Consider the following 57,671-nt stretch of genomic DNA (forward strand, 5'->3'; position numbering starts at 1 on the left):
GCTGTATCAAGTACGCCAGATTGACCGATAACACGATTTTTTGGGAAACCAGTTTCTTTGTAAACTGTATAAGTCATAGCATCTACTGGGTTTGTGAGCACGATAATCGTTGCATTTGGTGCATGAGCAGCAATTTCCTTAGAAACAGCCTTCATTACACCTTGATTAATTTGGACAAGATCGTCACGACTCATCCCTGGTTTACGAGCAACACCAGCAGTGATAAGGACTACATCAGAATCTGCTATATCTGCATAGTTAGAAGTACCCTTCACATACGAATCATAGCCTTGCACTGGTGCAGCTTCCCACATATCTAGAGCTTTTCCTTTTGTTGGGTTTTCTGCTTGTGGAATATCAACTAATACGACGTCGCCAAGTTCTTTCTGAGCTGCTAAAAATGCAGCTGTAGCACCTGTAAAACCACTACCGATTACTGAAATTTTTTTACGTTTCAGAGACATTTAAATACGCTCCTTTAAAATTAGGTTATATATTTTAAAAGAGGGAGGAGAATACCATCTCCTCCCTCGATTAAACAAGTTCATCGTAATACTTTATTAAACTAAATACATTTTACCCTAATTATATCGGCAGAATAAAGCATCTGCTTCCCTATTATTTCTATATTACAATAGAAAATTAAAGGTTTTTGATTAACTCAGTCGCGAATTCTGAACATTTCACTTCTGTAGCGCCGTCCATTAAACGTGCGAAGTCATAAGTTACAACTTTAGAAGAAATTGTTTTCTCAACAGATTTAGTAATCATGTCAGCAGCTTCTTGCCATCCTAAGTGTTCAAGCATTAATACACCTGAAAGTAATACTGAAGATGGGTTTACTTTATCTAAACCAGCATATTTTGGTGCTGTACCGTGAGTAGCTTCGAAAATCGCGTGTCCAGTTACATAGTTAATGTTTGCGCCTGGAGCGATACCGATACCACCAACTTGTGCAGCTAATGCGTCAGAGATATAGTCACCGTTTAAGTTCATTGTTGCAACTACATCGAACTCATTTGGACGAGTTAAGATTTGTTGTAAGAAGATATCAGCGATAGAATCTTTCACTAAGATTTTACCAGCTGCTAAAGCGTCAGCTTGTGCTTTGTTTGCTGCTTCTTCACCTTGTTCTGCTTTAATTGCATCATATTGGTTCCAAGTGAATGTTTGATCAGCAAATTCTTTTTCAGCTAATTCATAACCCCATTTTTTGAACCCACCTTCAGTGAATTTCATGATGTTACCTTTGTGTACTAAAGTAACAGATGGGCGTTTATGATTAATAGCATATTCGATAGCAGAACGTACTAAACGCTCAGTACCTTCTTTAGATACAGGTTTTACACCGATACCAGAAGTTTCTGGGAAGCGGATTTTGTTAACACCAAATTCAGTTTGTAGGAAGTTGATGATTTTTTGAGCTTGTTCAGAACCAGATTCGAATTCGATACCAGCGTAGATGTCTTCTGTGTTTTCGCGGAAGATAACCATATCAACGTCTTCTGGGCGTTTAACTGGAGAAGGTACTCCATCAAAGTGACGTACTGGACGTAAGCACACATATAGGTCAAGCTGTTGACGTAATGCTACGTTTAGAGAGCGGATACCACCACCGATTGGAGTAGTAAGAGGACCTTTAATTGCGATTAGGTATTCGTTAATTTTGTCTAAAGTTTCTTGTGGTAACCATTCACCAGTTTGGTTGAATGCTTTTTCACCAGCTAAAACTTCTAGCCATTCGATTTTCTTTTCACCGTTGTATGCTTTTTCAACTGCTGCGTCGATTACTCGTGATGCTGCAGCCCAAATATCTGGACCAATTCCATCACCTTCGATGAAAGGAATCACTGGATTGTTTGGTACATTAAGTACGCCATTTTCAACTACAATTTTGTTTGACATTGCTGTTGCCTCCTAAATTCATAATCATAGGACTGTGTTATCAGTAACACAGTCCCAAATATTCTAGCATATTTTCCAAATTAGCGCTCGCTGATTGGAACATATTTTTGCATGCCTGGTCCAACATACTCTGCACGTGGACGGATTAGGCGGTTGTTAGCATATTGCTCTAAAATATGAGCTACCCAACCAGAAGTACGTGATACTGCGAAAATTGGTGTGAATAGGTCATGATCAATACCTAAAGAATCATACACTGACGCAGAGAAGAAGTCTACGTTTGCAGGTAATTTCTTTTGTTCTACGATCATGTCATGGATTTTAACTGACATTTCATATAGCTCTGGTTTACCAGTTAGTTCAGTTAATTTTTGTGACATTACACGTAAATGTGGTGCACGTGGGTCGCCTTTGCGGTATACGCGGTGACCGAAGCCCATGATTTTTTCTTTGTTGTCTAGTTTATTTTGAATGTAAGATTCAACTTTATCAAGTGAGCCAATTTCAGTTAACATTTTCATAACTTGCTCATTTGCACCACCATGAAGTGGTCCTTTTAATGCACCAATAGCTGCTGTTACACCAGAATATACGTCTGATAATGTAGCTACACATACACGCGCTGTGAATGTAGATGCATTTAATTCATGGTCAGCATGTAATACTAATGCTTTGTCGAATGCTTCAACTTCGATTGCTGCTGGTTCTTCACCTTTAAGCATGTATAAGAAGTTTGCTGCATATCCTAATTCTGGTTTTGGCGCAACTGGCTCTAAACCTTTACGAACACGTGAAAATGCAGTAACTACTGTAGCAATTTTAGCTTGTAAACGGATAGCTTTACGGTAGTTAGCTTCTGGATCCATAACATCTGCCTCTTCATCGAATACACCAAGTAAAGATACTGCAGTACGTAGCGCAGCCATTGGATGTACAGTTGAAAGTGGGTATGTTTTGAATTGCTCTACAATTGCTTGCGGAATTGTCATGTTGTCTGCTAATTGTTGTTTTAATTCAGCTAGCTCGTCTTCTTTTGGTAAACGAGTGTGCCACAATAAATAAACTACTTCTTCAAATGACGCGTTCTCTGCTAAATCATCAATGTTGTAACCAACATATGTAAGTGTGTCATCGATAATTGAACTGATTTTAGATTCCGCTGCTACGATACCTTCTAATCCTTTAGTTGCTGACATAAATTATCGCTCCCTCATACTTATATTTTTTGGTTGTAAATGTATTTTGTTCGTCACATTTACGTACTTTGCTCATATGAACCATTAAGTAAATCGCTTACATTGCTATTATAATCATTTTTGACAGCTTTGTGAATGAAAATCATCTAATTAAAGAAAAAGGCGCCCGAGCGATTATATATATGCTCTAAAGAGGTTTTATTGTATATTTTGACATTAATTTAACTTTTGAAATGGGGTGAATTTGTAAAAATGAGGAATATTAAGCATTTTTCGTACGAAAGAACCACTAGTGTTTTATTTTTCATTTTCTATTTGGTAATACTCTGGTTCGTATTACCTGTTTCATTGGCAATTTTTTTATCTTTTTCGACGTATCCTATCATAAAATTTCTTCACACTTATTGTAGGGTCGCTTATTGGCTTGCAGCAATCATTGTGGAAATTTTAATACTTTCTTGTATCTTTTTTCTTGCTGTTATATCCATCAATAGTGTCATTCATATCTTTCCTGAAATCCGGGATACACTACAAAATTTCCCACTTTTCGATGAATATGAATCCATGTTTATCCAAGTTTTGAAGGAAAAATCGTTGTCTATTTTTGATTCGATTTTAATTTATATAGCGAATATTTTTCAATTAATTATGAAGCATGTCATTGAAGTATTTATATTCCTTGTTGCCTACTATTTCGCCCTATTAGAGACTCGGAAATCCCGTTATTGGTTTTTTCGATATGTGCCAAAAAAATATCGCAATGAATGGCAGTCACATTTTTCTAAAGTAATGCAGCTATTTCATTACTTTATATTCGTGGAATTTCAGCTTTTCACAATTACGTTGCTCATACTATGTGCAGGATTTATGCTGCTTCAATTTGAACAAGCTATCATTAAAGCTTTTATTGTAGCCTTTGCAGATGTTCTGCCGTTCTTTGGCATTGGTGTATTTCTTGTACCTATGAGCATTTATTTTTACTTCACGGGCAATACCTTTTTATGTGTTGCCATTTTGGTGTTATATTTATTCGTCCAATTAACAAGGCAGCTAGCTGAATCTATGCTTTGGTCAAATACGCTACAATTACGTACCTTCCACACCTTTTTCATCAGTGCTGCCTCCATTTTATTATTTGGTTTTTATGGTATTTTACTAAGCCCATTTTTTTTATTTTTAGCGGTTAAACTAAAGGAAAATGCTATTTTTGAACGATAATAAAATTCCCTTTTTTCATTTTTTTACGCATCCAATAATAAAAAATTGGTTGGAACATTTTACGAGAAAAAGGCATAAGTAGTAGCAAACCAATTAAATCCGTTAAAAATCCTGGCAAAGCTAGTAATACACCACCGCTAAAAGTTAACACGGTATTAATTAAGGCAGGGCCTGGTGCCTCTCCTCGTGCTATCGTATTTTTAACATTTTGCACAGAATTCATACCTTTATTTTTCACTACATAAATACCTATAATACTTGTTGCAACAATGAGCAATAATGTATTGAAAACACCAATATTTTGACCAATTACTATTAATAACGCCAGTTCGGCTAATGCATAGACAATGAAACCAAGAAAAACTTTTCTCATATTTTTCTCCCTTCTATCTAAAAAGCTATACCTCTTATACGTTATTATAGCCCATTTTGTTTCATTAAAAAAACAAATGAAACATCATGTAGAGAGATCAATCTATTTATATTCAAGCATGCTACGGATGAAGAAGGTTTATGTATGAAAAGTGTTTGTTATGTTTAGAAAAAAGCTCTAGTACAGTCGTTCGCACTAGAGCTTCTTTCTTAAAGAACGCTGGCATGTCCTTTATAAATAACGCCCGTTTCCGCGTCCATTGTGATTTCCTGACCATGACGTATCAATGTTGTAGCTTCTTTTACTCCAACGATAACAGGGATACCTAAGCTCAGACCTACTACTGCCGCATGGCTTGTAAGTCCACCTTCTTCTGTAATTAGACCAAGACAATTTTCAAGCGCTGGCATCATATCGCGATCAGATCCAACCGTTACTATAATACATCCGTCTGTATCATAGGCTAATGCCTCTGCTGCATTTTTTGCAACAACCGTTTTTCCTACTACAGAGGCTTTGCCAATTCCTTGACCACGAGCTAGTAAATCTCCAATAATGTGAACCTTCATTAAATTAGTTGTACCTGCTTCACCTACTGGAACACCAGCTGTAATAACAACTGCATCGCCATGCGTTACATAGCCATGTTTTAAGCTCTCATCAACTGCTAGCTCTAAAATTTCATCAGTAGTTGTCACACGCTGACAAACAACTGGATATACTCCCCAAACTAAAGTTAATGTATGAGCTGTATTTGAGGACCCCGTTACGGCAACAACTGGTACACCTGGGCGATATTTCGCAATCATTCTAGCTGTATTACCACTTTCAGTCGGCGCTAAAACTGCCTTTACCCCTAGGTTGATCGACGTATATGCTACAGCCTGAGATATAGCCTCCGTCATATTTGCCTCTTTTTCTCGACTACGTGCAGAAACAATTGCTTTATAGTCTAAAGAGTTTTCTGTACGCTGCGCAATTTTATTCATTGTTTGAACAGATTCCACTGGATATAGACCTGCTGCTGTTTCACCAGATAACATAATAGCATCTGTGCCATCAATAATCGCATTCGCTACATCACTTGCCTCCGCTCGTGTTGGACGTGGGTTTCGTTGCATTGAATCTAGCATTTGTGTAGCAGTAATTACTGGTTTCCCTACTTGATTACATTTTAAGATTAATTTCTTTTGTACTAACGGAACTTCCTCAGCTGGAATTTCTACCCCTAGATCACCACGAGCTACCATTAATCCATCTGACACTAAGATGATTTCATCGATATTGTCGACACCCTCTTGGTTCTCGATTTTTGGGATAATTTGAATATGACTGCCACCATTTTGTTCAAGTAGCTCCCGAATTTCTAGCACATCCTTCGCACGACGCACGAACGAAGCTGCGATAAAATCTACATCTTGCTTAATGCCAAATAAAATATCCTGTGCATCCTTCTCTGTGATTCCAGGAAGCTGGACAGAAACACCAGGTACATTCACACCTTTTTTATTTTTTAAAATACCCGCATTTTCAACAATTGTATGAATAAGACCTTTTTCCATGTCTGTCGCTAAGACACGTAGCTGAATAAGTCCATCATCTAACAAAATAATAGAGTTTTGTTCTACATCCTCAATCAAACGATCATATGTGACAGAGAAGCTAGTCTCTGTACCCTCAACCTCGGTCATTGAAATATCGATTACTTGACCTGCTGATAGATGTAGCTCCCCGTTTTTCATATTATGTGTACGAATTTCAGGACCTTTAGTGTCGAGTAATATCCCAACTGGCTTTCCTAATTTCTGTGCAACTTCACGAATTAAATTAATACGTACCTCATGCTCCTCATGCGAACCATGTGAAAAGTTTAAGCGGGCAACATTCATACCTGCCTCAATCAGTTTTTCTAAAGTTTCTGGCGACTCACTCGCCGGACCAATTGTACATACGATTTTAGTTTTTCTCATTTTCTGCCCACTCCGTTTTTATGCCAAATTATATTGATAGTTCTTTCATTAACGTATATAAACTTACATCTGCCTCATGATTTTTTTCGAAAGCTTCAGGCATATCATAGTCAATTACTTGATGATTGCGAATTCCTACCGCTCTGCCAGACTTTCCTTCCATTAGTAATTCAACTGCATGAGCACCGAATTGACTTGCCAAAACACGATCACGTGCAGTAGGAGAACCACCTCGCTGAATATGGCCCAAAACAGAAACACGTGTCTCTTTCCCCGTTTTTTCATTTAACAATTTTGCCAAATCACTGCCTGACATGACACCCTCAGCAACAATAATAATACTATGCTTTTTACCTCGAGCTGCTCCTCGATCTAAGCGTGCCACAATATCATCTAAATTATAATCTTCTTCTGGAATTAAAACTGTTTCAGCACCAGCTGCAAGACCTGCCCATAAAGCAATGTCACCTGCGTCTCTTCCCATTACCTCTACAATAAAGGAGTTTTCATGAGAGGTTGCTGTATCACGAATTTTATCAATGGACTCTACAACAGTATTTAGTGCCGTATCAAATCCTATTGTGTATTCTGTGCCCGGTACATCATTATCAATTGTTCCTGGCACACCAACAACAGGGAAGCCTTTCTTCACTAAATCCATAGCCCCTCTGTAGGAACCATCACCACCAATAACAACTAAACCTTCAATTCCAGCTGCACGCAGGTTGTCAATACCACGCTGTTGGACTGCTTCTTCTTTAAATTCAGGACATCTCGCTGAATTTAACTGTGTACCACCTCGTTGGATTATGCCACCTACTGAACCTAAATCAAGGGTCTCCATGTAACCTTTTACTAAGCCTTCATAGCCATGCTTAATTCCGACAACATCGATTCCATGAAATGCTGCCTTACGAACTACTGCACGAATAGCTGCGTTCATTCCTGGTGCGTCTCCACCACTTGTTAATACGGCAATTTTTTTCATTGTCGAACCTCCTGCAGTTACTATTATTATTCACATTAACATGAAAAAACAAACTATGTAAGGGTTCTAAGACTATAAAAACATAACTTTTACATAAAAAATAAAAAGAATGCGCTTTCACACACTCTTTCCATTCAAAAACATCCGAAATCTAACATTTTTTCAAGAAGTCTGGCGTTATTTTTGCGCTACTATCTTCTTATATCATAAAAGCTTTTTCATTATTTAAAGACAAAATTAATCTCTTTACGAGCAGATTTCAACTATCGAATCTGATTCTAAAATTTAATTCACAAAATATTTTTTATACTTCTGTTTCTGTATATTGACCTATTTTTTTAAATTTCTCGTAACGATCTTCAACTAATTGTTCACCATTTAAAGAATTTAATGCTTTCAGTGTGTCACTTATACATTCCTTTATATAAAGTGCCTGTTTTGCTACATTACGATGTGCACCACCTGTAATTTCTGGAATGATGCCATCAATGACACCTAGCTCCTTTAAATCAGGTGCTGTTATACGCATTGCCTCCGCAGCTTGTTTTGCAAGGCTTCCATCACGCCATAAGATGGATGCTGCTCCTTCAGGAGAGATAACAGAATATGTTGAGTTCTCTAACATAAAGACCCGATTAGCTACCCCTAAAGCAAGTGCACCACCGCTACCACCTTCACCAATAACAATGCTGATTACTGGTACTTTTAAGCCTGCCATCTCAATCAAATTTCTAGCAATTGCTTCGCTTTGACCTCGTTCCTCAGCTGCCTTACCTGGGTACGCGCCTTTCGTATCAATAAAGCATATAATCGGTCGTTTAAATTTCTCAGCCTGCTTCATTAATCGCAATGCTTTTCGATAACCTTCTGGATGTGGCATACCAAAATTACGACGGATATTTTCTTTTGTAGATTTTCCACGTTGATGTCCGATAATTGTTACTGGCTGTCCTTCAAAAAATGCAATACCTCCAAGAATGGCTGCATCATCACCAAACGTCCGATCCCCATGCAATTCTATAAAATTTTCGCACATCGCTTCTATATATTGTAATGTCGTTGGTCTTTCTGGATGTCTAGCAACCTGTACACGATCCCACGGCTTCATATTGGCGTATATGGATTGCTCTAGCTGAGTCAGACGAGTTTCAAGCTTTTCAATTTCTCCTGTCATATCTACATCTGCTTCAGCAGCTATTGATTTTAATTCATCTATTTTTTCACGTAATTGTATTACTGGTTCTTCAAAAGCTAAATTTTTAAGCATGTTGTACGCCGCCTTTCGTATGCATTTTTACAAGTACTGCTACTTGATCTCGCAAATCTTTACGAGGGAAGATGGCATCAAGTTGACCATGCTCTAGTAAAAATTCTGCTGTTTGGAAATCATTTGGTAATTTTTCTCTAACTGTTTCTTCAATAACACGACGTCCAGCAAAGCCAATTAATGCCTGTGGTTCCGCAATATTAATATCTCCAACAGATGCAAAGCTTGCCGAAACACCACCTGTTGTTGGGTGTGTCAATATGGAAATAAATAAAAGCCCTTGTTCACTATGACGTTTTAATGCCACGCTCGTTTTCGCCATTTGCATTAATGATAGAACGCCTTCCTGCATGCGCGCTCCTCCACTAGCAGTAAAAATAATAAACGGTACACGCAATTCAGTAGCCTTTTCAACAGCTCGTGTAATTTTTTCTCCAACAACTGAGCCCATGGAGCCCATACGGAAATGAGAATCCATAATTGCTACGACAATTTCTTCTCCGTCTAATGTTCCTACTCCTGTCAATACAGCCTCATTTAAGCCCGTTTTTTGTTGATCCACAGAAATTTTTTCTACGTACGCTGGGAAGTTAAGTGGATTACTTGTTTGTAAATGATCATCCATAGAAACAAATGAGCCTTCATCTAAGAAATAATCGACGCGCTCCTGTGCAGTCATTTTGAAGTGATGGCTACATTTTGTGCATACTTTATGATTTTTCTCTAATTCCTTCGTTAATTGAATATGGCGGCATTCAGGACATTTTGTCATCAGTCCTTCTGGAAATGCCTTTTCTTGTCCGCTCTCTTTCTTTTTCTTATTACCACTAAATAAGCTACGTATTGCCATGTTTGACTCCCCCTCTGTTGTCTAAATGCTTTGTTCAGTATTCATCCACTGTTCGTAAGCTTTTAATGCTTCTTTTTCATAGCCTAGCTGCATCGATTTCAACATTGTTTGAATAATTAACTTTTCCTCTTCTGTTGAGTTTCGATTTAAACGATCACCATCATAAGCTGTTAATTGAAACCAGATTTTTAAAGACAGTCGATTTCCTGCCGTTATTATTAGCTCTCGTAAAATATCCCGACAATTTACCGTACCTTCAATTTCTAGTTTCACAAAAAAACTGTCCCACACAGGTAGTATGCGAAGAATCTCTGTACAACTTATTACGCGGATAGCTTCCTTTTCATGAATTTGCCGCGTTAATTCGACATCCTTTTTTGATTTTTCATCTTCTAATATAAACATCGACAGTATTTCTACGAGCTGATGTTTATGTGTTGATGCTAGAAAAGTACCACCACCATGTCTTGTTTCAATCAGTCCGAGCAATTCTAAACTTCGCAATGCCTCTCTTACAGAGGAACGCCCGACACCTAGACGCTCTGACAGAACTCGTTCGGAAGGTAGCTTCTCCCCAGCTTGTATTTTTTCTATTTTTATGAGTTGACGTAATTGTTGGACGATTTCTAAAAACACTTTCTTTTGTTCGGTCTTTTTATCCATACGACTAACTCCCCTTATCAAAAAGTGGTCTGACCACTTTTAACGTTGTTTCTAGCTTACAAAATAACTGATGAAATGTAAAGAAAAAACTGCATAAAATTTATGCAGTTTCTAAATTCTTGTTTCATTTTATATTTTTTTCGTCGTTTGTGCGTGTTTTACTTTCACCTGTGGCTTTCCAAATCGTCTTTCCACTGTACCCTCAATATAAAGTATTTCATCCTCCTTTAAAAAGTCCTGCACAAGCTGAAATACTTGTGGAAATAGGGTGATGGACACTGCGCCATATTCGTCTTGAAGCTGAGCAAAAGCCATTTGCTCACCTCTTTTTGTACGAATTTTTTTTATCTCTTCAATCAAGCCAATCACTTTGACATAGGTTCCATCTCGTGTATGTTTTAACTCTCTGCATGTAACATTGGTATCCGGCCAGAAAGCTCGCTCTTCTGATACAGGATGTGCTGATATATAAAAACCTAAAACTTCCTTCTCGCGGATCAGTTTTTCTTTTTGCGTCATTTCTTGAGCTTGCATATATTTTGGTTTACCAAAGCTAAAAGCAGTAGCTGATGCCCAGTCAATATCCTCTGTAGGTCTTAATAGCTCTGCATGCTTCAAAGCTGCTTCTACAGTCTTAATAAGTACAGCACGATCTTTCTCCAAATAATCAAGGGCTCCAGCAAAAATTAAAGCTTCTATTACTTTCGGTTTAAAATGCTGAGCACTTAAAGCAACTGCTAGATCAAATAAATTATTCAATGCCTCTACATTCGATTGTCGTATGGCCTTAACCGTCTCAATAAAGGGATGAGGAACACCTTTAATTCCTGATAAGCTATATCGAATGCCATCATTTTCTACAGTGAAATATTTAGTACTATGTTTTAATGAGGGCGGGTAAAAAATTATCCCCTGCTCTTTGGCTTCATTCACAAGTTGCTGAATCTTTTCCGCATTTCCTGTTGCATTTGACAATAACGCTGCATAAAAGCTTTTTGGATAATGCGCCTTTAAATAGGCCATTTGATAGGAAATAACACTATATGCAACCGCATGGCTTTTAGGGAAGCCATAATCCGCAAAACGTACAATCAGTGCATATACTTCTTCTGCTATATGAATATCGTAACCTTGGTTCATCGCTCCATTGACAAATACAGCACGTTGCTCCTCTAAAACTTGGCGATTTTTCTTGCTGACCGCTCGACGCAGTAAATCTGCTTGTCCCATAGAAAAGCCTGCCATTATCGAGGCAATTTGCATGATCTGTTCCTGATAAACGATCACACCAAATGTCTCTTGTAAAATCGGCTCTAACACAGGATGTGGCATAACCACTAATTCTTGTCCTGATTTCCGTCTTGCATAAATTGGAATAAAATCCATTGGACCTGGCCGATATAAAGCATTGACTGCTACGATATCTAAAAAATGAGTTGGTTTAATGTCCCGTAAAGCTTGCTTCATGCCTTCAGATTCCAACTGAAAAATCCCTAATGTATCTCCCCTTTGAAGAAGTTGGAGTGTTTTTTCATCTTGCATCGGGATTCGTTCAAACTCTATCCATGGTCCCTTTGCTTTATAAATTGACCAGCGTATCTGCTCTAAAATTGTTAAATTACGCAAGCCTAAAAAGTCCATTTTCACAAGACCACATGCTTCTACATCACCCATTGGCCATTGCGTACAATAAATATCATCATGCCCCTTCTCAATAGGCATTGTATTGACCAAGGGAGATGGTGCTAATACAACCCCAGCAGCATGCGTAGAGGAATTTCTTGGCAAGCCCTCTAATTTCAAAGCTACTTCTAACCAACGACGATGCTTTTCATTCTCTGCTATCCAGCCTTGTAAGCCCTGTGACTCTGCCACCGCTTTTTGTAGCGTCATTCCAGGTTTATTAGGAATCAATTTCGAAATCTTTTCTAATGTTTCAGCTTCGAAGCCTAAAGCTCGAGCTACATCCCGAGCCACAGCTTTTGCAGATAATGTACCAAATGTAATAATCTGCGCGACATTTGCCTTACCATATTTATGTGCAACATATTGTATAACCTTTTGTCTTTTATTATCTACAAAATCTATATCAATATCTGGCAAAGAGATACGTTCTGGATTTAAAAAACGCTCGAATATTAATCCATATGCTAGAGGATCTACTTGTGTTATAGAAAGACTATAGGCTACAAGTGATCCCGCTGATGAACCCCGGCCTGGTCCCGTTAAAATTTGATTTTCTTTGGCAAATCGCATAAAATCTGCAACAATTAAAAAATAATCCGCAAAGCCCATTGAACAAATAATTTCAAGCTCATATTGTAGTCGCTCTCGATAAGCAGGTGGTATTTCATGCTCATTGAAGCGCATTGTTAATCCAGTATACGCCTCCTTGACAAGTAAGTTCTCAGCTGTTTCTCCTATTGGAACTGGAAATTTTGGCATTTGCACAGGCATATGTGGAATTTTGGCCGTACAGCTAGCTAACATTGCTGCGCTCGCTTCAAGCCATTCAGGATGATCAGCAAACCAGCTGCTCCATTCACTCTGCGTTGGCACAAAATAACCTTGCAAAGCAGGTACCTTTGTATCTGTGCATTTTTCACCTGTATCAATAGCTCTTACTACCTCGTAAGCAAAGTGGTCTTCAGGTCGTAGAAAATAACAACTTTGTGAAGCGACTAAAGGAACGCTTTCGTTTTTACACCATGTAACACAATCCTGTTCTTTTTCTGCAATCATCCCTGCTGGTCTAGCAACACCCATAAATAAATGCTGACCAAATAATGATTTTAGTGCATTTGCTGCCTCTGTCCAATGCTCAATTTCTGGTATGTCATTAGAGGAAAGCAATGCTATACAGCCTGCTGCATACCCTTCTAGCCATTTCCAAGGTAAAACTTCATCCTCTCTTATCGAAACAGCACTACTAATCTTTAATAAATGCTGATAACCTTCTTGTGTCTTTGCATATAAAACTAAAGGAATTTGTAGCTCCTGCCATTGTATGTTTACAGAAAGACCAATTACAGCATGAATATTTGCTTGCTGTAATGCCCTACAAAAAGGCAAAAGCCCATACAATTTCGAATTGACGATTGCACAGGCCTGCGTTTTTTGCTCTTGTAAAAAAGGGATCAATTGTTCAAGCCGAATCGTGCTTTTCAATAAATCCGCGCTCGTATGCATTTTCGTATATACATGTGTCAAATGAATCCCTTCCTTTCCTGATCTTGTTAGTTATTTGAGCGGTACGTTTGACAAATTGCCTGTAAACGATTTATCACACGATCTGCTTCCTCCCATGAATAAGCAGTTGCACCTGAAGCTAATGGGTGTCCCCCACCATTGAATTCCTTCGCTAGCGTATTAATAACAGGACCTTTCGAGCGTAAACGTACTCGAATTTGTTCCCCCTCCTCAATAAACACAACCCATGCACAAATGCCTTTCACACTACCAAGGCTGCCGACTAAAAGAGAAGCCTCAGATGGTACAGCATTAAAATCTGTTAGCAATTCCTTCGTCAGCTTTATATATGCTGCGCCATGCTCATCCATTTCAAAATTTTGATAGATATAGCCCTGTAAATTTAGTAATTTTTGTTCCATTTCATACATGCCATTAAAAATCTGATTTCTATCAAAATCATATGTAATGAGTTCTGCAGCAATTTTAAACGTTTTCGCTGTTGTACTTGGAAATTGAAATCTTCCTGTATCACCCACAATACCAGCAAATAGCAATCTTGCAGCTGCACTAGATAGCGACCAGTTGGCTGCATTGCGCCCTTCCTCAAAAAGCTCATAGATCATTTCACTACAAGAGCTAGCTGTCGTGTCCACCCACAATAAATCGCCATATGCATCATCATTTGGATGATGATCGATTTTAATAACCATTTTACCCTTTGTATAGCGTTGGTCGTCAACACGTTCAGTATTTGCAGTATCCGTAACAATTACTAAAGCATTATCATAAACATCATCAGTAATCTGATCAGGCTGTGCCATAAATGTTAAAGAATCATCATGCTCACCTACAGCAAAAACCCTTTTTTCTGGATAGTTGGCTAAGATTAATTCTTTTAAACCTTGTTGAGATCCATAAGCATCTGGATCTGGACGTACATGACGATGAATAATAATTGTCTCATATAAAGCAATTGTGTCGATGATTTGTCGTTTCAATATAATTTCCTCCAAAATGATAGTAATAACCGTTAGCATTTTTCATCAATAATCGTTACAATAATGTCTAGTTATGCTAGGAGGTTTACTATGCTCAATTTAATTTTTGTGTTTGCCATAATCATATCATTTGTTTTTTATTTTTACTTTAAAACAAAACAATTCCGTTCTCCATTACCGATTGCAAAAAAATGGTACAAAAGCAGAGCGAATGTAAGTTTCGGTGCTTTTATACTTTTTTTTGGTTGTAATCAAGCTTATTTATTCCCTGGATTATACACATTTATTATTGTAGCAATTCTTGTCGTTTTAGGCATCTTTGTTATTATTGAAAATATTAAAAAAGCTCGACACTACGGTCAATTTGTTGAAGAGGAGTACCGTATTAATCAATAAGCAAAAAAATAAGGGATGGCCTAATATTTCCACTAGGCCATCCCTTTTCCAGCTTAGCGCTCCAAGAGTTGGAACATCATCATTGCCTTCCCGACTAACATTTGCTGATTAAACACTTCGAAGTCCATTTTCACAAATTTACGACTCATGTCTAAAATTCGAGGTTTTACAGTAAGTGTACTTTCCATTTGTACAGGCTTGATGAAATAAATCGTCATGTTTTCGGCGACGGCATCGCCTCGCTTACGGCGCTTTAATGCAAATGAACCAACTTCTGCTAATAAAGTTGTAAATGCTCCGTAAGAAATCGCCCCATATTGGTTTGTCATTTGAGGTGTTACTTTAAACTCAACGATTAGTTCTTCATCACCAAGAACCTTCATTTCATTTTTTACTAAATCATCAATTGTTTCTCCATGCTGAGGCTGTCTTTGTGCAAGCTGAAGTGCCTTAAGCACATCTTGACGGCTAATCACGCCTTGTAAAATCGTATCATCATCAACGATCGGTAACAAATCAATGCCTTCCCAAATCATACGGTGACCCGCAGAAGCAACACTCATTTTCATGGATCCAGCAATTGGGTTTTTAGTCATTACCTTTTCAATAAGTTCAGTTTCTTCTCGACCGATTACGTCTTTTACAGTAATCATCCCGACAAGCTTATTATTGGCTGTCACTACTGGAAAGGCACCATGAGTAGTTCGCTCATTTAGCTTTTGGAAATGATGAATTGTTTCATCATTTTTTAGGACAGCTGTATCTGTCATTGGGACATAGATATCCTCAATAAATAAAATATCCTTTTTGATTAATTGATCATAAATTGCTCGATTAATCATCGTCGCTACTGTAAACGTATCATAGCTCGTTGAAATGATTGGTAAATCTAATGAATCTGCAAGCTGCTTATTATCCTCCGTTGTGTCAAAACCACCAGTAATTAAAACAGCTGCACCAGCTCGTAGCGCATTCTCATGGGCTTTAATACGGTTTCCGACGATAAGCAAGCTTCCTGCATCTGTATAGCGCATCATATCCTCTAATTGCATCGCACCAATCACAAATTTTGTCAGCGTTTTATGTAGTCCTGATTTCCCACCTAAAACCTGTCCATCGATTATATTGACAATTTCAGCAAACGTTAAGCGTTCAATATTCTCTTTCTTTTTCTTTTCAATACGAATTGTTCCAACCCGTTCAATGGAGCTAACTAAACGGCGATTCTCCGCTTCCTTAATAGCACGGTATGCAGTTCCTTCACTAACTTGCATTTCTTTTGCAATTTGACGTACTGAAATTTTATCGCCCACGGGTAGTGATTCGATGTATTGTAAAATTTTCTCATGTTTTGTAGACAAAATATCACCTATTCCTCAAGCATCATTTCTGCTCTTAGTGTACCATATATTTTATAAAAATATTTAATATAAAGTGATGAATTTGTTTAACTTTCCCCATCGTTTCAACTATGCACGTGGTGTCAATTTATATAGTACAGCAGTGTCAATGTTTAGGAACAGTTTACTTTTTCACCGGCTTTTAAAATTTGTACCTCTGAATTTTGCACTAGCTCCGCAAAAATTTGTGGATCCTGCTCGATTGGAGGAAATGTATTGTAATGAATTGGTACGACAATTTTCGGCTTTAAAAATGCAACTGCACATGCAGCATCCTCTGGCCCCATTGTGAAATTATCACCAATTGGTATAAAGGCAATATCAATCGGATGGCGCTCACCAATTAATTTCATATCACTAAATAGCGCTGTATCTCCTGCGTGATAGATTGTCAATCCCTCAATAAATAATAAAACTCCTGCTGGCATTCCCATATAAATTATTTCATTATTTTCAGTTACATAGGAAGAACCATGGAATGCTTGCGTAAATTTCACTTTACCAAAATCAAATTCTCTTGCCCCTCCTATGTGCATTGGATGCGCTTTCACGCCTTGCCAAGAGATCCAATTGGCCAGCTCATTTGGTGCAATAACAAGTGCGTCTTTCTTCTTTGCAAGCTCTACCGTATCACCAACATGATCATTATGTCCATGCGTCAATATAATAATATCTGGTGCTTCTTCCGCAACCTTTAAATCTGTTTGCCCATTCCCATTAATGAATGGATCAATCAATATTGTTTTCCCATGAGTTTGAATTTTAACAACGGAATGTCCATGATAGCTTATCTCCATTTTATAATTCCTCCTTGCACTATTGTTACGAATCCATGTGTCGAAAAGGCCAATTGGTAACTGGTAATTAGTAAGCTACTGATTACTATTACACAATATGCCCCCTTTAATTTTTATTCGCTATTCATGCGCGTTTTCCCTTTTTTTGATATGCTTATAGGGAGAATTGTTGTCTTATCTTAACAGACTTTACCCGATTAAGAGACAATTATTCATTAGCAAAGGAGATGACCCGCTCAAAAGTAGAAGCCTCACCAAGCTTCAGCAGTAAAAAAATCTTTTAAGCAACAAGAGGAGGAAATGTCTATGTCAAAGGTAGAAGAAATTCAAAACTATTTACAACAAAACCAAATTGATGCTGCTTTCGTAACAACACCTGATAATGTTTTTTACGTTTCTGGCTTTAAAAGTAATCCACATGAGCGATTACTGGGCGTGATGATTTTCAAAAACGCAGAGCCTTTTTTAATTTGTCCAAAAATGGAGATTCCAGATGCGAAGGCTGCTGGCTGGTCATACGAGGTGGTTGGTCATCAAGATACGGAAAACGCCATGGAAGTTCTTGCCCAAACTATAAAAGATCGAAATGTGAATCCATCAGCTTTTGCCATTGAAAAGACTCACCTTATTGTAGAGCGTTTAGAGGCACTACAGCAATCATTCCCGGAAGCAAATTTTGTCCGTCTGGATGAAAAAATCAATGCTATGCGTGTTATTAAGGATGAACATGAATTAGAAAAATTACGTAAAGCTGCTGAACTTGCTGACTACGCAATTGAGGTCGGTTGTAAGGAAATCGCTGAAGGAAAAACAGAAATGGAAATTGTAACAGCTATTGAAAGTGCTATTCAAGAAAAAGGCTGTAAAATGTCCTTCGAAACAACAGTATTGAGTGGACCGAAAACAGCCTCTCCACACGGTATACCAGGTTCCCGTAAAATTGAAAAAGGCGATATGGTGTTATTTGATCTAGGCGTAAATTACGATGGTTACTGCTCTGATATTACACGTACAGTTGCTTTTGGTGAACCGAGCGAAGCACAGAAGGAAATTTATCATACGGTGCTTGCTGCCAATACAAATGCCATTGCTGCTGTAAAGCCAGGTGTCCGTGCAATGGAGTTAGATATAATTGCCCGTGACACGATTGCTGATGCTGGTTTCGGGGAGTATTTTACACATCGTCTAGGTCATGGCCTTGGCATTTCTGTCCATGAATTCCCTTCAGTGACAGGTACTAATGAACTGATTATGGAAGAAGGAATGGTCTTTACAATTGAACCAGGTATCTACAAATCTGATGTAACAGGTGTCCGCATTGAAGATGACGTGGTTGTTACAAAAGATGGAGTCGAGGTGCTGACGAAGTTCCAAAAGGAATTAATTGTGCTTTAATATTCCTAATTACATTTAATCCAATCAAAAAAGGAAGCACCATGAGTTTTCTCATAGTTGCTTCCTTTTGCTTTTTCAATTAATTAATGAAGTAATTCATCTACATCAACAAATGGCAGACCTTGAGAATCAGCTACCGCCTTATAAACAAGTTGTCCATCTAACGTATTTACACCTTTTTTCAATGCAGGATTATCAAGACATGCTTGTTTATATCCCTTATTGGCGATTTGCAGTGCATAAGGAATTGTATTATTTGTTAAAGCAATAGTTGAAGTACGAGGAACAGCTCCTGGCATGTTTGCTACTGCATAGTGTACGACACCATGTTTAACATAGGTTGGATCATCATGTGTCGTCACACGATCAGATGTTGCAAAAATTCCACCTTGATCAATTGCAATATCAACAACTACTGAGCCTGGTTGCATAGACTTAATCATTTCCTCAGAAACAAGCTTAGGTGCCTTAGCCCCAGGAATTAACACTGCTCCAATTACTAAATCTGAGTTTTTCACAGATTCCGCAATATTATAAGGATTAGACATTAATGTTTGAACATCACGACCAAATAAATCCTCTAATTGACGTAAACGCTCTGGGCTCAAATCAATTACTGTTACATCTGCGCCCATACCAACAGCTATTTTTGCCGCATTTGTTCCAGCAATACCACCACCAATAACAGTGACTTTACCGCGTGGTACACCAGATACACCGCCAAGTAGAATTCCTTTTCCTGCATGGTTTTTCTCTAGGAACTGTGCCCCAATTTGCGTTGCCATTTTACCTGCAACTTCACTCATTGGTGTTAATAGTGGTAAGGAACCATTTGCTAATTGAACTGTTTCATAAGCAATACCAACAACTTTTTTATTTAAAAGAGCTTGCGTTAGTTCGATTTCTGGTGCTAAATGCAAATAAGTGAATAGGATTTGCCCCTCTTTGAAGTAGTCATATTCTGATGCAATAGGTTCTTTTACCTTCATAATCATTTCTTGTGACCATGCCTCTTTTGCTGTTTCAACAATGTGAGCACCTGCTGCCTGGTAGTCTGCATCTGTAAAGCTTGATCCTAAGCCTGCACCTGTTTCAATGAACACTTCATGACCAGCATGTGTTAATGTAACAACTCCAGCGGGTGTCATTGCTACACGATTTTCATTGTTTTTAATCTCTTTTGGAATACCAATTTTCATCTTTCCTATCCCCTTCCATTGCCTAAGAAATTAGCATCATTTTTGTAAATACGATTTTTTCCGTATTGATGCACCCCTTGCCCTTCCATATTACCAAAAATAATCAAATAATGCTTTAAATAAAGCGATTACAGCTAAAATTAATAACATTTCCAAAATACAAAATTTTCAAATTACTAATACTACATTTTAAGTTGGTATTCAAAAAATGGACACTCACCGTTTCTATTAACGAAATGTAATCTTCGTTTTTATAATGGATTTCAAGTTGGAAGTACAGTTCTTTGGACAAAACTATATGAGGGAAATTGATATTTTAGCAGTTTCACAATAAAAGCCTTCACTTTTTCACATTTTTTCTTTCGGAAAGTATTTCCTTTAGAAAATCATTTGGTATAATCAGAATATATAAATCAGGGAGGTAATTCAAATGGCTAATCATTATAAAAGCATTGTAGTTGCAGTAGACGGTTCTAAGGAAGCAGAATACGCATTCCGTAAATCAATTGACGTGGCAAAACGTAACGAAGGTGCTGTGTTAAACTTAGTAAATGTTATTGATACACGTTCTTTTGCTGCAATCGAAGCTTATGATCGTTCAATTGCCGAGCGTGCTCAAGCATTCTCTGAAGAATTATTAAATGGTTACAAAAAACAAGCTGAAGATGAAGGCTTAACGAACATTAACCTTGTAATTGAATATGGCTCACCAAAAAATATCATTACGAAAGAGCTTTCTAGCATCGTAGACGCAGACTTAATCATCTGTGGTGCAACTGGTCTAAACGCAGTAGAACGCTTCCTAATCGGTTCGGTATCTGAAGCAATTGTACGTTCAGCAAAATGTGACGTACTTGTTATCCGTACGCCAGAAAAATAATTAGTACATAAAAAGGTATCCAATTTTGGATACCTTTTTAATTATTTATCTTCGCGCCACATTTTCACTTTTTCAAAGAACATCGCTAGCGCTTGTTTATTTTGCATATTTGGTACCTTTGCCAGCAATACCTCTTTCGGTGCCCTAAACTCCTGCCCCTGCTTTTGCAAAATAACAATGCTTTTCTCAAGGGCTTTGTTAGCAAACATTGTATCGGGCAGCTGAATAATTGCTTGAATCCAAGCATGCTTCTGGATATATTTATGCAATTGCTTAGATTGCTCTGAGTCAAAAAGATGGGATGGTGCAAGGAAGAATAAATAGCCCCCATCCTTCGTGTAGTTAATGGACTGCTCAATAAACAAGTGATGTGCAAAACTCATTCCTTCTGAAGGACACAATTCATAATTCAATGCCACTTCCTCGTTCGGATAATAACCAACTGGTAGATCACAAACAATTGCATCCACTGGATTTACTAATAAATCCTCTAAAGCATCTTGTCGGTATAATGACACAGGCTGCTCTGTCAAATCAGCTGTTGCTGCGGCTAAACGAATAAGCAGCTCATCAATCTCGACACCAGTAGCTTCTATCTTTCCATCTAATAAATTCATAACTGTTAGTAGTAAATTCCCTGTACCAACCGCAGGATCCAACATCGCGATTTTTTCTGTTGCTAGACGATCTGCAAAAATCTGCTCCACAAAATAGCCAACTAATAGACCAAGTGTATCCGGTGTCATTTGATGATTAGGCTGAGAACCTTTTCTCATACCCTTTAAGATAGCAATTTGAACTGCTTTTCGTACATCTTCCTTAGTTGCACCTTCTTGAGAAAAATCAACTACTCCATCTAGCCACGCCTCTAAACCATCCAAAACTCCTTCAAGCAAAGTAATATCTTGTTCTTTTTCTATTTTCTCAGCATGTTCATTAAGCATACCAAATAATTTCTCAATATTTTCCATAGATAACTTCCTTTCACGCAGAAAAGAGCCGTGACAAAACCTTGTCACAGCCCCTTTGTCTAGTAATATCTTAGCCTAAAAGCAGTATTTTATGCTAGTGCTTTGACAGCTTCAATCGCCGCTTCATAATTTGGATGGTCTGTTGCCTCTGGTACATATTCCACATATGTCACTTTGTCATTAGCATCCACCACGAAAACTGCACGCGTTAGAAGACGTAATTCTTGGATGTATACCCCGTAGGCTTCCCCAAATGAAAGGTCACGGTGATCTGAAACTGTTTGAACAGCATCAATCCCTGCAGCACCACACCAACGTTTTTGAGCAAACGGAAGATCAACAGATACTGTATAAATTACAACATTGTCTCCTAAGTTTGCTGCTTCCTCGTTAAAACGACGTGTTTGGGCATCGCACACACCAGTATCTAATGATGGTACAACACTAAATAAACGAATTTTCCCCTCAGAATCTTTCAATGTAACAGGTGAAAGGTCGTTCGCTAATACTGTGAAATTTGGTGCTTGATCTCCAACCTTTACTTCGTTACCAATAAGTGTTACTGGACCATTTTTAAATGTTACTTGTGCCATATAAACGCCTCCTAATCATCATATGTACATAATATTACTAAATGAAGGGAATTGTTTGCAACTAAGACAACTCCGTAATTCAATTTCAGGCACCTAAAAAAGAGCTGCCCCATTTACTTGAGACAGCTCCAATTGCTATTCCTCTTTTTTTTCTTCAAGAATGTCTATGTCTTTTTCTATGAGAGGTTCAGTTGTAAGACTATCCTCTTTGATTGGGGGTGGAGGTTGTGTTAATTCCTTTTCAATAAACGTATTTTCATGCACAACAGTTGTATCCGCAAAGAAATCATGTAAACCTTTATTGTCAGGTAAAATAACGACAAGAATATAAAGTGGCATAAAAATATTACAAATTATTCGCCCAATCCAATCACGAAATATCACATCAGACCAGGTAAGTTTATCATGCTTTAGTGAAACCACACGTAATCCAAATACCATTTTCCCTAATGTTTGCCCAAAAAACTTTGTCATCAGAACGAAATAACTATAATAGAGGATAGCAGTGATTATTGAAATGGGTGCATACCATACTGTTTCAGATAATGACCAATCCATTACATAAAAAATTGGGTTAATGAAAATGCCACCAACTGCTGTAATGATAAATCCGTCTAATAAAAATGCCCAAAAACGGATCCAAAATCCTGCTGTTTTTTTAGCATAGTTTTTATTCATGATTGTTTTTTCGGATTGATCAATTAGTAACGTATTACTGAGAGAGGATGAACCTTGCATAACAATTTCATGGTTTGTCATTGTGCTCCCCCCTTAGTATTCGCCGTATAAGTACATCATTTTCGGTGCTTTATAATCTGTCATGATTTTCATCAGCATTTTTTCCTCAGTAGATGGACCAAAGACAGATCCAATCTTCATGCCAACATATGACTGCCAGCCACCCATTTCATATGAATACTCAAATAATTCAGCATCTTGTAAACCAAAATCTTCGCGTAATGCAGTAATCGTAGCTTCCTGATCCCCAATTTCATCAATTAAGCCAGATTCAAGTGCCTTTGTACCACTAAGTATTCGACCATCAGCAACTTTTTTAACTTCTGCTTCAGACATGTTACGTCCTTTTTCAACAATATCAACGAATTCCTCATATGATTCATTAATCATATCCTGCATCATGGCACGCTCTTCTGCTGTTACTTCCCGCATAGGACTTAGCATGTCCTTATGCTCACCAGATTTAAACGTCTCATACTTAATACCAACTTTTTCTGCCAAAGCCTGATAATTAATTGATTGCATAATGACACCTATTGAACCTGTTATTGTATCACGTTGTGCAAATATTTTATCGGCTGGTGCTGAAATATAGTAACCTCCTGATGCAGCCATTGAATCCATAGAAACATAAATTGGTATTTGTCGCTCTTCTTTAATTTTTAATAGTCTTTTATAAATTTCTGCAGATTCTTTAACACCACCACCTGGTGAATTGACACTTAAAACAATACCTTGTATCGAATCATCATTTAAAATATTATCTAATTGCTCTAAAAAGAATTGATGGTCATATGCTACTGGTTGCCATAACGAACTTGAGCCAATATCTTGTATTGCTCCATCAATCTTTAAATAGGCTATCCGCTTATCCATATTACCATTTTCGATAACTGTCTCCATAACTGACAAATCATTTCCAGCCATTATGCTGTCAAAATTACCAAATAAATCTGATTTAAAAATTGCAAATACAGTGTTGATACCTAAAGAAAATACAAGTAATACACCTGCAATAATTAAAGCAGTCCACCTTTTTACATTCATGTCTTTCCGCCTCCTCTACACGTTATACGAATAACTTTCTAATATGTTTCATTTTTTTGCAATACTATTTAAAAGTTTGCTAATTAATATTACCGAATATCATAAAAAAATCAAAGCTCAATAAAAATTCATGAACTTTGATTTTCGACATTATTTCCTAGGAAATTATTTTTCGACAAAAAGTAAATCTATAACTATTTAATATTACATTTATTTTTTTCTTGTTGACGCAATTCAATACGACGGATTTTGCCTGAAGAAGTCTTTGGCAATTCTGTTACAAATTCAATGGCCCGAGGATATTTATATGGTGCTGTTAAAGCTTTTACATGATTTTGAAGTTGTTTAATAAGATTATCATTTCCTAACTCTCCATCATTAAGTACCACAAATGCCTTTACAATATTTCCTCGAACTTCATCTGGACTTGCTACAACTGCCGCTTCTTTTACTGTAGCATGTTTGATGAGAGCGTCTTCTACTTCAAAGGGTCCTATTGTATAGCCAGATGAAATAATAACATCATCTCCTCGCCCCTCAAACCAAAAATAACCATCTACATCTTTATATGCTCGATCACCAGTGATATACCAATCTCCTCTAAATTGTAAACTGGTACGCTCAGGGTCATGTAAATATTTTTTAAATAACGCAGGCGTTTCACGATGAACGGCAATATCACCTACTTCTCCAACTGCAACAGGATTTCCAAAATCATCTATAATTTCTACTTTATTTCCTGAAGTTGGTTTTCCCATTGAGCCAATTCTAGCCTCCATACCTACCATTGTTCCAACCAGTAATGTATTTTCAGTTTGCCCATAGCCATCTCTTACCTGTAAACCGAAAGTATCCACAAACACTTTTATTACATCGCTATTTAGAGGTTCTCCTGCTGAGACGGCTTCACGAACACTTTCTAAATTAAAATCTTGTAAATTTTCTAGTGCAGCCATAAATCGATATTCAGTTGGTGTACAGCACAGAATATTAATATTGAATTTCTCAAGAAGTGTAAGATATGTTGCTGCATTAAATTTGCCTTTGTACACAAATGCGGTTGCACCACTTCCTAATGTAGCGAGGAATGGACTCCAAATCCATTTTTGCCAACCTGGAGCTGCCGTAGCCCAAACAATGTCATCTTCCTGTACGCCTAACCAATTTGGAGCTGTTGTTCGTAAATGTGCAAATCCCCAGCTATGTGTATGTACTGCTGCCTTAGGATTGCCTGTTGTACCACTTGTATAAGCTAAAAATGCCTTGTCTGAACTTTTCGTTGGCGTTGAACTTATGTAGTCTGTTGGTTGTTCTTGCATTTTTTGAAGTAATGACTGCCAAGGTTCGTGAGCAGTGCCTATTACGAATTGCTGCAAGCCCTGTAAGTTTTTCACGTTATCAAATTGCTCAATATATGGCTCATATGCAACAATGCCTTTTGCATGAGCGTGGTTTATACGATATTCTATATCCTTCGCTCTTAGCATTTCTGAACTAGGAATAATTGTTATACCAGCTTTTAGAGCAGCAATATAGACAATATAGGCTTCTACTGATCTAGGCACCATCACGATAAGTACATCACCTTTTGTTAAACCTTGTTTTGTAAAAACATGTGCTGCCTGATTTGCCTTTGCCAGTAAATGTGCGTATGTAATAAACTGAACATCATCATTTTCATCATAAATAATGAGCGCATTCTTGTTTGCATCCTTTGCATATTTTTCAATTTCCTCTGTAATATTGTACCATTCAGGTGCAATTAAATCCTGTCTTTTCATGGCAAATGCCTCCCTTATGCTATGACTCATTATAAAACTCCATTTTTATCATTTTCAATGGTTCGCACTCTATTTTAGAAAAGTCATGACAACTATCATACTTTGCTATATGGCATCAGTCACGTTCATCAATCAATTTCGCCTAGGTGTAATTGTAGCTGTCGCTACAGAACTACATTTGCTAATGAAGATAAAAACTATCTATTGAACAGGAAAGAAAAGTATGGTACATTTTGGTCAACTAAAAGCAAGATTGCAGGGGGACTCATTAGGAGTTGAGAAGGTAAAACCTGACCCTTTGAACCTGTTAGTTAATACTGACGTAGGGAGCAATTCACATCTAATTCATTGATGAAAGGCTCTTTGCGTGTATTTTTTGCACAAAAAAGAGCCTTTTTTGCACGCTTACGTCCATCCAACAAAGGAGGACTTAAAATGGTTTTTCAAACTATCCGTAAAAAAAGCCCACTAATTCATTGCATTACAAATTATGTAGTGGCAAATTTTCAAGCAAACGGGCTTTTAGCAATCGGTGCCTCACCAGTTATGGCTGATGGCAATGATGAGGTCGAGGAAATGGTTGCAATTGCCTCAAGCTTATTGATAAATATTGGTACCCTTAATGACAAAACGAAAGAATCCATGATACTTGCAGGAAAAAAAGCCAATGCACTTGGCATACCTGTAGTGTTAGATCCAGTTGGCGCTGGAGCCACGACCTACCGAAAACAAACCGTAAAGCAACTGTTAGAAGAGATTGAATTTGCAGTAATTCGCTGCAATATTGGAGAGCTTGCCGCAATTGCCAACGTAAAATGGCAGCAAAAAGGTGTAGATAGTGGAACAGGTTCAATTTCTTTAGAGAATGAAGCAAAAAGAATTGCTCAGTTGTATCATTGTATAGTGATTGTCACAGGTGAAAAAGATTTCATAACTGATGGAAATCACCAACAATGGATTACAGGCGGAAATCCTCATATGACAGAGGTCACCGGTACTGGCTGCTTATTAAGTGCCATTTGTTGCGCTGCTTTTGTATCCGACAATCAGCCCTATAACCAATTAGTAGATGTACTAAGATGTTATAAAAAAATTGCTGAACAAGCTGGTTCTACTACACAATACATCGGTGATTTTCAAATTGCTGTATTGAATGAACTATATCGTCTTTCAAAGGACGGTGAACGATAATGCAGGTTGTTACGACAATTGCTGGATCTGATAGTGGCGGCGGTGCTGGTATACAGGCTGATTTAAAAACCTTTCAGGAATTAAAGGTGTTTGGAACTTCTGTCATTACAGCTTTGACCGCACAAAATACACTTGGTGTATCAGGGGTAATGCCCATTGAGGCAAGCTTTGTTGAGCAACAACTACAGTCACTATTGGAGGATTTCCCAATTAGTGCTATGAAAACAGGCATGCTATTTTCATCAGCCATTATACAAACTATTGCACAGATAATGGCTAATACCAAAGTTCCACTTATTGTAGATCCTGTGATGATTGCAAAGGGCGGAGAAAGCTTATTACAACAAGATGCCATTGATGCTATCATTAATCTTCTACTGCCAGTGGCAACCATTGTGACTCCGAATATTCCAGAGGCCGAAACGCTTACTGGCAAAGAAATTAACACTTTAGCTGATATAAAAGAAGTAGCCAAGCTCTTGCTACAAACTGGAGTACAATGTGTCATTATAAAAGGAGGTCATTTAGCAGATAAGAATTTTGCCATTGATTATATATTTTTTAAAGATGGACATTCTTTTTCTATGCAAACTCCTCGTATTGCATCAAAAAATACACATGGTACTGGCTGTACGTTTTCAGCAGCCATAACTGCTTTTTTGGGCAGTGGTCTTCCTATAAAAGAAGCAATTATCGAAGCAAAAAAATTTATTCAATTAGCAATAACGTATGATTTAGCTCTAGGTAATGGGCATGGGCCGACAAATCATTTTGCCTATCAAAACTATAAGGAGACTTGTGAGGTGATTATTCATGAATCGTAATGATTTACAGCTATATTTTATAATGGGCACAGGTAATGTTGTCCATCAGAAGCCAATACAAGTTCTTGAAAAAGCTTTACAGCATGAGATCACCATGTTTCAGCTTCGAGAAAAGGGACCTCGTGCATTAACAGGACAAGAATATGAAAATTTTGCTCGTCATTGTCAAAAGCTTTGTCAGCAGTATAATGTGCCGTTTATTATCAATGATGATGTAGAGCTTGCAGTAAAACTTAAGGCAGATGGAATTCATATTGGTCAGGAGGATTTCCCTGTATCTAAAATTCGTAAAAAAATTGGAAAGATGATATTAGGTGTTTCAGTTCATTCTCATGCTGAATTGGAAACTGCTTTACAATATGGAGCAGATTATGTAGGAATTGGTCCCATTTTTGCAACTACTTCTAAAAGCGATGCGAAAACGCCAAGTGGAACAAAATTTTTGCAGGGCATACGCATTGAAAACCCTGAGCTTCCCATTGTTGCAATTGGAGGCATAAATTGTTCAAATGGACAATCAGTTATTGATGCTGGTGCGGATGGTATCGCTGTTATTTCTGCTATTTGTGATAGTGAGGATATTTCCCAGACAATAGCAACGTTTAAATCATTTTTTATTTAGGATAATTAAACTAAATGTAAGCAAACTAAAACCAGTGCCTTTTACGGTCACTGGTTTTAAGCTTAATAATTACTTATTCAGCAATTATTGATTGTTGTTTGGCATACCTTTTAATTGAGATTCTGCCATTTGTACAAGACGTTTAGTGATTTCACCACCAACGGAACCGTTAGCACGAGCTGAAGCGTCAGCTCCTAATTGAACACCAAATTCTTGTGCAATTTCGTATTTCATTTGATCAAGTGCTTGTTGTACACCAGGTACTGCAAGCTGGTTTGAACTGCGGTTGTTGTTTGAAGCCATGTCTCTCACCTCCTTGTGAATATAGAATGTGCGATATTAGATTTTTAATACAAAATTTTTAGAGGTAAATTGTACCTCCATAGGAAAAAGGGGAAATTAAAAAAAGCCGCCTCAAAATTTGCTTTTGAGACGACTTTATATCTAGTGTAATTACGACCAGATTTTTTTCTTTACAAGCACTCCGCTATTTATAGAGATAGAAGTTTTTTGCTGAATCAATATAAATTCATTCTCGTTATAAAAGATCTGCAAATTTATCGGTTTCTTGTTCTTTTTTCGGGAAAATATAGACCTCTCTATTTTTCACAGCTCGTTCAATTAATTCATCAAAATCCGAGAAGCTTTCGTAATGTTCAACCTTCTCAAGCTTTGGCTTTGTTTTTGGACTTGCAGGTGTAAAAATGGTGCAGCAATCTTCAAATGGCTGGATAGATGTTTCGTATGTGCCAATTTTCTCAGCAATATCGATAATTTCTAATTTATCAGTTGAGATCAAGGGACGTAAAATCGGTGTATTGGTTACAGCATTTATTGCAGTAAGACTTTCAAGTGTTTGACTTGCCACTTGTCCAAGGCTTTCACCTGTTACGATTGCGAGTGCATCTATTTCCTCCCGTACCTTATCAGCAACTTTTAACATCATACGGCGAGTTGTTGTCATGGATACATTTGAAGGTACTTTTTCTTTAATCAGTACCTGTATTTCAGTAAAAGGAATGACATGTAAACGAATGCTTGCACCAAACTTCGTTAATTCATTTGCTAGTACCTTTACCTTTTCCAATGAATTTTGGCTTGTATATGGTGGACTAAAGAAATGAATCGCCTCTAAGCGCACACCACGCTTCATCATTAAATAGCCAGCGACTGGACTGTCTATTCCACCAGAAAGCATTAACAGCGATTTCCCATTAGAACCTACTGGCATTCCTCCTGCACCAGGAATCACTTGTGCCATCATATAAGTTGCATCATGACGTACTTCTACACGAAGCTCAATATCAGGATTCTTTACCTTTACTGATAGATTTTTGTAATTTGGTAAAACATAGCCGCCAATTTCACGTTGAATAGCATGAGATTCTAATGGAAATGTTTTATCTGTGCGCTTCACCTCTACTTTAAAGGTAAGCTGCTCATTTTTAAATGTATCCATAATTGTAATGGCGAGCTTTTTCATAGCTTCAATATCTTTTTCACACGCTGCCACTGGGCTGAAAGATTGTATGCCAAAAATTTTAGGTAGTCCTTCTAATAAAGCATTCATTTGAATTTCATTTTGTATAGCGATAAACATCCGATCACGCTCTGTACGAATGTGTAAATGTCCTAAATCTGCAAACGCATGACGAATATTTTCACGCAATCGGCGGATAAAATCCATCTTATTGCGCCCTTTTGTTGAAAGCTCGCCATAGCGAATTAAAATTTCTTTCCAAATCATTGTATTATTCTCCTTTAAGTTCCATCAATACTTCATTTAACACATCTTTAAATTTTGCAATATCCTCATCCGATAAATAGGCACCAAAGCTTAAACGGATAACACCCTTTTTAAAATGCTCATCAAGTTTTAGGGCCTCTACCACATGGCTAGTTTTTGTTTGCTTTGACGAACAAGCGCTTGATGTAGAAACGATTACCTGACGTTTTTGCATTGCATTAATAATAACCTCACCTTTTAAATCCCGAATGCTAAAGGATAAAATATGTGCTGCTCCCTGAGGCGTCGATAAAATATGCACTGCCTCTCCATATTCACGTAACTGTAGACATATTTCATCATGCCACTTACGATACTTTTTTTCCTGATCCAGCCTTGATTCCACCGCAATACGAGCAGCTTTGGATAAAGCGACAGCCTGCGGAACAGCCACTGTCCCACTACGTAATCCATATTCCTGACCACCGCCAAGTGCATACGGTTGCCACTTCATATGTGTCCGAAACGCTAACACACCTGAGCCCTTAAACCCATGAATTTTATGCCCTGAAATGGAAATGCAGTCAGGTCCATCCTCATGGTTAAATGCTAAAGGTAATTTTCCGAAACTTTGAACGGCATCCACATGAAAAGCAGCCCTGCTCATATTATGAATAATTTTAGCTGCTTCAAATATGGGCTGAATGGCGCCCATTTCATTATTAACGTGCATTATGCTTACTAAAATGGTATCCTTACGTACTTTTGCACGAAGATCATCTAATGAAATCACTCCATTTTGATCCACTGGCAGATATTCTACCTCAAAGCCCTCTTTTTCAAGTTGCTTAACGGACTCTAGAACAGAGGGATGTTCAATTTCAGTCGTTATAATATGCTTGCCTTTATGTGTATTGCTGCGAGCCAGACCCAAAATTGCTGTATTATTGGATTCAGTACCACCTGATGTAAATAGCACATTTTTTGCTTCTGTCTGCAAAATATCTGCTACTTGCTCACGTGCACGCATTAATAAGTTGTTTGCTTCAACACCCATTGCATGTATGGAAGCGGGATTGGCATAATACTGCTCATTCACTACCATAAATGCTTGCATGACCTCTTTTAAAGGCTTTGTGGTTGCACTATTATCTAAATAAATTGTTTTTACTTCCATTAAAATTCACACACTTTCAAAACGTTGATTTAACGGTATTTATCATAACGCAATCTTGGGCAATTGACCACTAACTTTAACAATTATTCTAATTAAGTCACTCTTTTATTTACTTTTACTATTTTAGCTTGAAAAATTAATTCATCACTTATGCCTTTGCGTAAGCGTCCAGATTATTTTCAAGCTTGCTTGTAAAATCCATCTTCAAAACCTGTGATATCCGCCGGGACTTTGACTTCATGGAAACGCCCAAAAGTAAACGTTACATTCATTTTTTCAACATTGTTATAAATGCGCTTGTTGCTGTGAATTCCATGCTTTTTTTAAAGCCTAATTTTTCGTAAAGATGAATAGCTCTCGTATTAAATTTTGCAACTGTTAAGCGGAGAGGATACTGATTATTTTGTTGTATTTGATGTAGGATAAATGTAAAAAATTCCATACCAAAACCTTTCCCTGTTAATTCAGGCTTCATCCCGATACCTACATCAATACATTCGTTCAGATATGCCCCATAGTCATGCCCTTTAGGAACTTGTGCAGATGCTCCTGTGCAAAAAAAACCGACAAGTTCATCTTTGTCGTTAACAATTGATTTATATGGATTATCAAGTATTTCTTTTATTGATTCCTCAGAATGTTCGTTGTTATAAAAATCATATGGTGGTTCATATTTCCAACTTACAATATCAGTCGCATAGCTTACAGTCATTTCCCTAATAAAAAATTGCAATTTCCCCACTCCTTTTCATCCGTTTATTTATCTGTCATTTCGATGTTCTAACCAGCGTATCCATCTGATTTCAAAAACAAAGCTGTCTAAAAAGTATTCGTATACTTTTTAGACAGCAGATGAAATTTCTTATATGGCTGTGTCTTAACTATCTTGACATGAATTCCTCTGCAACGAGCTCTTGAATTCGTTTTAAAGCGCCTGGCTCCATTTCTTCAACTGCCGTTCCAGCCTCTTCTAGTGCTTTGGAATAACGGAATTGATGAAAGGCGACTTCAGCTTCTTTTAAACGAGCATTCAATTTTGGATTTGTTACACGATGACGATTTCCATACTGAATAATTCGTTCAATTAGCATTACATTCTCTATCAATTCATTCGCCTTTTCTTTTACATCCTCCACACAAAGGGTTGCAGCCGTTAAATTATTATGTACTGTTCCCATATTAAGAGGTACTTCTTGCAAACTTTGCATCACTACATAGATATGCTCTGCTGCCTCATCTAAACGCGCATCCATTTCATCTGGTATACCAGGAATATTGGCTTTATTTAAAAGTCGATCTGTCTCTTGCAATGCTTTCTTTAGGCTTTCTACTTGTGTACGTGCCTTATTCTCATCTATACGAAGTTTTTTCATCGTATTTGATAAATGCCCTTGTTCCTCATGAATTCGTTCAAGCTCATCACTAATTTCAATTAATTCCTCCTGCAAGCTTGAGTAAGCAGACTTTTCCTCTTTCACGCGTATTGCTAGTAACTCATAACGTCGCTGTAATGCCTCTAATTGCTTTAAAGCCACTTTTGGAATCTCTGCATCCTTTTCATTTAAATGATAGCTTTGTTGCACATAAGTCGCTTCATCACTAACCAATCTTGTTGAAGTAATAACATTGGTAATTGAACTTAGTAAGCGATCACAATTTTGGTCAACATAGTTTTTAGCTATAACCTCTTTTTCCAGTAAATCGTAGAATCGATCAATTTCTTCATTTATTTCAGCAACACGCGGCTTAACATCTGTCAAATTAAGCTCTGCTAACTCGTTTTTTAATGTTTTAAATTCTTCTTCAAACTTATTTAGTGCCTCTGCTAGCTCCAAATGCTGTAAATAATAGGATTGATCCTCCATTTCACGCTGACCACTACGCAATTCCTGTACAGCTCCAGGTAGCTTTACTTGCAGCTCTGTTAAAATCGTTGGTACATCATTGATATAGTCAAATGTTTGTTGAGATTCATGGTTTAGGCTGATTACAATCTCCCTTGCCTGCAAATAATTCCCTTCGCTTGTCAGTACATCAAATTCCTCAAACTTTTGAACGAATGTCTCCAGTCTATTTTCCAATGCTGGTAAAGCTACCCCAAATGAATGTTGATGGGCTAACAAGGTTTTACGTGCAGAGCGATAATATTCTTTTAATTGTTCAATTTCTATACGGTTTTTTTCTTCGCTGCCAATTAATTCATTTAATTCTTCTAAAATTTTATCTTTATCCTGTTCACACTTTTGAATATAATCCTCTATCTCACGTTCAATGAGTGTTGCTTTTTTAAAACGCAGTCTATTTATTTGGTCCTCTGCATCAAATAACAGCGAATCAATTTTTGTCATATGTACATCGATGACCTCGTCCCAGCTATTACGCCATCGTTCAAACATCTCTTCTGTTTCACCGTTCATATTCAAAGATTTAACTTTGGAAATTTCCTCATTTATGGGATTGTTTTGTATTTGTAATTTTTCATTTTCAAGCTTTGCAATGATTGTTGTATGTTTTCGTCGCATCATAAATCCCACTATAGCTAAAATTAATAGTAGGACAACCGGAATGATGATATACTCCATCGTAAGCCTCCTATTCTACAATAAACGAATTGGCTAGTTGTATTTATTATATACTATGTTTTCGCCTTTTGTACTAAAATTTAAGCGTTTTTCGGAAAAGTGTATGACAACGCTCAGGTATAATCAATTACGCCATAGTATTAATTACGTCCGGATTTTTTCGAGCTCGCTTGAAAAGCTTCTCTTCAAAATCTGCTGGGGGCTTTAATCTTGATTGATTAAAAAACATAGGGAGTGGTAATTTAATGAAACGTGACGGACACATTCATAGTCCTTATTGTCCACATGGTACTACTGATACATTTAAGCAATATATTGAGAAAGCAATTGCTAATTGCTTCACTGATATTACGTTTACAGAGCATGCGCCTTTACCATCAGGTTTTATTGACCCTACACCAGAAAAAGATAGTGGTATGAATCCAGAATTTCTAATGTCTTATCTCAATGATTTGCAGAGCCTGCAAAAGCAATATGCACGAGACATTCGTATTCATATTGGATTAGAGGTTGACTACATTCAAGGCTTTGAACAAGAAACACGTGAATTTTTGGATACATATGGACATTATTTAAATGACTCTATTTTATCAGTCCACTTTTTATCGTGGCAAAATACATTTGAATGTATCGATTATTCTCCAGAAAGCTTTATTGATTTTGCTAAAAAGGTAGGCTCTGTTGAACAGGTTTATCATTTATATTATGATACGGTTCTACAATCCATTAAAGCAGATTTAGGAAAATATAAGCCTAAACGTATCGGACACCCCTCACTTGTTCACAAGTTCCAACTAGCACATAAAGTGAAAGTTGATGACACTGAGAGGATTCGAGAAGTTTTAGATTGTATGAAGCTAGATGGCTATGAGCTAGATGTAAATAGTGCTGGTTTAAGTAAAACACATTGTCAGGAACCTTATCCACCATTTGCCTTTATCGATTATAGTAAATCTATAGGATTGCCTGCTGTTTTTGGTTCAGATGCGCACAGTGCCACTGATTTACATCAACACTACCATGTTATATTTCCAAAATAAATAACTTTGAAACGAGGTGCTAGTATGTTTACGAAAATTCATTATGATGGACCCATCGCTGAACAATATCATTCATTGACTAAACAATTGGATGCCCTACTTACAGGAGAAACAGATCGTATTGCCAATTTAAGCAATGCCTCTGCATTATTGAATCAATTTTTAACAAACATTAACTGGGTTGGTTTTTATATCTTACACGGAGACGAGTTAGTGTTAGGTCCATTCCAAGGCTTACCTGCCTGCGTTAGAATTCCCACTGGGCGCGGTGTTTGCGGAACAACTGTAGCTCGAAAGGAAACAATCGTTGTTAAAGATGTACATGAATTTCCAGGACATATTGCCTGTGATGCGGCATCACAATCAGAAATCGTTATCCCTTTGATAAAAAACGGAGAAGTGATAGGTGTTCTTGACATCGACAGTCCAATTGTTAATCGATTTTCAAAAGATGATCAAGAAGGATTAGAGCTATTCGTTAATACGCTACTTCTACATTTATAAAAAGCATCAATTACCCCCAGCGTAAGTATGGCCAGATTTTTTTGAAAAAGCGCCTATTCAAAATCTGTGACATCCATCGAGGGCTTTAGGCCAACACGATGGATGTTACTCAGGTGAAGTTCTTAGTTAAGTTCCTCTATTTCAACGAATTTACTGAACCTGACGCTTCGCTCTCAGTACAAAAATATTTGTGGCTTTCACACAGGAAAGATTTACTGAAATCAAAATAAAAATTGCCCTGAAATGGTTTAACAATTGTCATTTCAGGGCAATTCAATTATATAGAAAGGATGCTGTGTGTTAGTCCATTAAACATTGGTTTTTACGGATTCGCGGTCATGAATACAGAAACGATTTTTACCATTATTTTTCGCTTGATATAATGCAGTATCAGCATGTAAAAATACAGATTGAAACGCAGGGCGATATTGTTCATCCCAAGTAATAAGACCTGCCGAAATAGTCACTTTCGGATCTGTAGCTTTGGGAATGACTGCAACAATTGTTGCTGCCAATTCTATGGCGTCTTTTTCATTAATATTTGGCACATAAATGGACATTTCTTCCCCACCCCAGCGCGCACAAATACCTCGCGTGCCAATTGTTTCTTTTAATTGTACGGCAATTTGTATAAGAATTTTATCACCAATTTGATGACCGTACGTATCATTAACACGTTTGAAGTTATCAATATCAATCAGTAAGAACATTCCCGATTTATCGTTCTTAAGCGATTTTTCAACATACTGATCTAAATAACTTCTTGCATATAATTTTGTTAGATGATCCAAATCTACCATTTCTTGAAGTTGATTTCGTAAAATTGAGTTTGCAATTGCTAGAGACGAGTGATGAATTAAAGATTGCATTAATTTAAAGCTATCAAATGAAAAGAAATAAGGCTCTTTATGTAATACAATACTAAAGCCATTTATTTTTTCCTCCATTAAAATTGGGATTGCCATAATTGATCGATATTCAGTTTGACTAGGGGTTAATCTGCTAAAATCAGCAATAAATAGTGGATCATTGGTATGCTCAAAATGTTGCTCAACATGTTTGATATATGTTATACCCTCTTGTGAGTTAAATAATGCTGTACTAGCGCCAGTCACTTCAAAGGTTTCATTATTTTTAAAAGCAAAACAGACTTCCATTGGCTGAAAAGATTTCATTAACTGTTTTTGTAGGAAAAGTAACATTTCATGAATGTCAATCCTCATGTTTAATCGATGTGATGTTTCATTGATGAGTTGTAAGTCACTTACGAGGCGGTGCGATTGATGATATAATTTTGCATTTTCGAGTGCATTTCCTGATGCTTGTGCTAGCATACGCACGAAATCCTTTTCGGTCGTTGAAAAAAGATATGTTGTAGGTGCACTTACTTGTAATATGCCATAAATTGCTTGTCTCCCTTTTATAGGAGCATTCAATAATCGACAATTCAAATCGCCTGCAAGTTCTGTTGTCAATTCTCCTGATACAAAAGCCTCAATCGTTGCTGGCCTTTCAGATAAATAATCAAAAAGCTTAATCTCGATAGTCGTATGGCGGTCCTGATCATTCGATAAAATAAGCTCTACATTAAATTCCGGGAAATTATCCTTAATATTCTTCAAGACATTTTCCAAAATTAAATCAATATCCATCGTGGAATGAAACAAATCGGTCATATTATATAATTTTCTATACTGATCCTCATTCACTTTTACTTCTAGATTTTCTCTAATCATCTGTAAAACCTTCGTAAGCGTTTCCACACATTCATCCCCGTAATCCGAGGACATAAAGTCTGTCCAAGCATCTGATGCCTCCACGAGTAACACTCCAATTGGATTTTTGCCATCTGCTTGAAAAAGCACCATATCTGTCATCATCGTATAGGCTTCTTTTTCTTTTAATATATAAGGAATTTTCACCACTTTTTGTTGATAAAAGCTAGCTTCAATCATTAACCATGACACAGCATTTAGTTTTGTTTCAATCGTCAAGGCAGCCATTTCTTCGACTGGTATTAAGGAATTACCCTCGAAACTGAGAAAAGCTGCATTAGCAATTTGCAAGTGCTTCTTTAGACACTGTTTTAATGGATAAAAGTACTCATTAAAACCGGCTTGTTCTTCCTTCGAACTCACCCAAAAGCTCAAAACATCTGATTTTATATATTTTAGCGTTTGTAAATGGTCTGTCATGAAATCACCTTTTCTATATAACGTCCAAATCAATTACTATTAACTTATAATATATTATACATAATTTGTGTCATTTTGACTATGTAATTCTGTTTTACTTTTACATTTTACATTTCTCACCGTATCTTTAACTATTTCGGGATAGTGTAAAATGTATAGAGAGGAATTTTCTACTATATGACCACTTTAAAAATAGTTTGTCTAATAATTGACGCCAATGCCAATAGCAGTTACAATGTAGGTTGTGTAAAATAAACGCAGCAGTGGTATAAGCTTATACCTGTATTTTATTCCTCTATTAAGTGGTGTATAACTTCTTAGTTCACATAACCACAAAATAGATGGTGTATTGTGTAACCTAACGGCTGCATAGGCGAAAGTACATGAAAATAAAATGCATATAAGAATGGGTACTACTGGTTTTTGTTTTACAACAAAAAAACCAAATTTAAAGGAGGAGACAACATTATGTCTCGTTATACAGGTCCATCTTGGAAATTATCACGTCGTCTTGGTATCTCACTAAGCGGTACAGGTAAAGAAATCGAAAAACGCCCTTACGCACCAGGTCAACACGGTCCTAACCAACGTAAAAAATTATCTGAATACGGTTTACAACTTCAAGAGAAGCAAAAACTTCGTCACATGTATGGCATGAACGAACGTCAATTCCGTACTCTATTTAACCGCGCTGGTAAAATGAAAGGTGTACACGGTGAAAACTTCATGATCCTTCTTGAAACTCGCCTTGATAACCTTGTTTACCGTTTAGGTTTATCTCGCACTCGTCGTGGTGCACGTCAATTAGTAAACCACGGTCACATCTTAGTAGATGGCAAACGCGTTGATATCCCATCATACAGCGTAAAACCAGGTCAATCGATTTCTCTTCGTGAAAAATCTCAAAACCTTGCTGTAGTAACAGAAGCAATCGAAGTAAACAACTTCGTACCTGATTACTTAACTTTTGATGCTGACAAAAAAGAAGGTACATTCACTCGCCTTCCAGAACGTTCTGAATTATCAGCTGAAATCAACGAAGCATTCATCGTAGAGTTCTACTCTCGTTAATTAAATTGCTCTGCAAAGAGTAGTTTAGAAAACCCTAGAAAACCTTTTATATCAAGGTTCTCTAGGGTTTTTGCTTTTTATCGATAATGTACAATCATGTATTAATTATTATTAATTTGGGGCTAATATTGGGTCTGAATTGGGGCTAATTATTAATGTTTTTGGTGGGCATGTTTGTAAAGATGTTCAAGTAGGATTGGGAATAATATCCCAGTCCTTTTTATTTTGCCTACAAAAAAACACCTGCCGTAGCAAGTGTTTATTTTTATTACTTTTCTTTATTCGTATCTTGTTGAGATTCCATTTCTTTACGTTTTTGCTCTTCTTCTAGTTGTTTTTTATAGATACGTGGAGCTGACGTTTTCATAAAGAAAGCATGCATACGTTGTTGAGTTTCAATAGATGGTATGGTTTTCAATTCATCCCCTCTTTTCCCATCCATCAGGAGTGGTCCTTTTATTCAAAGAGCAACACTATATACAACTACTATTTTAGAAATTACTCAACTAATTCTATAGTAAGTGTAGTAATTGTAAGTGGTACTGTACCTTGAACTTTACCATTATAACCAACTTTTACCTTATCACCAACCTGAAATGTTTCGTCTGGATTCTTTGCAAGATTCACATAAATTATTCCATAAACTGGATTACCTTCAGTTTTAGTTACATAAACAAAAGCTTCCCGATTATTTATCATCTCTTCAATCTCCCCTATAAAAGTTGCTTTAACTTTCCTATTCGAGGTACATGTAATTAATAAACCACAACATATTAGAAATGTAATTATCAAACTAATTTTCTTTTTCAAAATATAGTCCCCCTTTAATGCTCTTCAAACACTATAACCTCCTTCTTTAGATTAACATTATCTTAAATTAACATTTATTGGTACATCGATTTCATTTACCATTCCAGCCAATTATCTAACGATGGTTCACTATGCACTATGGATTGCGGAACCTCTAACCAGTTATAGAAAGGTACTAAACGTTCCCTGTGCGCTTTATCCTCCACAGGGGATGGATTTACTAGGCTTCACACTAGCACGCTCTACAACCTTGTTATACGCCCATACAAGTACAGCTTAGTATTCTTCATAGTTTAATGGCATAATAAAAAGCCACAACTCATTTGGAGTGTGACCTTCTTCATAACCTTCTAATATTCACTTTTCAAAATTGATAATATGGCAAGATCAATATACTTCCCGTTTTCATATTCATGTTGTCTCAAAATACCTTCTTGACAAAAATTTAATTTCTCCAACAATCTTATAGATGATGTATTTTCTGGCTCTACTTTTGCCTCGATCTTATTAATTCCCATTGACGTAAAGGCAAAATGGATTATGCTACTTAAAGCCTCTTGCATAATACCCTTTCCCCAATATTCAGGTTTTAAATCATATCCAATTTCTATTCGGTTATGTTCATTTTCATAATTCAAATAACCACATGTTCCAATCACTTTTTGGGTTTTAGTTTCTTCGATTACCCATCTTAAACCTGTCTGTTCTTTGAAAATTTTATCATACCAATTTATTTCATATATTGCATCTTCTACTGAAGTAAATAATGTTAATGGAATATACTTAACTACATTTTCATCAGAATAAAGCATAAAAATATCTTGGGCATCATCAACTATTCCTTTTCGTAGGATAAAGCGTTCTGTTTCCAATTTAGGGAAATCTTCAAAATTGAACTCCATATTCATAATAACTCTCCTTTTATTTCAAATTGATACGCATATTATGAACCTTAACATTGTGTGAAGGTCAAATTAATTTAAATAGGAACAAAAGTAAGACTAAAATGAAGTTTATACAATTAATAAAGTTGCAAAGCCACACCTGGTTAGATGTGACCTTAATTAGTTTTATAAACAATAAGTGCTGTGTATGTTTTAATGTTGTTATGATGCAAAACAGTAGAAAACTTTATATCGATGTATGTTCCTTCTTGTAAATAATCCAAGTATGTATTTACTTTGTCTTCTACATCATATAAATCTTGGGCTTCAAGAATTTTGGTTCTTACTTTTGCCACTTTAATCATCCCAATCTACCTATAACAATAGATAAGATGGAATGTATTGTCAATATAAAAAGGGACTTTCTGGACAGCCCCTTTTTGTTTAGATTTTGATAGATGATACTTCATTTTTTTGCGAAATAGAAGGTGATGACATGGGCTTTAACAACTACAATTTGTATACAGTAAATACAGAAAATATTATTTCTTTGAAAAATACGTTGGATCAATTTGATTAATAATTGAAACAGTTTCATAAAAATAGCCCATTTTATGATTTAAACACACACTACCTCCTAAAAATTTATTATTTTCCCAATTAATACAAAGTTCAAATCCGAAAGTTTCGTTTTTTGAGTATAAAAAGGGATATAGTAAATATATACAAGCAAAAGCAATTAAATATTTAAAAGAGGTAACTACATAAATCAAAAAACCCAAGCAAACACATTGAACTGCATCTTAGATGTAAAACTTTCGAGATGCAGTTCAAAAATTTATCTTGGGCTTTTGATGTTTATTTAGTTTTATGCTCATAGGTTATTAAATTCGACAATTAAAAAATCGCAACACTCAAATATAAAGTTTACCTCAACTTATGACTCGTCTAATCTATTTTATTATGTGATATATAAGATAATTACCGTTTTGAAAATTGATCATTACCTATTTCTGTAGATTTTACTCTATACCCGCTCCTCAGTTTTTTTCGTTTCCCCCGCAATAACCATCCAACTATGAGATATAGACAAGTAGTTAAAATCCCTGCAGATGGGGAAACGAGAAATTCTTTTCCCTGAGCAAGTTTGATATAGCCATCGAGAATAAGTGGATTAACAAGTGCATCCTCAGTCATATGCATAAGGACAAGCGGCCATATACTCCTTGTCATTAAGTAAATTTCTGTGTACATCACTGTCCAGCAAATCATCGTGACGATACCTATTATTGTAAATAGCCATCTATTGACAGGAAGTACACTGATGATATCACTCTCTGATAAAAACACAAGAAAGTATGGGATATGCCATGCACCCCAAACACCACCAACAATTAGATAGAGCCAAAAATCATTCACCTTTAAATTTGAAAGCTTACTTGTTAGATAACCTCTCCATACTGATTCCTCGAAAAAGTTTTTAACGAATTGAATAAGTAATCCACTAAGAAACACTGATAGTACAGTGCTTAGATTAAAGGCTGAAAAGTCCATCCAGTCGAATACATAGCTAATTAACAGTACTAAAGTTGTGACCGCTGGATAAATGAAAAGTGCAATGACATACCATTTTAAATTACCCTTAAAATTAGGCAATAAACCTATATCCCGCCAGCCATCTCCTGCAAAGGAACGTAACAGGATGGTTGCAAGCAGCGGAGATATGAGCCAAATTCCCATACCAAGAGTATCTCCCTGAGGCTGCTCTGGAATCAATTTATCTACTAACACACCAAACCAACCACATAGTAACACAACAACAATAAAGATCATTATGTTTCTAAGGGATGTTTTCATCTTCAATTAGCCTCCTTGTTTTCAAGTATCGAAATAATCCACATAGTATTAGGACAAGGCGTTTCTGGATGTAGCGCAATATATTGAGCAATTCCTTGTATAGAACACCAAAATGATACAGCAAGGGCTTCTGGATTCCCTTGCCTGATTTCACCTAACAATTGTCCCTTTTCAATTAAAGGGATACTCCTTTTTATCAATTTGTCTGCTTCAGAAAGCATTTCCTTTAAATCCTCTGACAAGTGTTCTAGATGCTGGGCATTTTCCATCAATACAAACATTTTTGCAGCAGATGGATTTGTACAAATCATTTTAAATAACTCCTCAACAACTACCTTAAACGTGTCCAAGGGCGATTCATCAGTAAAGTGAAAATCCATTTTAAGTCGTTCACAGCCTATCCGAATAAGCTCTTCATAAAGTTTTTCCTTAGAGTCGAAATAATGAAAAAGCAATCCCATACTCATATCAGCAGCTTTGGCAATATCTGCAACCTTTGTTTCCCCATATCCCTTCCGTATAAATAAATCTAGTGCAGATGTTAAAATAACGGCCTTTCGTTGCTCCTTCTGTTCATGTCGCAATGACATTGTCAACACTCCTTCATTAAAAATATATTCATTGAAATAATATTCAATAAAAATTTAAAAATCCCTGCAAAAATATCTATAAACGGAACTTTTTTAAGAAGGTAATGGAACTTTTTTGTTTGAAAGAAGTCAAATGTAGGAAATATCCGAAGTAAAAGGAGGATAATATGAAGCTTGATGAATTAGTTATACTGATCTTAATTTATAGTGGGCTAATGATTTTTTTCATTGTGCCATTTGATAGGAATAAACCTTTTGAACACCCCTGCACTTTTTCAACTCTTTTCAGAGAAAATTTAATGCGGCTCATTTTCCATAAAAAGACGCTATTTGCGGTTATATTATTGATTCTACTATTAACAGGTATTTGGTTTGGCTTTAAACAACAGGAATACCATATCAACGCTCATAGTGGAAATCCCCCTATTCATACAAATACAACAGCAATTTTCTATATGTGTGGATTATTCCTCTATACAATTGTTCTATATTTACTACTTGCATTGACTACAACTTTCAAAGCTCAAAAAAATAACCATTAATTCATCTAAATAATGACAATTTTATGTACTTTAAAATAGTAATTGGATAAGGAAAAACAACTTAAACACTATCATTATAATCAATATAAAATATCAGTTATTTACTATGCATTTGGGCTTGATTTTAGAACCAATTCCTCAAAAATATATTTTACTTTTATAAAAAAACATTTAAAAAGCGTATTAAAATCAATATTCCTAGGCAACCCAATTGTTCAGCCATAATTAAAAAGGTTCATCTTTTTTGTAAAATAACAACTTGGTAAAACAGGGATATTTTAATAAAAATATGAGTTGAACTTTCATAAAAAATAGAATACGATGAATTTCGAAAGATGGTTCACCATCATTCAAGCAATAACAATTTTTTTAAAGGGGTTGGAAATATGTCAGACGTTCTAAAGCAATTTGTAATGCCGAAAACAAACTTATTTGGACCTGGAGCAATTCAAGAAGTTGGTAAACGCTTAAATGATTTAGAAGTGAAAAAGACATTAATCGTAACAGATGAGGGCTTACACAAATTAGGTCTCTCTGAACAAATTGCTAGCATCATTACAGCTGCTGGAATTGATGTAGCAATTTTCCCGAAGGCAGAACCAAATCCAACAGATCAGAACATTGAAGATGGTATTGCAGTGTATCATGCAGAAAACTGTGATTCTATCGTTTCTCTTGGAGGAGGTAGTGCCCACGATGCAGCGAAAGGTATCGGACTTATTGCTTCGAATGGTGGACGTATTCATGATTATGAAGGCGTTGACAAATCACAAAACCCACTAGTACCATTAATCGCAATTAATACGACTGCTGGTACAGCTAGTGAGATGACTCGTTTCACGATTATCACGGATACTGCTCGTAAGGTGAAGATGGCGATTGTGGACAAACATGTTACACCGCTTTTGTCTATTAATGATCCAGAGTTAATGATTGGCTTACCTCCTGCTCTAACTGCGGCAACTGGTGTAGATGCCTTAACACACGCAATCGAATCATTTGTGTCGACAAATGCAACACCAATTACGGATGCATGTGCTGAAAAGGTACTTCAGTTAGTTCCAGAATATTTGCCGCGTGCCTATGCAAATGGTGCGGATTTAGAAGCACGTGAACAGATGGTGTATGCTCAATTTTTAGCGGGTATGGCATTTAACAATGCTTCACTTGGTTACGTACATGCCATTGCACATCAACTAGGCGGCTTCTATAACCTTCCACATGGTGTATGTAATGCCATTTTATTGCCACATGTTTGCCGCTTCAATTTAACAGCTCGTACTGAACGTTTTGCAACGATTGCTGAGTTATTAGGTGAAAATGTTGAGGGCCTAAGTAAACGTGATGCTGCTGAAAAGGCGATTGAAGCTATAGAAAAATTATCAAATGATTTAAATATCCCTAGTGGCTTCCGTGAGTTAGGTGCGAAGGACGAAGATATTGAAATTTTAGCGAAAAACGCAATGTTAGATGTTTGTGCTGCAACAAACCCACGTAAAGCAACGTTAGAAGATATTAAACAAATTATTACAAATGCAATGGGTCCAGTAACGAAAAAAGAAGAATCACTGGAAGCTGTTGCACTTTCATAAAACAATTACTTGGTATGTCTCTTGCAGGCATACCTTTTTTATCTCGATTCAGCATCTACTGTGTGAAAGCGCAGCGACAGCAAAAAATGTTTCTATACTGAAAGCGAAGCATTAGGTACATAATACCTCCACCTCTATAGACAACGAGATGAATACAATTTCCCCCTATTCAGCAAGATACAAACGTCCGTTGAAATAGAGAAACTCAGGCAAAGATCATTACATTCTGGAGGGATCAACATCGTGTTGACCTAAAGCCACAGCGGATGTTGAAGGGGAGCTTTTCAAGGGAGCTCGAAAAAACCCTGAAGCATTTGCTCATTGTGCGTATCGCCTATACTCGCTATACTTTTCTTAAAAACAATGGGGGTAAAGGAATATGCGTTTAATTTCAATTTGTCCTAGTAATACTGAGCTTGTAGCGTATTTAGGTTTGCTGGATCAGCTTGTTGGTGTTGATGATTTTTCTGATTGGCCATTAGCAGTGAAAGACTTGCCCCAGCTCGGACCAGATTTATCGATTAATATGGATGCATTAGAGGCATTACAACCAGATCTTGTACTGGCATCCTTAAGTGTCCCTGGCATGGAAAAGAATATTGAAGCATTACAAGCTAGAAATATACCACATATTGTGTTTAATGCTAATTCCTTAGAGGAAATTGCACAGGATCTTCATACTTTAGGCAAAGCATGTGGTGTTGAGGACCGCGCTAAAAACATAGCTGAGAGTTATTTACAATGTATTGAACACTTACGTTCCATTGCTCAAACAGTTGCTAAAAGACCTACACTCTATTGGGAATGGTGGCCAAATCCTATTTTTACAGCAGGGAAATTAAACTGGCTCACTGAAATTAGTGCCATTGCGGGTGGTCAAAATTGTTTTCAGGATGTAGCATTAGCTAATGTGCAAACTGATTGGACAGATGTAGTACAACGTAATCCTGACTATATTTTGATGGCTTGGGTAGGTGTTGCCTTTGAGCGAATTCAACCAGCAAATTTATTGAAACGTCCTCATGCGCAGGAGCTACAAGCCGTTCAATTACAACAACTTTATGTGATGGAGGAATGGCTTTATTGTCGCCCATCCCCACGTCTACTAGAGGGAGCATTAAAGCTCGCTAAATTGCTTCATCCTGAGAATTATGAAAATGTAAAACTTCCAACTTTTTTAAATAATTAAAGCAAAATATCCTTGAAAACTAGGTGAATTACAAAGCTTAAAACGTAACACTTAAGAATGTACAGTAATTATGAAAAAATAATTAATCCAAATCCTCAACTGAACGATAAAAAAGGTCGATTTGCATCACATTTCTGTGGCAAATCGACTTTTTCAGGGTTTTGATTATATTTTAATTAAACAAACTTCACCATATGGTATTTTTTCTTCCCACGACGTACAATGCTAAATGCGTCCTCTAAACGATCCTTCCCATCAATTACATAACCTAAATCAGTGACCTTTTCACCGTTCACACTAATTGCTCCATTCGTGACATCCTCACGAGCTTGACGTTTTGAAGGTGAGATAGCCGCTTCCACCAGTAAGTCCACAATGTTTTTATCTTCTTTTGCCATTTCAATAGAAGGAACATCTTTAAAAGCATCCTTCATTTCCTCAGCAGAAAGTGATTTTAAATCTCCTGAGAATAATGCAGCTGTAATGCGAATGGCTTGATCTAATGCTTCTTGACCATGAATTAAGCGAGTCATTTCTTCAGCTAGTGCTTTTTGTGCCTTACGTAAATGAGGTTCCTCTTCTACAGATACAGCTAATGCTTCAATTTCTTCTCGAGAAAGGAATGTGAAGATTTTTAAGTATTTTACAACGTCAGCATCGGCAGCATTAATCCAGAATTGGTAGAACTCGTATGGAGATGTTTTTTTGCCATCCAACCATACAGCTCCACCTGCTGTTTTACCAAATTTTGTACCATCTGCTTTCGTTACTAAAGGAATTGTTATACCAAAAGCTTTCGTTTCTTCCTCATGTGTTTTACGAATCACTTCTAAACCTGTTGTAATATTCCCCCACTGGTCAGAGCCACCTACTTGAATACGACAGTTGTACTGGTTGTATAAATGATTGTAATCAATACCTTGAATTAAAGTATACGCAAACTCAGTAAATGAAATTCCTGTATCAAGGCGTGATGCAATCGTATCCTTCGCAAGCATGTAGTTAACGTTAATTAATTTCCCGTAATCACGTAAAAATTCAATCGTGTTCATTTTGCCAATCCAGTCACGGTTATTCACTAATTGTGCGCCATTGCCATCTTCCGCAAATTCAAAAATACGCTCTAATTGCCCACGAATACCCTGAACATTTTTATCAATTTGTTCAACCGTTTGCAATTGACGCTCCTCTGAACGACCAGATGGATCACCAATCATACCTGTCGCCCCACCCACTAACAAAATTGGACGGTGACCAGCTTTTTGAAAGCGACGTAGCGTTAAAAGAGGGACAATATGTCCAATATGCATAGAATCAGCAGTTGGATCAACACCACAGTATAATGAAACCGACTGTTCATCTAAAAGTTTAGCCATTCCTTCAGCATCGGTTTGTTGGTATAGCAGACCGCGCCATTCTAAATCTTGTAATAATTCGTTCGTCATTTTTATTCCTCCTAAGTTTTAATATCTCGTGTAGGGAGAACAAAAAAGTCCCTACACGCAAACAATTGCATGCAGGGACGTTAAATTGTAAATTAACGCGGTACCACCCAGCTTGAAGATGTCATCCATCTTCCACTTCATTCAACCGCCTTTATCGCAGGCGCGCACGTCTAAGCTCCAAGCACGTAATTCATCTCTACACTTTGACCAGCTTTCACCAACCGCTGGCTCTCTAAACAGGGAATATAGAAACTACTGCAAGCTCTTCTTCACTAGAAAACTATAAGCATTATTCTATACGATTCTTTTTGATTGTCAATAACTATGTTCGAGCCAAATCAATATGTGCTATAATAAACAAGATTTTAGGAGGTCGATACATTGAAAGATTGGATTGAGAAAATCAATGCAAAGATCGATGAATTAATTCAACAAAAATGGATGAAGAGATTACGTATTTCAGGTAGTGTTACCTGGAACTTATTTTTACTATTTTTAGTCTTTGCATTGGTGGGCACTGTATTTGCCGGTTCAGTGGGTGCCGGCTATTTTGCATCTCTCGTAAAAGAAGAACCGTTACGCTCTAAGAAAGATTTACGAGAGCTTATTTTTAACTATGACTCTACCAGTGAGATTTATTTTGCCAATGATATTTATATTGGGAAATTACGAACTGATTTAGATCGTCGTGAAACAACACTTAATAATGTGTCACCTGATGTTATTAATGCCGTTCTCGCAACAGAAGATGAATACTTCCGTGAGCATAATGGGATTGTGCCAAAAGCTGTTATTCGAGGTTTGCTTCAGGATGTTACAAACTCTGCAACACAAACAGGTGGCTCTACATTAACACAACAACTTATCAAAAACCAAGTATTAACAAATGAAGTATCCTATGAACGTAAAGCAAAAGAACTTTTACTTGCTATGCGATTAGAGCACTTTATGACAAAGGATGAAATTTTAGAGGCCTATTTAAACATTATTCCTTATGGTCGTAATGCGTCAGGGCGAAATATTGCAGGAGTTGAGACGGCAGCTGAAGGTATATTTGGTGTCAAAGCAAAAGATTTAACGCTACCTCAAGCGGCGTACATAGCAGGTATTCCACAAGCACCTTTTGCCTATACACCTTTTACAAATAAAGGTGTACTTAAAAGTGAAGAAGCACTTCAACCCGGCATTGATCGTATGAAAACCGTCCTTTATCGTATGAAGGATGCAGGTTACATTGATGAAGCTCAGTATCAAACAGCACTAAACTATGACATCAAAGCAGACTTCCGTTCACCAGAAATGCGCCCAGAAGACCGCTATCCATGGTTAACATATGAGCTGGAAAGTCGTGCAACAGATATTATTGCTGAAAAACTAGCAGCGGAAGATGGAATTGATCCTGAACGCTTAAAGAATGAAGAAAAATTAAAAGATAAGTACAAGATTCTAGCAGATCGTGATGTCCGCTCTAAAGGCTATCGTATTTATTCAACAATCAATAAAGATATGTACGATGCCATGCAAAAAGCAGCAGAGAACTTTAAATATTATGGTCATACGTATACAGGAAAAGATAAAGATCCTGTAACAGGTGAAGAAATAGATGTAGAAATGCCAGTACAGGTAGGAAGTATTTTAATTGAAAATACTACTGGGCGTATTTTAAGCTTTGTAGGTGGTCGTGACTTTAAAACAACTGAAGTAAACCATGCAACACAGGCATTCCGCCCAAACGGTTCAACAATGAAGCCATTACTTGTTTATGCACCAGCAATTGAATATGGTGTAATTGGCGCAGGTAGTCCATTAGTTGACGTAAAATTCTCTATCGGCAAATGGAGTCCTAAAAACTATATTACAAGTGATGAACGTGGCTTAATTCCTGCACGTGAAGCGTTAGCAGACTCACAAAACTTATCAGCCTTACGTTTATACAATGATATTATTAATAAACGTCCTGCTGATTACTTAGCAAAAATGGGCTTTACTAAATTAGCCCCTAATGATTATACAAACCTTTCAACAGGAATTGGCGCATTAGAAGTAGGAACAACTGTAGAGGAAAATACAAATGCCTTTGCAACCTTTGCAAATGGTGGTCAGTTCATTGATGCCTACATGATAGATAGAATTGAGGATCAAGAGGGAAATATCGTTTACAAACATGAAGCTGAACCTGTACAAGTTTATAGTCCTGAAACTTCTTACATCATTACAGATATGCTTCGAGATGTGTTAACTAAGGGAACAGGTACAATGGCAAAAAACACGCTAAAATTCTCTGCTGATTTTGCTGCAAAAACAGGTACTACACAAGAATATAAAGATGTATGGCTAGTTGGCTATAACCCAAATGTATCACTTGGTGTATGGTTGGGCTATGATAAACAAAGAACTTTATATGCATTTAACAGTACGTATTTGCAGCCTAGTGTGCGTATAAACAAGCTATGGGGAACATTAATGAATTCGGTCTATGATGTTGATCCGCAATTAATAGCCCCTAAAACAAGATTTAAGCAGCCAAAAAATGTTGTGTCTGCTTCATTCTGTGGTATTTCTGGTTTAGCACCTTCAGCAGCATGTTCTAGCGCTGGACTTGTGCGATCCGATTTGTTTAACGCAAAAGTCTTTTTACCTTCCCAACCTGATGATAGCCTTGCTTCTTCAAGTGTTGTAACGATTAAAGGGAAAACATATAATGCTCTCCCTAGCACACCGCCGGAATTTGTAAAACCAGGTGGCGCAGGTATTAACCAAGCATTTATAAAACGCATGCTTGGACGACTTGGTGGTAACCCTGCTAGTCTACTGCCTAAAAATTCAACATTATCGAATTCATCTGTTTCAGCGGTTGACTTCCCAGCAGATGGCAACCCACCAGCAGCAGTAACTGCATCGATTAATGGCAACACATTATCTTGGTCAGGCTCTTCCAATGATGTTGTTGGTTACCGAATATATAATGTGACAAACGGTGGTCATACGCTTGTCAATTCAGTGCTTGAATCAACCCAAAGCATGACAGTAGCAAGTGGACAAGCCTACGTTGTTGTTGCTGTAGATATCACAGGTTTAACCTCTCCGCAATCAAATGTGGTTTCAACTGGAGGAAGTGGGGATGAACCTGATCAGGAGGACGATCAAGAGACAACTCCTCCAATTACGCCACCTGAGGATGGTACTGGCAATAATGGCAATGGCTCTGGGAATGGAACCGGTGGTAATAATGGGAATGGATCTAATAATGGCAATGGTTCCAGCAGTAATGGCAACGGCTCGAACAATGGTAATAATGGCAATAATGGCAATGGCACGGGCAACGGAAATAATGGCAACAGCTCAAATAACGGCAATGGCTCTGGAAACAACGGGAATGGAAATACTGGAGGAGACAACGGTAATACAACTCCACCACCTGAAACACCGACTCAATAATTGCCTTAACGAAGCGCTTTGTCATCTTCTGAGAAATGATGCCAGCTTTCCCATCCTTTGAAGCTTTCAAACTAATATTTAAATAAATAGACTTCCTCCAAGCACTTTTGCATTGTAGGAAGTCTATATTTTTGTCATGATAAAGAGGACTACTAATAAGGGGTGGAAAAGTATGAACATATTGGTAATAGGCGGTACACGTTTTTTTGGAAAAAAGCTTGTTGAGCTATGTCTTCAAAATGGACACACTGTTACGATATTAACACGCGGCCAAAGTGGTAATCCTTTTGGGGCACAGGTAAAGCAGTTAATTGTGAATCGTGATGATGCCGAAGCGTTAGCACAGGCGCTTGAAAGTTCCTCATGGGATATCGTCTTTGATAATATTTGTTATGCACCAGATGAAGCTCAAAAACTATGTGAAATTTTAGAAGGTAAAACAAAAAAACTCGTTTTTACCTCTACTCTATCCACTTACGAGGTAGACGGTAATGTAAAATCGGAAGAGGATTTTAATCCTTATGATTATGAAATTCGTATGGGGAACCGTGAAGATTTTTCTTACGGTGAAGGCAAACGACAAGCTGAAGCACTATTTTTCAAAGAGGCTACCTTCCCTATTGTTGCTGTGCGTTTTCCAATTGTTATGGGCGAGAACGATTATACACAACGTTTACACTTTCATGTGGAGCGAATTGTCAAGGGAGAACCGATTTCTTTACCCAATATTGAAGCAAAGATGAGTTACATCACAGATGAGGAAGCCGCAGCTTTTTTATATTTTGCCGGTATTTCTCCAATAGAGGGTCCTTATAATGCTACAGCAACAGGAGCCATTTCTTTAAAGGATTTAATAGGACTAATTGAAGAGGCTAGTGGAAAACATGCTAGAATTTCGCTAATTGGTAGCGATGAGCATTCACAGTCACCCTATGGAGTTCCAGCAGATTGGTATATGTCAAATGCAAAGGCAGAAGCTGCTGGCTTTACATTTAGCCAACTCCATGATTGGCTCCCCGACCTAGTAAAGACATTGGTAAAACAGCTACAATAAACTATGACCAACACAAAGAATCTGCTAGATTTAAACTAGCAGATTCTTCAATGAAACAATTTTAATAATTAAGGCAATATTGTTTTTAAAATAATAATCGCTTCATCAATTTCCTCTTTTGTTACTGTCAAAGGTGGTAATAAACGAATAACATTTGGTCCCGCTCCCACTAATAATAAGCCCTTTTCCTCTGCAGCCGTAATATATGGCGCCACTTCTGCAGTACCACAACCAATTCCAAGCAGTAAACCTTGGCCCTGTACCGTGTAAGTAGAAGGCAGATTCACCTTTAACTGATTCACAAAATAGGCTGATAGCTCCTGTACATTTTGCAAAAATGCGGAATCAAAAACATGATCTAGTACAGTTTCTGCTACACTCATCGCGAGTGGATTACCACCAAATGTCGTGCCATGGGTTCCAGGACCAAATGTGTCATATAATTCAGCAGTTCCAAGCATACCACCGATAGGGAAGCCGCCACCCAGTCCTTTTGCTAATGTCACGATATGTGGTTTTAAAATTGTTTGCTCAAAGGCATATCTTGTGNNCTCCAGTTCGTCCTATTCCTGTTTGAACCTCATCAACAATCAGTAGAATTTCTTTTTCCTCACAGATTTTTGCTAATGCAGCGGCAAATTCCTCAGATACAGTGTTTACGCCTCCCTCTCCTTGAATCATTTCTAGCATTATGGCTGCTACAGAATCATCAATAGCTGCTTCAAGGGCATTCACATCATTAAAAGGAAGAATTGTAAATTTACCAACAAGTGGTCCAAAGCCATTATGTACCTTGCCCTGACCTGTTGCGGACATTGCGCCAAAAGTTCTCCCATGGAATGATTTTTCAAAGGAAATTATATGATGCTTCCCTGTATGCTTACGGGCTAATTTAATAGCCGCTTCATTGGCTTCAGCACCACTATTGCAGAAAAACGCATAGGAAAAATGTGTATCGGCTATTAGTTTTTGTGCAACCTTCTCTTGACCTGGTATATCAAATAAATTAGAGATATGCCATAGCTTTTCACTCTGCTCCTGGATCGCTTTCACAATCGCGGGGTGCGCATGACCTAAACTTACTACAGCTATTCCACTAGTAAAATCTAAATATTTTTTTCCAGCAGTATCTTCTACAACTGTTCCTCGTCCTTTGACTATTTGGGCACGGCGCTTGCCATAGTTACCAAATAAAGCACTCATTCTTATCAGCCCCTATTCTACTAAATTTAATCATCCCTACAATGGGGTGAAACCTCTTTTACTGTCTAAAATGGTCGTTCCTACTAAAGATTCGCCAACAATTTGGACAGATGGGATTCCTGCATTTAAGCATTCTAAGGCTCCTTGGACTTTAGGAATCATACCACCGTAAATATGTCCTTCTGCAATCCATTGATGGATTAAGGCAGGCGTTGCTTGTGATTGATATTCATTATGAATACGAATACCACTTACATCTGTGACAAGTAATAGACTGTCTGCTTTGATTGCTAATGCGATTTCACTAGCAACTGTATCTCCATTAATATTCAGTGCCTGACCCGATTCATTCGCTCCGATACAAGCAATAATTGGCACAATATTCGCATTGATTAATGCTTCTAGCAAGGATGTATTAACTGTATTGACTTCTCCTACAAATCCATAAACATCTTTATCAAGATAATCGGCTACCATTAATTTTCCATCAAAGCCATTTAATCCTATCGCAGTAATGCCTGCTGATGTTAATTCATGAACTAGATCAGGATTAACTTTTCCAATAAGTGTTGTCTGAACGATGTCAATGGCAGCTTCATTTGTGACACGGATTCCATTTAAGGTATGGGATTCAACCTTTTGAGCCGCGAGTTCACGGTTGATGGCTGGACCACCACCATGCGTAATGATAAGCTCTACCCCGCTTTCTTGAAGCTTTTTAAAATTTTCAAAAAACGCCTCATTTAAGCCTTCTAGCGTACTGCCGCCAAGCTTAATGACCATACGTTTACGAGCGGTATGATGCATTGATTTGAACGTAGTCATAAGTTAAATCACATCCCCATGCATGCCCCTTGCCCTCACCTAAACCAAGTGACACATAAATTTTTACTTCATGCATTTTTAAAATTTGAATCAATTCATCTTCTGAGAAAGGTATGGGCTCGCCGTTTTCTACCATTGTTGCCCCACCGATTTGAATCGTAATTTTATCTGGATCAACAGTTGCTCCACTATAGCCTACTGCCGCAATTATGCGTCCCCAGTTGGCATCACATCCGAATACGGCTGTTTTTACAAGTGGTGAACCAACTACCGTTTTAGCAATTTTACGTGCTTCTTCATGTGATATGGCACCTTCCACTTCTACCTCAATTAGCTTCGTTGCTCCTTCACCATCTTTCGCAATCATCTTTGCAAGATCTTGAGCAACTGTTTTCAACGTATAATAAAAGTTTTGCCAATCTGGATGTGCAGGTGTTAAAGCTTCGTTTCCTGCTAAACCATTTGCCATAACCACAACAGTGTCGTTTGTTGATGTATCTCCATCCACTGTAATAGCATTAAACGTCAAATTTGTGATATCGGATAATGCACTCTGCAATACTTCCGATTCGATATACGCATCCGTTGTAATAAAACCAAGCATCGTTGCCATATTCGGCTCAATCATACCTGAACCTTTTGCCACTCCAGCGATAATAACCTCCTTACCATCAACTGTTGTACTATAGCTTGTGTTTTTCATCACCGTATCAGTTGTCATTATTGCCTGTGCAAAATCAATAGCACTTTCTAAATCATCCTTTGGTTCTAATTGCGTAATCCCTTTTGTAACTGGCTCCATTTTCATTATTTCACCGATAACACCCGTTGAACAAACCCCCACTAGATTTGCTTCAATACCAAGCTTCTCTGCTGCTAGGAATTGCATTGTTTGCGCATCCTTTACACCTTGCTTTCCTGTACATGCATTTGCATTTCCAGAATTCACAATCATTGCTTGCATTTTCTTAGTTGTATACACAACTTCCTTTGTTACCTTTAATGGTGCTGCTTGCACAGCGTTGGTAGTAAATACACCCGCAACACTTGCTGGTACTTCACTTACTAATATGGCCAAATCCTTTTTCTTATGTTTTAAACCACAATGTAGACCGGCTGTTTTAAAACCTTTTGGTGAGACAATATTTTTACTTGACAATTTTTTCATAATATTCGTTGATGCTATTAGTGTCATATACTAATTCCTCCTTAAATTTAAAATAAGAGAAGCATACAGTTTCCTGCATGCTATAAAATGAAGGCTTCTTCAACCTAACTTTTATGAGGTTACGATATTAAATAAAGAACGGTACAACATCCAGCCCTGTTGTTTGCGGTAAATTAAATTGAACGTTCATATTTTGAATGGCTTGCCCTGCCGCCCCTTTGACTAAATTATCGATAACCCCAACAATCGTGGCACGGTTTGTTCGGCTGTCTACTTTCGCAAAAATATCGCAATAGTTCGAACCTTTTACACGATTTGTTCCTAGACTATTGACATCCGTAACAATTCGAACAAATGGATGTTTGTCATAGGTATTTTTTAAACAAGAAATCAATTGTTCCTCTGTGACACCAGGCATAATCGGTGCGTAAGAGGTCGATAAAATCCCTCGTGTCATTGGTACTAAATGCGTATTGAAAGTTATTGCTGTCTGAACATCTGCAAACATTGAAATAGCCTGTTCGATTTCAGGGATATGCTGATGTGAATTTGTTTTATAGATTGAGAAATTCTCATTTGCCTCACTAAAATGTGTTGTCTGTGATGGTTTATTCCCAGCTCCAGAAATCCCGCTTTTTGCATCTATTATTAAAAAGCTCGGATCGATTAATCGCTCCTTTATTAGCGGTAATATGGATAGTAGAACCGCAGTAGGGTAACATCCGGGATTGGCAATAAGAGCTGCATGTTGCACATTTTCAGCATTCCATTCAGTTAAGCCATAAACACTTTGCTGAATAATATCCAGCGGTGCTGCTTTCTTGCCATACCATGTTTCATAGCTTGTAGTGTCTTTTAACCGAAAGTCACCGGATAAGTCTATTAATTTAGGACCTTTCCCTACTAATGGGGGCAAAAGCTCACTAGTCACCCCAGAAGGCGTACTTGTAAAAACCACATCATATTTCTCTAAAGCTTCATAATCAATTTTTTGTAACGGTGTATCAGCAATTTGAACGAGATGCCCAAACTTAGAAGAAAAAATTACACCTTCCTCAGAAGATGTAAATAACTCAATCTGCTCTACTGCTTTATGATTATGTAAAAATCGAATAAGCTCCAGTCCACCGTAGCCAGTTGCACCAACAATTCCTACTTTCAATACACTCACCTCTGAAATAAGTTAAAATTAGTATACGACTGCATAATTATTAAGTCAATTGAATTTTTATTTATTTATAAAATTTATAATCTCGATGAATACAAAATACTTACAATCTTGCAGTAATAACCGATACTAAGCATGGTAATGTTTTTTAAATAAATAGTTGTCACACCTACTAAATTAATACCGTATAAATAATTAAAATTTTTTAAGAAATCTGTTAAATACATATTTCCAAATGGGAGGGTACTTTTATTTTGAAGCTACTAATATGTAACCTCATGTTTTTATTAGTACTAGCAGGGTGCTCATCTGCTATACCAGACAATCCAACTGCAAAATCTATTTTGAAAGAAAACCCACAGGTAGATATCCTTCAATACAATCAACTTATCTATACCAACGTTACCGAACCGGAATTCATACAAGATAATTTCATAAAAAGTGATAAATTAGGAGAAATCAAAAAGACGACGACCTCCTCTTTATTTTTTAAAGATTTTTATGCAACTAAATTACCCATAGGAACTGAAATTTTTGCAACAGACGATCAAAACACTTATACATTGATTATTGAATTAGATGGTGAACAAAAAATATATAAAGCGCTTATAGAAGGATAATTTTAAAGTTGAGCGTAAAAAAACAGGAATTTTTCGTTGACTGAAAAAATTCCTGTTTGATAACGATACTATTAGTCTTCCATCGTTGACAAATCTCCAGTTGGTAGATTTAACTCCCATGCCTTTAACACACGACGCATAATCTTACCACTGCGGGTTTTTGGAAGCTTATCCTTAAATTCAATTTCACGCGGAGCTGCGTGAGCTGATAACCCCTTCTTGACAAAATTACGGATATCTTCAATCAAAGCATCTGATGGCTCAACGCCTTCACGTAATGAAACAAAGGCTTTAATTATTTCACCTCGTACAGGGTCTGGCTTACCGATAACACCTGCTTCAATTACATCTGGATGCTCCAATAGCTTGCTTTCAACCTCGAAAGGCCCAACACGCTCACCAGCCGTCATGATTACATCATCTACACGCCCTTGGAACCAGAAGTAACCTTCATCATCCATATAAGCAGAATCTCCTGACACATACCATTCGCCTTTTAAGAAATAGGACTCATAACGCTCTGGATTGCCCCAAATT

The 57,671-nt window shown here is 37.1% G+C and carries 52 protein-coding genes, 1 pseudogene, 1 riboswitch and 1 other annotated feature (1 of these 55 cut by a window edge); of the genes and pseudogenes, 16 read left to right on the forward strand and 37 right to left on the reverse strand.

Features of this window, described 5'->3' with window-relative positions:
- The 3 genes from B2R82_RS09465 to citZ all read right to left on the reverse strand — a co-directional run.
- Window positions 1-464, reverse strand: a 464-nt coding sequence (locus tag B2R82_RS09465; RefSeq protein ID WP_414674124.1) for a lactate/malate family dehydrogenase, incomplete at its 3' end; no start/stop codon positions are given.
- A 178-nt stretch (window positions 465-642) separates the two neighbouring features.
- Window positions 643-1,905 carry an NADP-dependent isocitrate dehydrogenase gene (icd, locus tag B2R82_RS09470; protein WP_286924603.1) on the reverse strand — a complete coding sequence of 421 codons (1,263 nt, stop codon included), beginning with the start codon at window positions 1,903-1,905 and terminating at the stop codon, window positions 643-645.
- 80 nt (window positions 1,906-1,985) lie between these two features.
- Window positions 1,986-3,101, reverse strand: coding sequence for a citrate synthase (citZ, locus tag B2R82_RS09475; RefSeq protein ID WP_283869145.1), 1,116 nt, complete (start codon window positions 3,099-3,101; stop codon window positions 1,986-1,988).
- Window positions 3,102-3,353: 252 nt separating this feature from the next.
- Here citZ and B2R82_RS09480 point away from each other — a divergent pair, with 252 nt between their 5' ends.
- Window positions 3,354-4,319, forward strand: coding sequence for an AI-2E family transporter (locus B2R82_RS09480; protein ID WP_286924604.1), 966 nt, complete (start codon window positions 3,354-3,356; stop codon window positions 4,317-4,319).
- On the opposite strand, the gene B2R82_RS09485 is transcribed toward B2R82_RS09480, so the two are convergent.
- From B2R82_RS09485 to B2R82_RS09520, 8 genes are all read right to left on the reverse strand, one after another.
- Window positions 4,303-4,692 carry an FxsA family protein gene (locus tag B2R82_RS09485; RefSeq protein ID WP_286924605.1) on the reverse strand — a complete coding sequence of 130 codons (390 nt, stop codon included), beginning with the start codon at window positions 4,690-4,692 and terminating at the stop codon, window positions 4,303-4,305. The two genes, B2R82_RS09480 and B2R82_RS09485, sit on opposite strands and share 17 nt — an antisense overlap.
- A gap of 209 nt (window positions 4,693-4,901) precedes the next feature.
- Entirely contained in the window at window positions 4,902-6,662 is a 1,761-nt protein-coding gene (gene pyk, locus B2R82_RS09490; RefSeq protein ID WP_286924606.1) for a pyruvate kinase, read from the reverse strand.
- Between the two features lie 28 nt (window positions 6,663-6,690).
- On the reverse strand, window positions 6,691-7,650 hold the full coding sequence (gene pfkA, locus B2R82_RS09495; protein ID WP_286924607.1) for a 6-phosphofructokinase: 960 nt from the start codon (window positions 7,648-7,650) through the stop codon (window positions 6,691-6,693).
- 304 nt (window positions 7,651-7,954) lie between these two features.
- Window positions 7,955-8,917 carry an acetyl-CoA carboxylase carboxyltransferase subunit alpha gene (locus B2R82_RS09500; protein ID WP_286924609.1) on the reverse strand — a complete coding sequence of 321 codons (963 nt, stop codon included), beginning with the start codon at window positions 8,915-8,917 and terminating at the stop codon, window positions 7,955-7,957.
- Window positions 8,910-9,767, reverse strand: a complete 858-nt coding sequence (gene accD / locus B2R82_RS09505) for an acetyl-CoA carboxylase, carboxyltransferase subunit beta (protein ID WP_286924610.1) — start codon at window positions 9,765-9,767, stop codon at window positions 8,910-8,912. Before accD ends, B2R82_RS09500 begins: the two co-directional genes overlap by 8 nt.
- A 21-nt stretch (window positions 9,768-9,788) precedes the next feature.
- On the reverse strand, window positions 9,789-10,430 hold the full coding sequence (locus B2R82_RS09510; protein WP_286924611.1) for a FadR/GntR family transcriptional regulator: 642 nt from the start codon (window positions 10,428-10,430) through the stop codon (window positions 9,789-9,791).
- 129 nt (window positions 10,431-10,559) lie between these two features.
- On the reverse strand, window positions 10,560-13,640 hold the full coding sequence (dnaE, locus tag B2R82_RS09515; protein ID WP_286924612.1) for a DNA polymerase III subunit alpha: 3,081 nt from the start codon (window positions 13,638-13,640) through the stop codon (window positions 10,560-10,562).
- Window positions 13,641-13,666: 26 nt separating this feature from the next.
- The gene (locus tag B2R82_RS09520) at window positions 13,667-14,620 is read right to left on the reverse strand and encodes a DHH family phosphoesterase (protein ID WP_286924613.1); all 954 of its coding nucleotides are present in this window, start codon (window positions 14,618-14,620) and stop codon (window positions 13,667-13,669) included.
- Window positions 14,621-14,710: 90 nt separating this feature from the next.
- On the opposite strand from B2R82_RS09520, the gene B2R82_RS09525 reads away from it, so the two are divergent.
- A complete protein-coding gene (locus B2R82_RS09525) occupies window positions 14,711-15,016 on the forward strand; it encodes a YtpI family protein (protein WP_286924614.1) in 306 nt (101 codons plus the stop codon).
- A 53-nt stretch (window positions 15,017-15,069) separates the two neighbouring features.
- Here the strand turns inward: B2R82_RS09525 and B2R82_RS09530 are convergent, their stop codons facing one another.
- Both B2R82_RS09530 and B2R82_RS09535 read right to left on the reverse strand, forming a co-directional pair.
- Window positions 15,070-16,377, reverse strand: coding sequence for a DRTGG domain-containing protein (locus tag B2R82_RS09530; protein WP_286924615.1), 1,308 nt, complete (start codon window positions 16,375-16,377; stop codon window positions 15,070-15,072).
- Between the two features lie 152 nt (window positions 16,378-16,529).
- Entirely contained in the window at window positions 16,530-17,213 is a 684-nt protein-coding gene (locus B2R82_RS09535) for a metal-dependent hydrolase (protein WP_286924616.1), read from the reverse strand.
- Between the two features lie 306 nt (window positions 17,214-17,519).
- Here B2R82_RS09535 and B2R82_RS09540 point away from each other — a divergent pair, with 306 nt between their 5' ends.
- The gene (locus B2R82_RS09540; RefSeq protein WP_286924617.1) at window positions 17,520-18,608 is read left to right on the forward strand and encodes a M24 family metallopeptidase; all 1,089 of its coding nucleotides are present in this window, start codon (window positions 17,520-17,522) and stop codon (window positions 18,606-18,608) included.
- 83 nt (window positions 18,609-18,691) lie between these two features.
- On the opposite strand, the gene ald is transcribed toward B2R82_RS09540, so the two are convergent.
- Window positions 18,692-19,807 carry an alanine dehydrogenase gene (gene ald, locus B2R82_RS09545; RefSeq protein ID WP_286924618.1) on the reverse strand — a complete coding sequence of 372 codons (1,116 nt, stop codon included), beginning with the start codon at window positions 19,805-19,807 and terminating at the stop codon, window positions 18,692-18,694.
- 430 nt (window positions 19,808-20,237) lie between these two features.
- Here ald and B2R82_RS09550 point away from each other — a divergent pair, with 430 nt between their 5' ends.
- The gene (locus tag B2R82_RS09550) at window positions 20,238-20,687 is read left to right on the forward strand and encodes a universal stress protein (RefSeq protein WP_283869160.1); all 450 of its coding nucleotides are present in this window, start codon (window positions 20,238-20,240) and stop codon (window positions 20,685-20,687) included.
- A gap of 41 nt (window positions 20,688-20,728) precedes the next feature.
- Here the strand turns inward: B2R82_RS09550 and B2R82_RS09555 are convergent, their stop codons facing one another.
- From B2R82_RS09555 to mbcS, 5 genes are all read right to left on the reverse strand, one after another.
- Window positions 20,729-21,658, reverse strand: coding sequence for a class I SAM-dependent methyltransferase (locus B2R82_RS09555; protein ID WP_286924619.1), 930 nt, complete (start codon window positions 21,656-21,658; stop codon window positions 20,729-20,731).
- 89 nt (window positions 21,659-21,747) lie between these two features.
- Window positions 21,748-22,251, reverse strand: coding sequence for a thiol peroxidase (tpx, locus tag B2R82_RS09560; protein WP_054770901.1), 504 nt, complete (start codon window positions 22,249-22,251; stop codon window positions 21,748-21,750).
- Window positions 22,252-22,386: 135 nt separating this feature from the next.
- Entirely contained in the window at window positions 22,387-23,010 is a 624-nt protein-coding gene (locus B2R82_RS09565) for an RDD family protein (RefSeq protein ID WP_286924620.1), read from the reverse strand.
- Window positions 23,011-23,022: 12 nt separating this feature from the next.
- The gene (gene sppA, locus B2R82_RS09570) at window positions 23,023-24,036 is read right to left on the reverse strand and encodes a signal peptide peptidase SppA (protein WP_286924622.1); all 1,014 of its coding nucleotides are present in this window, start codon (window positions 24,034-24,036) and stop codon (window positions 23,023-23,025) included.
- Between the two features lie 194 nt (window positions 24,037-24,230).
- Window positions 24,231-25,817 (reverse strand): acyl-CoA synthetase MbcS, encoded by a 1,587-nt coding sequence (mbcS, locus tag B2R82_RS09575; RefSeq protein WP_286924623.1) that lies wholly within the window; start codon window positions 25,815-25,817, stop codon window positions 24,231-24,233.
- A gap of 247 nt (window positions 25,818-26,064) precedes the next feature.
- Window positions 26,065-26,163: riboswitch (TPP riboswitch) on the forward strand.
- A gap of 89 nt (window positions 26,164-26,252) precedes the next feature.
- On the opposite strand from mbcS, the gene thiM reads away from it, so the two are divergent.
- The 3 genes from thiM to thiE are packed head-to-tail and all read left to right on the forward strand — an operon-like array spanning window position 26,253 to window position 28,454.
- The gene (gene thiM / locus B2R82_RS09580; protein WP_286924625.1) at window positions 26,253-27,008 is read left to right on the forward strand and encodes a hydroxyethylthiazole kinase; all 756 of its coding nucleotides are present in this window, start codon (window positions 26,253-26,255) and stop codon (window positions 27,006-27,008) included.
- Complete coding sequence (gene thiD, locus B2R82_RS09585; protein WP_286924627.1) at window positions 27,008-27,832, forward strand: bifunctional hydroxymethylpyrimidine kinase/phosphomethylpyrimidine kinase; 825 nt, start codon at window positions 27,008-27,010, stop codon at window positions 27,830-27,832. The genes thiM and thiD overlap by 1 nt, the downstream gene beginning before the upstream one ends.
- A complete protein-coding gene (gene thiE / locus B2R82_RS09590; RefSeq protein ID WP_286924629.1) occupies window positions 27,822-28,454 on the forward strand; it encodes a thiamine phosphate synthase in 633 nt (210 codons plus the stop codon). Before thiD ends, thiE begins: the two co-directional genes overlap by 11 nt.
- A gap of 84 nt (window positions 28,455-28,538) precedes the next feature.
- On the opposite strand, the gene B2R82_RS09595 is transcribed toward thiE, so the two are convergent.
- From B2R82_RS09595 to ezrA, 5 genes are all read right to left on the reverse strand, one after another.
- A complete protein-coding gene (locus B2R82_RS09595; protein WP_012295642.1) occupies window positions 28,539-28,757 on the reverse strand; it encodes an alpha/beta-type small acid-soluble spore protein in 219 nt (72 codons plus the stop codon).
- A gap of 235 nt (window positions 28,758-28,992) precedes the next feature.
- Window positions 28,993-30,201, reverse strand: coding sequence for a tRNA uracil 4-sulfurtransferase ThiI (gene thiI / locus B2R82_RS09600; protein WP_286924630.1), 1,209 nt, complete (start codon window positions 30,199-30,201; stop codon window positions 28,993-28,995).
- A gap of 4 nt (window positions 30,202-30,205) precedes the next feature.
- Window positions 30,206-31,357, reverse strand: coding sequence for a cysteine desulfurase family protein (locus B2R82_RS09605; RefSeq protein ID WP_286924631.1), 1,152 nt, complete (start codon window positions 31,355-31,357; stop codon window positions 30,206-30,208).
- Between the two features lie 268 nt (window positions 31,358-31,625).
- Window positions 31,626-32,099 (reverse strand): GNAT family N-acetyltransferase, encoded by a 474-nt coding sequence (locus tag B2R82_RS09610; protein ID WP_313373024.1) that lies wholly within the window; start codon window positions 32,097-32,099, stop codon window positions 31,626-31,628.
- Window positions 32,100-32,238: 139 nt separating this feature from the next.
- Window positions 32,239-33,939 carry a septation ring formation regulator EzrA gene (ezrA, locus tag B2R82_RS09615; protein ID WP_286924633.1) on the reverse strand — a complete coding sequence of 567 codons (1,701 nt, stop codon included), beginning with the start codon at window positions 33,937-33,939 and terminating at the stop codon, window positions 32,239-32,241.
- Between the two features lie 245 nt (window positions 33,940-34,184).
- Here ezrA and hisJ point away from each other — a divergent pair, with 245 nt between their 5' ends.
- Both hisJ and B2R82_RS09625 read left to right on the forward strand, forming a co-directional pair.
- Window positions 34,185-34,979 (forward strand): histidinol-phosphatase HisJ, encoded by a 795-nt coding sequence (gene hisJ, locus B2R82_RS09620; protein WP_286924634.1) that lies wholly within the window; start codon window positions 34,185-34,187, stop codon window positions 34,977-34,979.
- 24 nt (window positions 34,980-35,003) lie between these two features.
- Complete coding sequence (locus B2R82_RS09625; protein ID WP_286924635.1) at window positions 35,004-35,483, forward strand: GAF domain-containing protein; 480 nt, start codon at window positions 35,004-35,006, stop codon at window positions 35,481-35,483.
- 308 nt (window positions 35,484-35,791) lie between these two features.
- Here B2R82_RS09625 and B2R82_RS09630 read toward each other — a convergent pair whose 3' ends face one another.
- Window positions 35,792-37,678 carry a sensor domain-containing diguanylate cyclase gene (locus B2R82_RS09630; RefSeq protein WP_286924636.1) on the reverse strand — a complete coding sequence of 629 codons (1,887 nt, stop codon included), beginning with the start codon at window positions 37,676-37,678 and terminating at the stop codon, window positions 35,792-35,794.
- A 468-nt stretch (window positions 37,679-38,146) separates the two neighbouring features.
- Between B2R82_RS09630 and rpsD the strand changes: the two genes are divergently transcribed.
- Window positions 38,147-38,749 (forward strand): 30S ribosomal protein S4, encoded by a 603-nt coding sequence (gene rpsD, locus B2R82_RS09635; RefSeq protein WP_054770899.1) that lies wholly within the window; start codon window positions 38,147-38,149, stop codon window positions 38,747-38,749.
- A gap of 268 nt (window positions 38,750-39,017) precedes the next feature.
- On the opposite strand, the gene B2R82_RS09640 is transcribed toward rpsD, so the two are convergent.
- The 6 genes from B2R82_RS09640 to B2R82_RS09665 form a co-directional block, all read right to left on the reverse strand.
- The gene (locus B2R82_RS09640; RefSeq protein WP_286924637.1) at window positions 39,018-39,191 is read right to left on the reverse strand and encodes a hypothetical protein; all 174 of its coding nucleotides are present in this window, start codon (window positions 39,189-39,191) and stop codon (window positions 39,018-39,020) included.
- Between the two features lie 56 nt (window positions 39,192-39,247).
- Entirely contained in the window at window positions 39,248-39,559 is a 312-nt protein-coding gene (locus B2R82_RS09645; protein WP_286924639.1) for a hypothetical protein, read from the reverse strand.
- Between the two features lie 350 nt (window positions 39,560-39,909).
- Window positions 39,910-40,467, reverse strand: a complete 558-nt coding sequence (locus tag B2R82_RS09650) for a GNAT family N-acetyltransferase (RefSeq protein WP_286924640.1) — start codon at window positions 40,465-40,467, stop codon at window positions 39,910-39,912.
- A gap of 152 nt (window positions 40,468-40,619) precedes the next feature.
- Window positions 40,620-40,799 (reverse strand): sporulation protein Cse60, encoded by a 180-nt coding sequence (locus B2R82_RS09655; protein ID WP_286924642.1) that lies wholly within the window; start codon window positions 40,797-40,799, stop codon window positions 40,620-40,622.
- A 625-nt stretch (window positions 40,800-41,424) separates the two neighbouring features.
- A complete protein-coding gene (locus tag B2R82_RS09660) occupies window positions 41,425-42,300 on the reverse strand; it encodes a CPBP family intramembrane glutamic endopeptidase (protein WP_286924643.1) in 876 nt (291 codons plus the stop codon).
- Window positions 42,301-42,302: 2 nt separating this feature from the next.
- Complete coding sequence (locus B2R82_RS09665; RefSeq protein ID WP_286924644.1) at window positions 42,303-42,890, reverse strand: TetR/AcrR family transcriptional regulator; 588 nt, start codon at window positions 42,888-42,890, stop codon at window positions 42,303-42,305.
- A gap of 167 nt (window positions 42,891-43,057) precedes the next feature.
- Between B2R82_RS09665 and B2R82_RS09670 the strand changes: the two genes are divergently transcribed.
- The 3 genes from B2R82_RS09670 (at window position 43,058) to B2R82_RS09680 (ending at window position 46,213) form a co-directional block, all read left to right on the forward strand.
- Window positions 43,058-43,432: a hypothetical protein gene (locus B2R82_RS09670; RefSeq protein ID WP_286924645.1), complete on the forward strand. Its 375-nt coding sequence runs from the start codon at window positions 43,058-43,060 to the stop codon at window positions 43,430-43,432.
- A gap of 386 nt (window positions 43,433-43,818) precedes the next feature.
- A complete protein-coding gene (locus B2R82_RS09675) occupies window positions 43,819-45,024 on the forward strand; it encodes an iron-containing alcohol dehydrogenase (protein ID WP_286924646.1) in 1,206 nt (401 codons plus the stop codon).
- Window positions 45,025-45,403: 379 nt separating this feature from the next.
- Entirely contained in the window at window positions 45,404-46,213 is an 810-nt protein-coding gene (locus tag B2R82_RS09680) for a cobalamin-binding protein (RefSeq protein ID WP_286924647.1), read from the forward strand.
- Window positions 46,214-46,389: 176 nt separating this feature from the next.
- Here B2R82_RS09680 and tyrS read toward each other — a convergent pair whose 3' ends face one another.
- On the reverse strand, window positions 46,390-47,658 hold the full coding sequence (tyrS, locus tag B2R82_RS09685; protein ID WP_286924648.1) for a tyrosine--tRNA ligase: 1,269 nt from the start codon (window positions 47,656-47,658) through the stop codon (window positions 46,390-46,392).
- A 70-nt stretch (window positions 47,659-47,728) separates the two neighbouring features.
- Window positions 47,729-47,937 (reverse strand) — a binding site (T-box leader).
- Between the two features lie 102 nt (window positions 47,938-48,039).
- Between tyrS and B2R82_RS09690 the strand changes: the two genes are divergently transcribed.
- Both B2R82_RS09690 and B2R82_RS09695 read left to right on the forward strand, forming a co-directional pair.
- Window positions 48,040-51,096, forward strand: a complete 3,057-nt coding sequence (locus tag B2R82_RS09690; protein WP_286924649.1) for a transglycosylase domain-containing protein — start codon at window positions 48,040-48,042, stop codon at window positions 51,094-51,096.
- A gap of 172 nt (window positions 51,097-51,268) precedes the next feature.
- A complete protein-coding gene (locus B2R82_RS09695) occupies window positions 51,269-52,150 on the forward strand; it encodes an NAD-dependent epimerase/dehydratase family protein (protein ID WP_286924650.1) in 882 nt (293 codons plus the stop codon).
- A gap of 68 nt (window positions 52,151-52,218) precedes the next feature.
- Here B2R82_RS09695 and B2R82_RS09700 read toward each other — a convergent pair.
- The 4 genes and pseudogenes from B2R82_RS09700 to argC all read right to left on the reverse strand — a co-directional run bounded on the left by B2R82_RS09700 (window position 52,219) and on the right by argC (window position 56,508).
- A pseudogene (locus tag B2R82_RS09700) lies at window positions 52,219-53,353 on the reverse strand (acetylornithine transaminase).
- Window positions 53,354-53,389: 36 nt separating this feature from the next.
- Entirely contained in the window at window positions 53,390-54,178 is a 789-nt protein-coding gene (gene argB / locus B2R82_RS09705; RefSeq protein ID WP_286924651.1) for an acetylglutamate kinase, read from the reverse strand.
- Complete coding sequence (argJ, locus tag B2R82_RS09710) at window positions 54,141-55,373, reverse strand: bifunctional glutamate N-acetyltransferase/amino-acid acetyltransferase ArgJ (protein ID WP_286924652.1); 1,233 nt, start codon at window positions 55,371-55,373, stop codon at window positions 54,141-54,143. The genes argB and argJ overlap by 38 nt, the downstream gene beginning before the upstream one ends.
- Window positions 55,374-55,473: 100 nt before the next feature.
- Window positions 55,474-56,508 carry an N-acetyl-gamma-glutamyl-phosphate reductase gene (argC, locus tag B2R82_RS09715; protein WP_286924653.1) on the reverse strand — a complete coding sequence of 345 codons (1,035 nt, stop codon included), beginning with the start codon at window positions 56,506-56,508 and terminating at the stop codon, window positions 55,474-55,476.
- 284 nt (window positions 56,509-56,792) lie between these two features.
- Between argC and B2R82_RS09720 the strand changes: the two genes are divergently transcribed.
- Window positions 56,793-57,134 carry a hypothetical protein gene (locus B2R82_RS09720; RefSeq protein WP_286924654.1) on the forward strand — a complete coding sequence of 114 codons (342 nt, stop codon included), beginning with the start codon at window positions 56,793-56,795 and terminating at the stop codon, window positions 57,132-57,134.
- Between the two features lie 71 nt (window positions 57,135-57,205).
- Here the strand turns inward: B2R82_RS09720 and acsA are convergent, their stop codons facing one another.
- Window positions 57,206-57,671, reverse strand: the end of a protein-coding gene (gene acsA / locus B2R82_RS09725; RefSeq protein ID WP_376781203.1) for an acetate--CoA ligase. It continues 1,262 nt past the right edge of the window; 466 of the gene's 1,728 nt are visible here — the last part of the coding sequence; its start codon lies off the right edge, out of view; it ends in the stop codon at window positions 57,206-57,208.

Origin of the sequence: Lysinibacillus sp. UBA6686, from assembly GCF_002455205.1 — a bacterium.
In the GTDB taxonomy this organism is placed as follows: Bacteria; Bacillota; Bacilli; order Bacillales_A; family Planococcaceae; genus Lysinibacillus; species Lysinibacillus pakistanensis.

Bases quoted from the DNA above. Each gene is read 5' to 3' on its own strand.
- thiE (WP_286924629.1), top strand. From the start codon at position 27,822: ATGAATCGTAATGATTTACAGCTATATTTTATAATGGGCACAGGTAAT.
- B2R82_RS09540 (WP_286924617.1), top strand. From the start codon at position 17,520: ATGTCAAAGGTAGAAGAAATTCAAAACTATTTACAACAAAACCAAATT.
- accD (WP_286924610.1), bottom strand. From the start codon at position 9,767: ATGGCAATACGTAGCTTATTTAGTGGTAATAAGAAAAAGAAAGAGAGC.
- B2R82_RS09485 (WP_286924605.1), bottom strand. From the start codon at position 4,692: ATGAGAAAAGTTTTTCTTGGTTTCATTGTCTATGCATTAGCCGAACTG.
- B2R82_RS09670 (WP_286924645.1), top strand. From the start codon at position 43,058: ATGAAGCTTGATGAATTAGTTATACTGATCTTAATTTATAGTGGGCTA.
- ald (WP_286924618.1), bottom strand. From the start codon at position 19,807: ATGAAAATTGGTATTCCAAAAGAGATTAAAAACAATGAAAATCGTGTA.
- B2R82_RS09640 (WP_286924637.1), bottom strand. From the start codon at position 39,191: ATGGATGGGAAAAGAGGGGATGAATTGAAAACCATACCATCTATTGAA.
- B2R82_RS09595 (WP_012295642.1), bottom strand. From the start codon at position 28,757: ATGGCTTCAAACAACAACCGCAGTTCAAACCAGCTTGCAGTACCTGGT.
- citZ (WP_283869145.1), bottom strand. From the start codon at position 3,101: ATGTCAGCAACTAAAGGATTAGAAGGTATCGTAGCAGCGGAATCTAAA.
- rpsD (WP_054770899.1), top strand. From the start codon at position 38,147: ATGTCTCGTTATACAGGTCCATCTTGGAAATTATCACGTCGTCTTGGT.
- B2R82_RS09565 (WP_286924620.1), bottom strand. From the start codon at position 23,010: ATGACAAACCATGAAATTGTTATGCAAGGTTCATCCTCTCTCAGTAAT.
- pfkA (WP_286924607.1), bottom strand. From the start codon at position 7,650: ATGAAAAAAATTGCCGTATTAACAAGTGGTGGAGACGCACCAGGAATG.
- thiI (WP_286924630.1), bottom strand. From the start codon at position 30,201: ATGATTTGGAAAGAAATTTTAATTCGCTATGGCGAGCTTTCAACAAAA.
- B2R82_RS09480 (WP_286924604.1), top strand. From the start codon at position 3,354: ATGAGGAATATTAAGCATTTTTCGTACGAAAGAACCACTAGTGTTTTA.
- B2R82_RS09625 (WP_286924635.1), top strand. From the start codon at position 35,004: ATGTTTACGAAAATTCATTATGATGGACCCATCGCTGAACAATATCAT.
- B2R82_RS09550 (WP_283869160.1), top strand. From the start codon at position 20,238: ATGGCTAATCATTATAAAAGCATTGTAGTTGCAGTAGACGGTTCTAAG.
- B2R82_RS09695 (WP_286924650.1), top strand. From the start codon at position 51,269: ATGAACATATTGGTAATAGGCGGTACACGTTTTTTTGGAAAAAAGCTT.
- B2R82_RS09665 (WP_286924644.1), bottom strand. From the start codon at position 42,890: ATGTCATTGCGACATGAACAGAAGGAGCAACGAAAGGCCGTTATTTTA.
- pyk (WP_286924606.1), bottom strand. From the start codon at position 6,662: ATGAGAAAAACTAAAATCGTATGTACAATTGGTCCGGCGAGTGAGTCG.
- B2R82_RS09630 (WP_286924636.1), bottom strand. From the start codon at position 37,678: ATGACAGACCATTTACAAACGCTAAAATATATAAAATCAGATGTTTTG.
- B2R82_RS09555 (WP_286924619.1), bottom strand. From the start codon at position 21,658: ATGGAAAATATTGAGAAATTATTTGGTATGCTTAATGAACATGCTGAG.
- B2R82_RS09510 (WP_286924611.1), bottom strand. From the start codon at position 10,430: ATGGATAAAAAGACCGAACAAAAGAAAGTGTTTTTAGAAATCGTCCAA.
- B2R82_RS09650 (WP_286924640.1), bottom strand. From the start codon at position 40,467: ATGAATATGGAGTTCAATTTTGAAGATTTCCCTAAATTGGAAACAGAA.
- thiM (WP_286924625.1), top strand. From the start codon at position 26,253: ATGGTTTTTCAAACTATCCGTAAAAAAAGCCCACTAATTCATTGCATT.
- sppA (WP_286924622.1), bottom strand. From the start codon at position 24,036: ATGAATGTAAAAAGGTGGACTGCTTTAATTATTGCAGGTGTATTACTT.
- argJ (WP_286924652.1), bottom strand. From the start codon at position 55,373: ATGACACTAATAGCATCAACGAATATTATGAAAAAATTGTCAAGTAAA.
- argB (WP_286924651.1), bottom strand. From the start codon at position 54,178: ATGACTACGTTCAAATCAATGCATCATACCGCTCGTAAACGTATGGTC.
- B2R82_RS09500 (WP_286924609.1), bottom strand. From the start codon at position 8,917: ATGCTTAAAAATTTAGCTTTTGAAGAACCAGTAATACAATTACGTGAA.
- hisJ (WP_286924634.1), top strand. From the start codon at position 34,185: ATGAAACGTGACGGACACATTCATAGTCCTTATTGTCCACATGGTACT.
- mbcS (WP_286924623.1), bottom strand. From the start codon at position 25,817: ATGAAAAGACAGGATTTAATTGCACCTGAATGGTACAATATTACAGAG.
- tpx (WP_054770901.1), bottom strand. From the start codon at position 22,251: ATGGCACAAGTAACATTTAAAAATGGTCCAGTAACACTTATTGGTAAC.
- B2R82_RS09535 (WP_286924616.1), bottom strand. From the start codon at position 17,213: ATGGAGATAAGCTATCATGGACATTCCGTTGTTAAAATTCAAACTCAT.
- thiD (WP_286924627.1), top strand. From the start codon at position 27,008: ATGCAGGTTGTTACGACAATTGCTGGATCTGATAGTGGCGGCGGTGCT.
- B2R82_RS09720 (WP_286924654.1), top strand. From the start codon at position 56,793: ATGTTTTTATTAGTACTAGCAGGGTGCTCATCTGCTATACCAGACAAT.
- B2R82_RS09660 (WP_286924643.1), bottom strand. From the start codon at position 42,300: ATGAAAACATCCCTTAGAAACATAATGATCTTTATTGTTGTTGTGTTA.
- B2R82_RS09675 (WP_286924646.1), top strand. From the start codon at position 43,819: ATGTCAGACGTTCTAAAGCAATTTGTAATGCCGAAAACAAACTTATTT.
- tyrS (WP_286924648.1), bottom strand. From the start codon at position 47,658: ATGACGAACGAATTATTACAAGATTTAGAATGGCGCGGTCTGCTATAC.
- ezrA (WP_286924633.1), bottom strand. From the start codon at position 33,939: ATGGAGTATATCATCATTCCGGTTGTCCTACTATTAATTTTAGCTATA.
- icd (WP_286924603.1), bottom strand. From the start codon at position 1,905: ATGTCAAACAAAATTGTAGTTGAAAATGGCGTACTTAATGTACCAAAC.
- B2R82_RS09680 (WP_286924647.1), top strand. From the start codon at position 45,404: ATGCGTTTAATTTCAATTTGTCCTAGTAATACTGAGCTTGTAGCGTAT.
- B2R82_RS09525 (WP_286924614.1), top strand. From the start codon at position 14,711: ATGCTCAATTTAATTTTTGTGTTTGCCATAATCATATCATTTGTTTTT.
- B2R82_RS09605 (WP_286924631.1), bottom strand. From the start codon at position 31,357: ATGGAAGTAAAAACAATTTATTTAGATAATAGTGCAACCACAAAGCCT.